This is a genomic window from Solwaraspora sp. WMMD406 (assembly GCF_029626025.1).
Classification (GTDB): Bacteria; Actinomycetota; Actinomycetes; order Mycobacteriales; family Micromonosporaceae; genus Micromonospora_E.
On record NZ_JARUBF010000001.1, the window covers coordinates 346,029 to 403,274 of the forward strand.

Consider the following 57,246-nt stretch of genomic DNA (forward strand, 5'->3'; position numbering starts at 1 on the left):
CCGTGTCACCGTGCACGAAGTCTTCGCGCATCCGGGACACCAGGAAGACCTCGTAGTCCATGGCGAGGCCGAACAGGATGCCGATCAGCAGGATCGGCAGAAAGCTGACCAACGGTCCGGCGGTGTCCAACCCCACCAGGTTGGACAGCCAACCCCACTGGAAGACCGCGACGGTGATGCCGAACGTCGCACCGACGGTGAGCAGGAAGCCGGCGGCGGCCTTGACCGGCACCAGGATCGACCGGAACACCAGCATCAGCAGCAGCACCGACAGTCCGATCACCAGCAGCAGGTAGACCGGCATCGCGTCGGAGAGCTTGTCGGAGACGTCGATGCCGACGGCGGTGACGCCGGTCAGCGCGACTTCGGCCGGCTGCTCGACGGTGGGCAGCGCGTCGTCGTCCCGGGGCTGCATGCCGAGGTCCGCGATCTCGCCGCGGATCCGCTGCACCAGGTCTTCGGTTTCGGCGTCGGTCGGCCCGGTGGTGGGGATGACCGCCAGGATGGCGGTCTCGCCGTCCTGGCTGGTCTGCGGCGGGGCCACCGCGATCACGCCGTCGAGCCCCCGTACGGCGCCGGTGACCTGGCTGGCAGCGGCCTGGGTGGCGTCGGCCGATTCGCCGGAGACGACCATCAGCAGTCGGCCGTTGAAGCCGGGGCCGAATCCGTCGCTGATCAGGTCGGCGGCGGTCCGTTCGCTGGATCCGATCGGGGCGGCGCTGGTGTCGGGCAGCGAGAGCCGCATGTCGGCGGCCGGGATCGCGAGCGTGCCGAGTCCGACGAGTCCGACGAGGATGACCGGGATCCGCAGCCGCACCATCAGCCGGGCCCAGCGGAAGCCGAAGTTCTCGGTGTCGTCGTGGGCGGCCGGTGCGGTGCCGGACGCGGCGGTGCCGGACGCGGTGGCTGGCACGAGGGCCCGCTTGGCGCGCGGCAGTACCCGGCGTCCGGCGTACCCGAGCAGTGCCGGCTGCAGGGTGATGGCGACCAGGACGGCGACGCTGACCGTAGCGGCGGCGGCCAGACCCATCACGGTGAGGAACGGGATGCCGACGACGGAGAGCCCGGCGAGGGCGATGACGACGGTGGCGCCGGCGAAGACGACGGCGGATCCGGCGGTGCCCACCGCCCGGGCGGCGGCCTCTTCGGGGTCGAGGCCTTCCAGCATGTTCTGCCGGTGCCGGGAGGTGATGAACAGCGAATAGTCGATGCCGACGGCGAGGCCGAGCATCAGCGCCAGCACCGGGGCGGTCGAGGTCAGGCTGACGACGCTGCTGAGCGCGAAGAGCCCGGCCATGCCGGCGCCGACGCCGATCAGCGCGTTGAGCATCGTCATGCCGGCGGCGACCAGCGAGCCGAAGGTGACGATCAGGACGACCAGGGCGATGGCGACACCGATCGCCTCCTGGGAGCCGACGTGCGGTTCGGAGTTCATCACCTCACCGCCGGCGGCCACCTGGTATCCGGCGTCGCGGGCGGCGTCGCCGACCGCCTCGTACGCGGCTCGCTGTTCGTCGGTGACTTCGTCGACGGGTACGGCGAACTGGACGTTGACCAGCGCGTACCGGCCGTCCTGGGAGACCGATCCGGTCTGGAACGGGTTAAGCGCGCCGACCACGCCGGGCAGTTCGTTGGCTTCGGCCACGACGGACAGTACGGCGGCCTGGCCGTCGCCGGTGACCAGCTGTTCGCCTTCGGGGGCGGCGACCACGATGGTCCCGCCGGCACCGCTGGCTTCGGGGAACTGTTCCTGCAGCTGTTCGAGCGCCGCCTGGGATTCGGTGCCGGGGATGCTGAAGTTACTGGCGGTCGGGCCGCGGAAGGCGAGCGCGGCCGAGCCGAGCGCCACCAGGGCGATCAACCAGATCGCGACGACCAGGTGTCGTTTGCGTACGGCGGTCCGGCCGAGCCGGTATAGCAAGGTGGCCATGCGGCATCCTCTGTCGTCGTGTCGGTCGTAACGGAACTGTGGGTGGGTTTCGGCCGGCGCTAAGCGTCGGTGGCGCTAGGCGTCGGTGGGGCCACTGCTCGGCTGGCCGAGGGTCCGGTCGATCACGTGGGCCAGCAGCGGACGGAGTTGGTCGGCGTCGAGGTCGAGGTGTTTGGAGCTGGCGGCGGCGACGCCGGCCAGCACCACCAGGGCGGCGAACCGGTCGTCGAGGCGTCCGGACCGACCGCTGAGGGCGTCGAGCAGCCGGTCGATCTTCTGTTCCAGGTCGCAGAAAGCGGGTTGGTGCAGCATCTGCGGGATCTCGGCGTACAGCACCGCGATCTGCCGCTGGTAGCGCAGGCACAGGTCGATGAAACCGTCGATCGCCGTACGGCGGGCGGTGTCGTCGTCGAGTCCGGCCAGTCGCTGGTCGAGTTGGGCAAGATCGGCGACTGCCGGGTTCATCAGGGCGGCGAGGAGCGCGTCCTTGCTGTCGAAGTGGTAGAGCAGGGATGCCTTGGCGCAGCCCACTTCGGCGGCGATGTCCTGCAGGGAGGTGCCCCGGAAGCCGACCACCGCGAAGCGTTCGGCGGCCACGGCGAGGATCTGCTCGCGTAGCTCGGGTCGGCTTGCGCCGCCCCGCCCGGACTGCGTCACGGGTCTGTCTCCCCTTCCTCGGGTCACCGCTTCCTCAGGTCACTGCCTTCGGGTCACCGCTTCCTCGGGTCACCGTCGGAACCAAGGATGCCGTAGCCATCCCGGGAAACCCTGACCGATCGGTCAGAACGTGAAGCAACTCACTTCCGACGAAACGACCCCACCACGATCCCGACCATTGGATCTCACCCGGCGAAGATGGAATCCCGACGGGAGCTCGATGAGAATTCGCTAAGAACCGGCCGTACGGCCCGGGTCATCGGCCGGGCAGCAGGACCGCGTGTTTCAGCTGGCTGGCCAGCCAGTCCCGGAAGGCGGTTTCGTCCCAGCCGCAGCGCAGCACCAGGCTGCCGTAGTGCGCCGGGTCGTTGTAGAACCAGACGAGATCCACCGACCGGTCGATGTCCGCGCCGTACCGCAGCGGGCCGAGGTCGCGCAGTCGCCCGACCACGCCGGTGGCGCCGATCCGGCGGTTGCGCAGCAGCGTCTCCCAGACCTGCGCGACCTCTTCGGCGTCGTCGGCCGCCTGCCGTACGGTCTCGAAGATCCGCGCGGTCCGGCCGCCGATCAGCCGGCACACTTCCGCGTACGCGTCGAGGACGCCTTCGGCGGTGTCGGCGAGGCGCACCGGCTGGAACCAGGGCCGTTCGACGACCGGCACCGGTTCGTCGTCGCCGGCCAGCGCCTCGTCGAGGACCTGGCGCAGCAGCGCCGGTTTGGAGCCGAAGGCGGCGAAGACGGTGGGGCGGGCGACACCGGCCACGACGGCGACGTCGGCGAGCGAGGCGCCGGCGTAGCCGCGTTCGACGAAGAGGTCCCGGGCGGCGTTGACGATCGCCCGTCGGGTCCGCCGGGCGCTCTCCTCCCGTACCGCTGACCGGTATTTGCGGGTCGGCCTGCCCTCGTTGTCGGCTGCCATAGCTCCGACACCCTACCAAGATATTAACTAGACGTCGTCTCTGGACTAGACCACGTCTATTGAATATTCTCAGAAGCAACCCACCGGGATCGGGTTGCCGCCCGCGACCTCCGGTCGGGCACCTCCCCCGCTGCGACGAAAGGGCCAGCCATGCCAGGACCACGGGTCGGCGCCGCACGCCGCACCTACCGAGTCGGGCCAGCACACCGACTCCTGTTCAGCCTCGCGACGGCGCTGCTGGTCGCGGCGGCCTCCGCCTGCTCGTCGGACGGCACGACGACCCAGCCGGCCGACCCCGGCGGCCAGCCGGCCGGAGCAGCGAGTCAGCCGGCGGACCAGCAGTCCGGCGGCGAGTCGACGCCGCCGGTCGACGCCTGCACGCTGCTCACCGCCGACGAGGTCACCCCGATCATCGGCGCGCACGACGGCGGCGGGCCCGGTGACGGCGTCGGCGAAAGCGTCTGCGTGTGGGAAAACCCGGACACCTATCACTCGGTGACGGTCAGCATCGGCGGTCCGGGCACGGCCGCCTCCGGCCAGCTGCCCGCCGAATCGGCGTACGGCGAGACGGAACCCGGCCCGGACGGCATCCGCTTCGCTCCCGGCGGCATCGCCGAGTTCATCGTCGGCGACCGGGCCAGCGAGGTCCAGGTCGTCGCTCCCGACACCGACCGGGACGTCACCGTCGAACTGATCGGCCTGATCAGAAGCCGGCTGTGACCCGGCGGCCGACCATCGGCCGCCACCGGGTCACCACGTTCGACGGTCCCTACTCGCAGGCGACGCCGTCGCCGTCGCGGTCCAGGTCGTAGACGTCCTGTCCGATGACCCGCACCGGTCCTTGGACGTACGCCGGACCGTTGCCGCTGCCCCCGGCGCAGTCGACGTCGCTGGCGATTGGTACGCAGGCTCCGGTGTAGCTGGGGTGACACTGCTGGGCAACCTTGGTGCCGACCAGCACCACCTTGGTCACCGGCTGCTTGGTCACCTGCTCACTGATCAGCTTCTTCGCGGTCTGCACCCCGTTGGTGTAGGTCACCTGATATGTCAGCTTCTTGACCCCGGCGACGCCGTTGGTCTTGACCTTTGTGGTGCCCTTCGGGAGCGTGGCGTCGTTGACCCGCTTCTCCTGGAACGGGATCTGCTGGGTCTCGGTGACCGTCTTCGTCTCCACCTTCGGCTGGCGGACCGCTGGTGACGGTGGCGGGGCCGGCGACGGTGGCGCGGTAGTCGACGTCGGTGTCGGGGTGGGCGCGGCCGTCGTCGCGCTCGCCGACGGGGTCGGGCTCGGCGTGGCCGATGCCGATGCCGATGGCGTCGTGGTGCCGTCGGCCTGCGACGAGATGCTGCCGTCACCCGTACGCCCGGACAGGCCGGCGGCGTCGAGCGTGGCCGGCGTCGGCTCCGGATCCGGCGCGAAGGCACCGATCACCCCGAGTCCGCCGCAGCAGAACAGGACGAACGTCAGCAGCACGCCGCCGAGGATCGCCCCGGTTTTCTGCCCAGGGCTGAACCGATCACCGCCAGCCTTCGCACCGGCGTATGGCGGCTGACTGTTGTGGTACGGCGAATTGGTCACCGGCGAAGTGTGCCGCCGGGCATCGACCTTGGGCAGTAGTCGAACAGTGGCAGTTCGGCACGACGGGGTCGGTCCGCAGCGGCCGATCGTCCATATTCGCCACCCAATCCGGCTGGTCCAGCTCGGACGGTCGCATCATCCGTTCGGCCAGCGGCATCGGTCCTTCGTCAGCCGGACGATCGGCGTTCATCCACAGACCGGGTATTCCGGTCGGTGGATGTCGGATCGAGCCGCTATGCTGCGCTTCCCGGCGGGCGGTTCGGGCTTCTTCGGCCCGGCACGTCTCGCCGGCGTCCGCGCCAGACCGCTGGCGCAGCCACAACCATGGGGGTTCAACCTTGCGTGTCATTCGCAATGCCCTGCGCGCCGCCGGCTCCGCCGCCGTCGCGCTCACGCTCGTTCTCACCGCTCACCAGGCCCCGGCGCTCGCGGCACCGTCCGCCGAGGCCGTCGAGGCCGCAGCGGCGGGCTCCCTCGGCACCTACGAGCCGGTCGGGCCGGCTCGTCTGCTCGACACCCGGACCGGGCTGGGCGCACCAGCCGGCGCGGTCACCGACAACCAGGTGCTCAACCTGCAGGTCGGCGGGCGAGCCGGCGTACCCGCCACGGGTGTGTCGGCGGTCGTCCTGAACGTCACCGTCACCGGGCCGACGCTGCCCGGCCACCTGACCGTCTACCCGAGCGGTGCCGCCCAGCCGGCGACCTCCAACCTCAACTTCGTCGCCGGACGGACGATCGCCAACTCGGTGACCGTACCGGTCGGCGCCGGGGGTCAGGTAGCGATCCTGCACCGGGGCGGCAGCACCCACGTGATCGCCGACGTGACCGGCTACTACCTCGGCGTGGACGACGCCGCCGCCGGTAGCTACTACTTCGTGACCAGTCCCGACCGGATCCTGGACACCCGTGATCCGAGCTTCGGCGGCCCGCTACCCGGCCACTCCTGGGTGACCCTCTGGCTCAACTTCGATCCCGAGTTCAACGCGAAGATCCGGGCGTACGCCGTCAACGTCACCGCCGTACGGCCGGCGGCCAATGGGCACCTGACCACATGGAACGGCGTCGGCGACCCGCCGAACTCCTCGACCCTCAACTTCGTGACGAACCGGACCGTGCCGAACATGGCCATCGTCCCGGTCGGTCCCTGCCCGCCCGAGTACGGGTGCGGCAACCAGCCGGCGATCGCCGTCTACAACGGTTCGGAACTCGGCACCCACGTCCTGATCGACATCTTCGGGGTGTACGCGGAAGAGGACTACGGGATGCGGTTCCAGCCAATCGATCCGACCCGGATCGCCGACACCCGCGTCGGTCTCGGTGCCCCGGCTCCGCTCGGCCCGACGACCACGGCGACGATCACTGCCCCCGAATCGGTGACCACGAACGACACGTACGCGCTGTCGATGAACGTCACGGCGGTCAAGCCGACCGCGAACACCCACGTCAGCGTCTGGCCGGACGAGGAGGGCCTGCCGCAGCCGACGGTCAGCACGCTCAACCCGTACGCGGGCGAGACGGTGCCCAACGCCGCCATCGCCGAGATCGGTGTGGAGAGTTTCGCGTTCAACGTCTACAACCACGCCGGCACGATCAACCTGGTCGTCGACGTCGCCGGCCGGTTCGACTTCGTCGCGCCTCCGCTCGCCAGCGGGGACGTGGCTCGGGCCGGTGCCCAGCAGGCGGCCGGGCCGGTTGCGCCACGGGTCACCGTCGGCGGTCACCAGACGCACGCCGCCTCGGTCAACTGACGCTCCACCCAGCTCCACCCTGGCCGGTTGATCCGGTCGGCTTGAGGTGACTCCGGCGGGTCCGGTTCCGTGTGATGACGCGGGACCGGACCCGTCGGCGTTTCCGGCAGTCAGCGCCGGGTTTCACGGTCGTTTGTCGCGTCGGGCCAGTCGGTAGAGCCCGCGCCGTTGGACGAATATCTCCCGCCGCTCGGCGGCGTCTCCGGAACTGTCGATCACATAGCCGATGACCCAAATCCAGCCGTGGTACGTCGGCTTGGGGTCCACCGAGATCACCCGGAACCGCAGCCGACGCTCACCGGCGAACTGCACGCTGGCCTCGCGGCCGACCACCAGGACGTCGCCCGGCTTCGGCTCGGGCGTGTGGAGCAGCCGACTACCCACCACGCCGATCCGCCAACGGGTACGTCGTCCGCCCACAGGACGGACACCATCTCGACTTCACCTTGAACGACCACAACCCGGCGCAGAAGCCGAGCAACGCCGCCCCGAACAGTGCCCCGATGTTCCACATCGATGTCTTTCCTCTCTGCAAGAACGACGGATCCGGGCGGTCACGGATCGTCGAGCGACACCGGCTCACCGCCGTTGGCCTCCCACCGGGCCAGGATCTCGGCGAGAATCCGCCGCGCACCGGCCTCACCGTGCTCAGCCTTCAAGTCCTCGAAACTCCACCGCAGCGTCAGCACCATCTCGCCGGCCTCGTCGGTCGCGCACTCACGGGTGACGGCGTCGTCGTCGGCATCGCCGTCGGCGCTTGGCTCCGACTCTCCCGCGCTGTCGTCGGCCAAGATCACAACCCCGCTGGTACGCGGTAGCCGAGCAGCTGCCCGTACGTCAGCAGCGGACGCAACGTCGGTACGAGTGTCGTCGGCTGCGACGACCAGCGATGCCCCCGGTTGCCATCCAACCGCCGATGCCGGGCCGCCGACCGTTCCTGGTCGAGCCGGGCCAGCCGCTTCGACGCCACCGACCGCCCGTCCCGCCACTCCCGCCACCGCACCACCAGCTCACGCACCATCTCGACGATCACTGCTTCACTCCTTTTCAAGATCGTTTTCGTGTACGCAATCGATCAAGCCCACGCGGCAGAACCGCGATGACGCCGCTTGTGTATCGCCTCGACAGCATCCATGACCGTCCACAGGCAACCTTGCAACTGTCAACGTTCACGGGGTGCCGTTGCCTACGTTCAGCTCGTGAGAGTCGTCGCGTTATCCGACGTCGCCGAGATGCTCGGTGGCGTATCGCGCACCCGCGCCACCGAGATCACCAACCGATCGAGCTTCCCTGCGCCGGTCGCGCTGGTCGCCTCCGGCCGGATGCGGATCTGGGACCGCGACGAGGTCGCCGAGTGGATCCGCACCCACCGCCCGACCCAGCAAGAAGACTGAATTGCACTATCCGCACCATGTGCACCGTCGTGGCCGCCTAGCACCGAACTACTGAGCTGTACACCAGCCACCTATCGCGGCCCGATCAACGTGGCTGACGTACAGCTCAGCAACGAGTTCATGTCCTCGATGCGATGGGACCAACCGCCGATTCACGCTCCACCTCTCGCTGCCGCGACCGAGTATCACTCTGTCCTGACCAAATGCTCAACTATTGACTACGCGCAGTGAACGCATCCGGCGTACGGCTTCTTTGATGGATCGGACGGCAATTGGTACGCGACGTACGACTTCGCTCGACGCCGGCAAATGCAATCGGCGAAGAATGCTCAGGAACCCGCACCGAGCAGGTCGGCCAGCGCCGCCAGCTCCTGGCTCACTGGCCGACGGCGGCGGGTCAGGATCGTGGTGACGATGTCCCGGGCGTACCGCTGGTGTCTCAACCAGGTCGGCGACTTCGCGCGGAGCCCGGACAGGATGCGCGTCGCTTCGACCAGGTCGCCGCGTTCGGCGTTGGCCCAGGCACGGTCGAGTTGGTGGCGATTACGGTTATCCGACGTCGCCCGACCGCTGCCCGGCGGTACGCGCTCCGCCAACGCGAGCGCCGTGACGGGATCGCCGGCCACGACCGACATCTCGACTCGCTTCATCTCCACGGTCACCGGGCAGAAGGCACCCATGGTCACCGGCATGCGGATAGCCGCGTCGGCGGGAAGATGCTCGCCGATCCGGGCCGCTGCCGCGCTCGCGGCGTCGAGCATTTCTCCGGCGTCGTCGGCGCGACCATCGCGGATGGCGGCGGCCGACCCGCGCAGCATGAGCCAGCCCCAGACCGCGAGCCGGGTCGGGTCCGTACGGGAAAAGCGTGGCTCCACCGCGTCCGCCGTGGCGACAGCCAACCGCTCTGCCTCGTCGAACCGCCCCTGCCGGAGCAACAGCCAGCACATCGTGGTGACGACTGACGCGGCGACCAGTTCGTTGCCGGACTCGTCCGCGACGTCGAGCGCGAGACTCAGCGCAAGGTAGGCAAGGTCGAAACGCCGGAGCTGGATCAAGGTCGTCCCGGCGATCTGGTACGCCTGAGCGAGCTGCCCCGCGCTGGCGACCTGCTCATCGCCGCCACTCGCGTCGACAAGGCTGCGAGCTGCACTGATCAGCACCGGCAACCGGGCCAGCGCGCTGGCGTAATCGTCACCATGGTAGATCCGATCGATCTCGGCAATCGATGTCTGCAGCTCACGCACTGTCGGCGGATCTGCCGAGACTGCACTGACGGTCATCCCGCTCAAGCCACGGGCCGGAGTCAGCGCCCGTCGTAGCAGGCCAACCGCGATCTCGTCGTAATCGGAGCCGACCCCGGCTGCCGTACCAGCGCCGGCAGGCCCGACTAGTACGGATGTCGGTACGGCAAGCGCAGCGGCGATTGCCCGCAAGGTCGACATCCGTGGTGACTCCGGCTTGTTCTGCTCCAGCTTCTGGATCGTCTCGACCGCAAGCCCGGCAGCCTCCGCCAACTGCTCCTGAGTGAGTCCCCTGAGTCGACGTAGCCGCCCTACGTTGTCGCCCACCGTCGAGCTCATCGCGCCGCCTCCCGAAACCGCGCCCCCGGCCGTACGGAATCCGGCACCGCCGCAACGACCGCCGCTGCCAACCGTACCGTGGGGTATTGATCATCTGTCGCTCCTGATTCGGTACGTCGGGGGGCGATGACCTCAGGCAATGAGCGACTATTTACAGGTGTCGACCGCAGTCGAGACGCGCGATGCGGCAGTAGCCCTTGCCCGATCGGCAGTGGGTGCTCGCCTGGCCGCCAACGCGCAGGTGGTCGGTCCGGTGATCAGCGTCTTCTGGCACCTGGGCAGTCAAGGTGAGGGCGAAGAGTGGCAGGTGCTACTCAATACCACGGCAGCCCGCTACGAAGACCTGGAGCGCCACCTACTCGCACATCATCCCTGGCAGAATCCGCAAATCACGGCTACCGCAATCGTGGCAGGATCGGCAGCGTGTCTGGAGTGGCTTCGATCGTCGACAGGCGACGCCGCGCCGGGCTGAGCTGTGGTTCCCGGAGGCGGCGGCAAGCGCAGCGGTGGTAGCGGCGGCGCGGGCGGAGGCAAGAAGAAGTGATCAAGCAGCAAACTCGCCTACTCGACGAGTTGGCGGCCGCCGGGCGGCTTTCGGAAGCCTGGCGGCCCCACTTCGAACGGGTTCCGCGTCATGAGTTCGTACCCGAGATCGCTTGGTTCGGCTGGGACAACCGGGTGATCTCCCGCGCCGACGAGCCGGACGCATGGTTCGACGCCGCGTACGCAGATGGGCCGATCGTGACGCAGTTCGATGACGGGAAGGTGTTGCCCGGCAGCGTACCCGGGCTGTCGCCGTCAAGTTCCCTGTCTATGCCGAGGATCGTCGCGCGCATGCTGGACGCCGCGATGATCGTCGACGGCATGCGCGTACTGGAGATCGGCACAGGTAGCGGCTGGAGCGCGGCCCTGCTCGCCGACCGGCTCGGCGACGCGAACGTGACAACCGTCGAGATCGACACGACGATCTTGCGTGCGGCGCAGCAGGCGTTACGACAGGCGGGCTACGCACCGACCACGGTCGCGGCCGATGGCACCGGGGGTTACGCCGCTCACGCTCCCTATGACCGCGTGCTCGCCACCTGTTCCGTGTACCGCGTCCCGCCCGCGTGGATCGCTCAAACGCGGCCGGGCGGGTACATCGTGACGCCGTGGCGTCTCGCGATGCCGAGCGGCCTGCTCGTTCGCCTTCAGGTCGACGAGGACGGTGCGGCTTCGGGTTCGTTCGTCTGCCCGGCGTGGTTCATGGTGACGCGCAACCAGCGCCGGTCAACCGACCAGGTGCCGATGACCAGCCCGGCGCTTGACGGTCGTACCAGTCTCCGGCGCGGCGAGGTCTTCCAGAACGAGTCGGCTCAGTTCGCTGTCGCCGTGCTCGTGCCGAACTGCGACCAATGGACCGACAGTGACGACGCCGGTGTGACCGTACGGCTTGACGATGTCGCCTCGGGCTCGTGGGCGGCGGTCACCTACGGCGACGAATCCGGTGACGACTTCGCCGTCCGCCAAGGCGGTCCACGACGGCTCTGGGACGAGGTCGAGGCAGCCTACGCCTGGTGGCAGGATGCCGGTCGGCCCGAGTACACCCGGTTCGGCTTGACAGTCGACGGCACGACACAGCGCCTCTGGATCGATGAGCCAGCAACCGTAGTCGCCAACGTGTGAAGCCCAAAGACCGCTCATCACCGCCGCCGCTGGTGGTGCCGCCGAGGCGACGATGCAGCGTTATGCCAATGCCGGTACGGGCTCGCCAACCAACGTACGGAGCGCCTGATACGCCTCGTCCGCTGCTGGCAGGTTTTCGGCGTCGTGCTCATCGCCGGGAGACCGGCTGCAATAGGCGGCAAGAGCTACGACGATCGCTTCGGCACTTGCTGGATGCTGACGAGCAAGCGCAACCAGAGTACGCCCCACTTCGGCTCGCAACGATCGGTCTTCTTCCGCGAATAGCGGCACCAACCTGTCGATGGCGTCGTCCGTAGGCGGACCTTGCCGCAGTGCCCCCACCGCCCGCGCCCGCGCCCGCGGATCGACGCCAGGGTCCACCACGATCCCCACCGCCGCCTCCACCACCTCCGACGACCACAACCCGCCCGCCTGCAACGCCCCCGCCGCGCATGCACGCATCGGCACCCTGAAACCAGCATCTGCGAGGGCTGCCAGTGCCGTGGCGACGTACGGGGAATGTGGCCCGGGGGATGCCGTGACAGCGGCGAGTTCGACGAACGCTTTGGGCAGCGTCTCGGCGAGTGTGGAAGCCTGCTGATCCAGGATTACGCGGAAACGGTCGCCGGCCTTGGTACCGGCGAGGCCGCGCAGTCGCTCGGACAAGACCTCGCGGTAGCCACGAAAACGGCATCGGCTGGTCTCGGGGGTCAGCCATTCGTCAATCGCGTGGTGTAGCACCGTGTCGATGGTCGCCGTCTGTAGCGGGGTGTCGTCGGCGAGGACGCGAAGCATGAACAGGAAGTCACGGCCCAGCAGGTCTTCGTACCGGCTCGGGGCGGCGGTCGCGGGCCAGATCGCCTCCGCCACGACGGTCTCGATCTGCTCGGTGTAGTCGGTGCCGATCAGTCCCAGCGCGAGCAGGATCGGCTCGTCGTAGCGGGGGTCGTGCAGCCGGCTGCGGATCGCTGCGATCCGCTCCTCGGCGGTGCCGCGAAACGCCAAGGCGCGGCCGGCGTAGTACTCCTCGAACGTCAGGTGCGGAAACCCGTACCGGCCGGGTGCCCGCTCGATGAGCAGCCCGGTGTGCCGGTCGGCCTTGTCGACGAACTCGATGACCCCGACGCCGGCATCCGTACTCAGTGGATCGGCGGCCTCCACCACGGTCGGGTCCCACTCGACGCCGTGATGCTTAGCCCACAGTGGACCCAGCACCGTCAGCAGTTCCAGCTGGCTGGCCGCACCCTCGGGCCGATGCTCGTGCATCCAGAAACCCAACTCGGTCAGCCAGCGGGTCAGCATCCGCTCGTCCGGCAGGTCGGCCGCGGCGACGCCTTGCGCGGTGCGCCAGGTCCGGCCCAGCGCGTTGCACACCTCGATATAGGCCTCGACCCGCCGGTGCGGCAGCCGGCCGCTGGCCCGATGCACCAGCACCAACGCGGTCAGCAGCAGCGGGTTCGCCGCCAATCGCCGTACCCCCGGGTTGGTTGCCAACGCCTCGCGGATCGCTGCGGCTTCCTGCTGCCCGGCCTGGACGATCGCCGGGTCGCTCTTGTCCGGAGTCTCGGCCCGCTCCACCTCCCGGCAATACACCTCCAGGAACCTGTCGATCGTCTCCTGGTCCATGTCCTGCAACCGCACCGCCACGAACGGCTCCGGCAGCGGCGCGGCCGAATAGCCGGCGATCCGGCTGGTCACCACGAACCGGTTGCCGTGCCGCGCGTACGCGGTGACGAACCGGGTCACCGCCTCCACCACACCCCGGCGCAGCTCGGCCGAGGCGATCTCGTCCAGGCCGTCGAGCAGGACCAGGCACCGGCCGGCGTCCAACTCCCGCCGCAACAGATCGGCAAGACCAGCGGTACGGCACTCCAACCGGTTGAGGTAGCCCGGCAGGAACTCGCCGATGCCCTGCTCCGGGTAGCCCTGCCGGGCGTAGTCGCCGATCCGCAGATAGATCGGGAAACGCGCCGGTTTCCCCTGCACCGGATTGCCCGAGGCCAGCGCCAGTGCGTGCGTGAGCGCGAGGTGCTTCAGCAGGGTCGTCTTGCCGGTCCCCGGATCCCCCAGGACCAGCGACTGGGCGTTGGTGCGGACCGCGTCCAACACCGGTGCCGGCTGCGCGCGGTCTGGCTCGTCCGCGACGTCGAACCGGCGGCCGGCCTGCAGGTGCAACCGGTCCAGGGCCGCCTCGAACCCGGTGGCGTCGAGCCGCCCCGACTCGACCATCGCGGCCAGCTTGTCGCGTTCCTGCTCGAACCAGAGCCTGGCCCGATCGCCGGGGTGCTTTTCCGGCCGGGCACTCAATCCGACGAACACCTCGGCCAGCGGCAACTGCACTGTCGTATTGCGCACCACGCCCACGGTCCGCAGATAGCGGTGCTGGTCGGCCAGCCAGCGCAGGTAGGCGATCAGGTCGTCCTCGTCGGCCGCGCCGGCCCCCGCGTGCCTGGCCAGCTGGGTCGCCGCCCGCGCGGTGTCCGCGGCGTCCGTCCGCCCCAACACCTCCTGCAGTACGGCCTCCGCCCGCACCTCGACCGACAGCTCGTCCAGCAGTGTCGTGAACACCGGCCGCAGCAGGACGATTCGGTCGAGCCGCTCGTCCTCCGACGCCTGCGGTCCCAACGAGTCGACGGCCCGCCGCGCCAGTGCGGCGGCGGAGGCTGCCGTACCCGGGACCAGGACCTTCGCCAGCTCCTCCGCGCCCTCGTGCGTCCAGAAGCCCGCGTTGACATCGAAGTCGGCCAGCCGGCGGCCATGACGTTTCTCGACGGTCGCGAACGCCCGCGCCAACGCCCGCGCCAGGGCCTTCTGCTCCGGGTCACCGAAGATCCGCGCCCGCACCCCCTGCGTCGCGGAACCGGCCAGCTGCTTGGCCGCTGACGTAATGATCGACTCTGCCACCGGCACCAGCATCGACACAGGATCCACGACCGGCGAGTATAGGCAGCACCGTCCACTGTCACTATCGTGAGGCGTTCTCGTATTCGTTGCCTACCTGCGGCCAAGCTGACCGTTGACGCCCATTCCGGTGGCGGGTCGGCGCTGGGGTCGGCAGGATCATGGGCATGAGCACCGAACCGGACCGGTACGCCGTCGGCTCACTGCGGGCCGTGGCGCTCGACGCCCCCGACATCGAGCGCCTGGCCACCTTCTACGAACAGCTCGCCGGCTGGCAACGCCTCCCCACCGACGACGATGACGCCGACTGGATCACGCTCGTCACCGACGACGGCTGGCGGATCGGCCTGCAACAGGCACTCGACCACGTACCGCCGAACTGGCCCGGCCAGGACCGGCCGCAACAGGCCCACCTCGACTTCCAGGTGTCGGACATCGACGCGGCGGCCGAACGCGCCCGGCAGCTCGGTGCCAGACTGCTCCGCCGCAACGAACAGTGGCACACCCTCGCCGACCCGGCCGGCCACCCGTTCGACCTGTGCGTCAAAGCCGACGAGCCACGCACCCTCCTCGCGGGTGTCATGCTCGACTGCCCCGACGCCAAGACGCTGAGCCACTTCTACGCCGAACTACTCGGCAAACCGGTCACCTACGAAGCCGACGGGATCGCCATGATCGGCGAAGAAGGCGGGCAGCCCGTCCTGTTCCAGCAAGTCGAGCAGTACGCCGCACCCCGCTGGCCGGATCCGGCGTACCCGCAGCAGCTGCACCTCGACGTCCTGGTCCAGGACGTCGACGCCGCCGAACGGGCCGCCCTCGACCTCGGCGCCACCCGGCTCGACGGCGCCGGCCCCGACTGGCGCGTCTACGCCGACCCCGCCGGCCACCCCTTCTGCCTGGTCTGGTCGGCCTGAACCAGCGCGCGATCCGACCACGAGCTCTCCCAACGGGACACCCACGGCGACGCCGCGAAACGGCCAGGTCGCCAACAGTAAGGCCAGGTCACCGGCGGTACGGCCGGGAGCGGTCGCCGATATACTCCAGCCCACCGCTCGACACATCACCCCAGCTCGTGGGAGCCCATATGCGTGTCACCCGTGCCGTCACCGCCGGCACAGTCGCCCTTCTCGCCGCGACCTTCGCCCTGCATCCAGCCCAGGCCCAGGCCCAGAGCGCCGCACCGACCGCGCCGTACACCGCGTTGACGATCAACGGAGCGTTCGGAAATCACCCGCTCTCGACCGGCACCCGGGTGTACGACAGCGACAACGCCACCATCGAGATCAGCGGGTCCCCCAACGGAATCGGCCTCAGCGTGTCGGCTGCCGACGGCAGCCTCTGGCACGCTCGGGTCCAGCCCCCTGTCGGCAGCGAGTTGATCGCCGGCACCCGCTACTTGACCCATGATCTTCTTCCGAACACCACCCACGGCGTTTTCGACATCTCCGGTGAAGGTCGGGGTTGCAGCATGTCCGGCTGGTTCGACGTCAAGGAGTTCGTCCGCGACGCCGAGACAGGGCTCCCGAGCGCCGTCGCCATCACCTACCAGGTCACCTGCTCGAACAACACAGTCCCGATGCAGGGCGAGATACGGTTCAGCTCGACCGTGCCGTACGGGGCGACCGCGCTCGACGCCCGGTCGCTCGACTTCGGTCAGCGCTACGTCGGACTCGAACGGCAGATCCGTACGGTCACCGTGACCTCGGCCGGTCCGCTTCCCGTCACCCTGGCCGACTTCGCGATCGAAGGGCCACAGCCGCCGCACTTCGAGATCGCGGCCACCACCTGCGACGGGGTCAGCCTCGACTACGGCGAAAGCTGCGAGATCGACGTCGAGATGAGCCGGAGAGCCCGTGGCCAGCTGTGGGCACGCCTGACGTTCGCCGAAGCCGGCGACCCGGACGCGCGCCGGGAGGTCGCCCTGTCCGGCATTGCCCTGGTCAATCCGGTCGGCACGTACCACCCGGTCGGCCCGCAACGGGTGCTCGACACTCGGACCGGGCTCGGCGCACCGAAGGCCGCTGTCACCGACCAAAAGGTCGTCGGACTGTCGGTGGGCGGGCGGGGCGGCGTAGCCGTCAGCGGGGTTTCCGCCGTCGTGCTCAACGTCACCGTGACCGGCCCGACCGCGGCCGGACACCTGACGCTCTACCCCTCAGATAGTGCCGCGCCGACCTCGTCCAACCTGAACTTCATCAAGGGGCGGACCATCGCGAACTCGGTGACCGTACCGGTCGGCCCGGACGGCAAAGTAGCGATCCTGCACCGGGGCGGCAGCACCCACATCATCGCCGACGTCGTCGGCTACTACGTCGGCACCGACATCAGGCCGGGCTGGAATGAGGTCGGCGACGAGTACTACATGACGACCAACGAACGGCTCCTGGACACCCGCGATGCCTACTTCGGCGGCCCGCTGCCCGGCGACTGGATCGTCTACATCCCCGTCGACTACGGAGACGATACGAACGACAGGATCTCGGCGGTCGCGGTCAACGTCACCGCCGTCAAGCCCGTCGGCAGCGGCCACCTGACCAGCTGGGACGGCGTCCAAGACCTGCCGACGGCGTCGACGCTCAACTTCACGCCCGGCCGGACCGTGCCGAACATGGCCATCGTGCCCCTCGGCACCTGCCCGGACGATCTCGGCTGCGCCGGAATGCCGTCGATCGCCATCCACAACGGATCCGCCGATCCCACCCACATCCTGGTGGACATCTTCGGCCTCTACATGGACACGGATCTCGCCGACGGGACCCGGTTCCGGCCCGTCGACCCGACCCGGATCGTCGACACCCGTACCGCGCTCGGCGCGCCGACCGCCCTCGGGCCGACCACCACCGCCACCATCGCCACCCCGGCGTCCGTCATCACCGACGACACCGAAGCCGTGTCGATGAACATCACCGCGGTCCGACCGACCGCCAACACCCACGTCAGCGTCTGGCCCGCCTACTTCGGCACCGAGCCGCCGAACGTCAGCACCCTCAACCCCTACCAGGGCGAGACGGTCCCCAACGCCGCCATCACCGGCATCTTCAACGACGGCGACTTCAACATCTACAACCACGCCGGCGACACCCACGTGGTCGTCGACATCGCCGGCACCTTCGAGTACCTCTACGACTACGCCGAATTCCTCCCCGGCCCGGCACGCGCGGCAGGTGCCACCGCCAGGTCCGACAGCGGAATCCGTACGCCGCCGCTGCGATTGAGGGCCACCGAGGCGTACGCCACCCCGGCCCGCTGACCGGGTCCCGCCGAGCGTGACCAGCCGAGCTGGTCACGCTCGGCGGGCGGCCCGGGTGTGGACAGGTGCCGGCTACGATCGGACCGCTGATCGGGGCGCGATGACCAGCACCGGAGTGCTTTGGTGATACCCGTCGGGGCCGGTGCCGAGCTGCCCGTCCCCGTTGTACCCCCAGGCGATCACGGTGTAGTCGGGCTGCAGCGCCAAATTGAAGTGTGCACCTGCCTCCACGGCTCGGATCCGCGAGAGGTACGCCGTACAGGGATAGCTCTGCCCCACCGCACACACCCGACCGGGAGTTGCCCGGTTTTCGAGGATGCCGCCACCAAGATCACCCGAACGACCGTAGCCCCACGCCAGGACTCCACCATCGCGCAGCTGCGCGAGACTGTGAGAACTGCCGCCACTGATGCTTCGCACCCCGGTCAGGAACCGGGCGCACGGTGCGGCTTCACCCACCGCGCACACCCGTACCGGAGTGCTTCTATAACCACCGAAGGTGCCGATCCCGAGCGGCCCGGAGATGTTGCTTCCCCAGGCACCGACACTCCCGTCACCGAGTACCGCCAAGGTGTGGGAGCTACCCCCTGATACCGCCCTGACCCCGGGAAGAGGCCGGTCGCAGGGCGCGACCTGCCCCACCGCACACACCCGCACCGGCGTCAGTCGGTTTGTGGTCGTCCCGTCACCGAGCTGACCGGAATGGTTGGCACCCCAGGCGACGAGCCGCGCCTTGTCGACCACCGCCAGGCTGTGACTCAAGCCAGCCGAGACGGATCTGACCCCGGTCAGCAACCGGGTACACGGCGCGACCTGCCCCACCGCACACACCCGCACCGGAACAGAGCGATCCACAGTGGTCCCGTCGCCGAGCGCACCGGAGTTGAGTCCCCAGGTCACCGCTGTGGTGTCGGCCAGTTGCGCGACGTTGTGATTGAAATGGGTCGCGATGGATCTGACTCCGCGTAGGAACCGACTGCAGGGCGCGACCTGCCCCACCGCACACACCCGCACCGGCGTCAGTCGGTTTGTGGTGGTCCCGTCACCGAGCTGACCGTGGAAGTTGAAACCCCAGGCGACAACCGTACGGTCGCTGAGCACCGCAAGACTGTGGTAGTAGCCCGCCGCGACGGCAATCACGCCGGTGAGAAACCGGGTGCAGGGGGCGGTCTCGCCAACGGCACACACCAGCATCGGAGTCGGCGTGTGCGTGCCGCTCTCCCCGTTGCCGAGCTGACCCATCTCGTTGAAGCCCCAGGCGTAGACGGTGCCGTCCGTCCGCAGAGCGAGGCTATGCGAATTGCCGGCGGCGATCGCCCGCACCGGACCCAGCCCAGCCGGCGCCTGCCGTACCTCGTGACCGGGCGTCGGTGCGGCAGCGGCCCCCCGCCCAGCTGGTATGCCGTTGCCGTTGGCGTGACCGATCGAGCCGTCAGCGAACACCAGAACCGTCGCCAGCAGCACCGCCGCTACAGCAATGGCAGGCCATCGCCGACACACCACGTTCGCGGCGAACCCAAGATCCGGGATCCGCCCCGGCGGGCAACCGTCCATCACGTCCTCCACAGCAGACACCCGTACGCCAACGATCGGCGTTGATGGAACGGACTATAGGGCTTCACGTCCTGGCCGGATATCGGTCGGCGGGCGCAACTCGGTGGTGCCGTCACCGAGCTCGCGACGTGCAGCGGCGGGCTCGGCTGTGTGCCGAGCCCGCCGTGTCAGATGTCGGGTTCTTGTTGCCTGTTGGTCAGCGTTGCAGGGTGAGCAGGCCCGGCCGGTACGGCAGGAGGCCGTAGTCACCGCCGGAGTTGGGCGAGCGGCCCTGGTAGAGCATCTGCAGGTTGCAGGGGTCGATGGTCATGGTCTGGTCGGCGTTGGTGCGGATGAGTTCGCCGTGGCTGATGTCGTTGGTCCAGGTGGCGCCGCTGTTGGCCCGGCCGGCGAAGGGGTGGAATTCGCTGGTGGCGTTCGGGGTCCAGGTGCCGCCGAGGTTGGTGGCGGTGAAGGAGCGGAAGTAGCGGCCCTGGGAGCCGATGGCCTCGACGATCATCAGGGCTGACGTTGCGGGCGGTCACCGCAGAGCCGTTCTGGGTCAGGTCCGTGCTCCACGACTGGGTCACCGTCTGCCCGACCCACGAACGACCAGGTGAGCGCCCGAACACCCCTGCCGGCTCGGAGGGCCGGCTCGGAGATGCGGTCTTAGACCGCAGGCTGGACCGCCGGCTCAGCCTGCGACGGGCAGCGCGCCGAGGGCCCGGCCGGCCTCCTGGGCGGCGCGCCGGGCTTCGACGTGCAGGCGCGCGGCCTGGTCGGTGAAGGCGTCGAGGGCCGGGTTGACGCCGACGAGGGTGAATTCACGCTCGACCACGGTCAGGTCGGCACCCCAGCAATCGGCGATGATTCGACGCAGGTACGGCGTGGAGTGGTCCCAGCCCTCTCGCGGGGTGCCGGCGCCGTACGCGCCACCGCGCACCGTGACCAGCACAACCGGCTTGCCGGCGAGAAACGGTTGTCCGGTCACCCGGGGGTCGGTCGACACCAGGTCGACGTACGCCTTGAAGTGCTGGGACACGCCGTAGTTGTAGAGCGGTACGGCGAACAGGATCGCATCGGCGGCGAGGAGTTCGTCCACCAGGGATACGGCGAGGGCGACGGCGTCGCGCTGTTCGGCGGTGCGCTCGTGGGTCGGGGTCGTGCCGGCGGTCACCGCCGCCGCCCAGGCGGTCGCCGGCAGGGCGTCGACGCCGACGTGGCGACGTTCGACCTGGTCGCCGGGGCGGGTGGCGAGCCATTCCTCCTCGACGATGTCGGCGATCTCGCGACTCGCGGAACCGTGCGTACGGATGCTGGCGTCCAGCCGGAACAGGGACACAGCCACTCCTTGAGGCAGTAGGTTCAAGCTTGAAGTCTGAGCGTAGGGCAAGTCGCTTCAAGGTTGAACCCCTCTGAGAGATGGCTCACTTCAACAGTGAAGTGGGAAGTAGGCTTGCCGCATGTCGGACGAACCCCGATGGCTGACCGACCGCGAACGCGACGCGTGGATGGCCCTGGCCAAGCTCATGTTCAACCTGCCCAGCGCGCTCGACGCCCAGCTCCTGCGGGACAACGACCTCACCCTGTTCGACTACTTCGCGCTAAGCGTCCTGTCCATGACGCCCGGCCGCACCCTACGCCTGAGTGAGCTGGCCGGACAGGTCGCCAGCTCGCTCTCCCGACTGTCGAACGTCGTCAAGCGCCTCGAACGAAGAGGCCTGCTACGCCGCGAGCCCGACCCCGAGAACTCCCGATACACCACCGCCGTACTCACCGACGCCGGATGGGACCTCGTGGTAGCCGCGGCCCCCGGACACGTCGCGGCTGTCCGCCGATACGTCATCGACGGCCTCACCGAACACCAGATCGACGTGCTGCGCGAGGTCGCCTGCCAGGTCGCCCGCAACCTCGCCGACGACGCCGACGACGGTCTCCGCCGTCGATGAAGGCGGGCCGGGTGATTGTCGGAGCGCGGAGGGCGTGGGATTCGAACCCACGAAGACATTGCTGCCTTACCGGTTTTCAAGACCGGCGCCATCGGCCACTAGGCGAGCCCTCCCGGCGCGGCGGAGCCCGAAACACGCGTTGGCCTCCGTGCCGCTGCGCCCTAGTGTGCCACGCTCCCAGAAACGCCGCCGAAGCGCTGGTTAACGCAGCGGTAGCCCAACCGACCCGGTAAGACTTATCCCATGTACGCGATCACCGTGCCCCGACCCGGTGGCCCTGACGCTCTGGTCTGGGCCGAAGTACCCGATCCGACCCCCGGTCCCGACGGCGTGATCATCGACGTCGCCGCCACCGCGGTCAACCGGGCGGACCTGCTCCAACGGCAGGGGCACTACCCACCCCCGCCCGGCGCGTCGCCGTACCTCGGGTTGGAATGCTCCGGAGTGATCAGCGCGGTCGGCGCGGACGTCACCGGGCACCGGGTCGGCGACCAGGTGTGCGCGCTGCTCGCCGGTGGCGGATACGCCCAGCGCGTCGCCGTACCCGCCGGTCAACTGCTGCCGGTGCCGGCCGGGGTGGATCTGGTCGACGCGGCCGCCCTGCCCGAGGTCGCCTGTACGGTCTGGTCCAATGTGGTCAAGCTGGCCGGCCTGCGTGCTGGGGACGTGTTCCTGGTCCACGGCGGTGGCAGTGGAATCGGCACGTTCGCCATCCAGCTCGGCGCGGCGCTCGGTGCCACCGTGATCACCACCGCGCGGGCCGCCAAGCACGACCGGCTGCGCTCACTCGGCGCCCACCACACCATCGACTACCCCACCGAGGACTTCGTCGGCCGCTGCCGGGAACTACTCACCGACGGCCACGACGGAGTCGACGTGATCCTGGACATCGTCGGTGCCGCCTACCTGGCCCGCAACGTCGATGTGCTGGCCACCGGCGGCCGGCTGGCGATCATCGGACTGCAGGGCGGCCGTACGGCCGAACTGGACCTCGGCGCGCTGCTCGCCAAACGCGCCACGATCTTCGCCACTGCCCTGCGGTCCCGACCCGTCGCCGAGAAGGCCGAGATCGTCCGGCGGGTGCACGACCAGGTGTGGCCGCTGATCGGTTCCGGGGCGGTACGGCCGATGATCGACCGCCGGTTGCCGCTGGCCGAGGCGGCGCAAGCACATCGGATCGTGGAAAGCAGTGACCACCTGGGCAAGGTGCTGTTGACCACCGGCTGATGGGGCGCGACCAGGCCGCGGTACGGGAATCAAGATCCCCGCCAGCCGGTGGATTCGCCGCCGCCGCAAGGAACACGAGGCCGCCGCAAGGAACACGAGTTCACCCCGGCAGCCACCATACCCGAGGTATCTCCACGAAGACTCGATCGTGGAGGTCGCGCCCGCGCTGATCACCCCGTTCGAAAGCGACCGATCCGGGCCTGGACGCGCCGAAGGTCTGGACGCGAGGCGCGGTGCACGACGGCAGCGGGGCACCCGTGCCGCGATCACAGCGGTACGGCGGTGTGGCCGGTGACCACGTGGTCGCCGTCGACCCGAGCACACTGTCGCGGTCGCCGACGCGACCGAGACCGCCGGCGCGTGGCTCTACGGTGGTCACTGGATGACCCACTTCGGACAGTCTGTCACCGAGACCCTGCCGACCCTGTGGCCGACCGATCTGACCATCGACGGGATCCTCTGCCACCCGTTCGTCTTCGGCCGCCGCGATCCGGTCGCCACCGAGCTCGACCTGGCAGCCTCGCCGGCTATCCCCAACGGCCGGCGATCATCGACAAGCCCGTGCTGGTGGAGCGCCTGCTGGTGCCGACCCGGCCGTACACGGTCAACGCCGCCGCGACGCCACGGGCGGCGGAGGTGTGGGACCGGATCGCCAAGGCCGCCGGCCCGCCCGCGACGCCGGCCCCCGCGCGCGGCATCTTCGATCTCAAACAGCTCGCGAAGGCGCTCGACGACCTCGACGTCTGACCCCGTCCGCCGGTGACCGCCTACCGGCACCAGCGGTATCGGTAAGCGTGGGCGGTCACCGGCCGGCCGGTGGGTCGCCGAGCAGGATCCGAGGGCCGGGTCCGGCGCCGGCCAGCCGGTCACTGGAATTGCTGAGCCCACAACGTTGCAGCGACAGGCAGCCGCAGCCGATACAGTCGGTCAGTTCGTCCCGCAGTCGGGTCAGCATCGCGATCTTGTCGTCGAGCCGGGCCCGCCAGCGACGGGACAGCCGTGCCCAGTCGGCCCTGGTCGGGGTACGCGACTCCGGCAGCTCGGCCAGCGCGGCGCGGATCTCCTCCAACGGCACACCGACCTGCTGGGCGATCCGGATGAACGCGACTCGGCGCAACTCGCTGCGCTCGTACCGGCGCTGGTTCCCACCGGTACGGTCGGCTCGGATCAGCCCGAGTCGTTCGTAGTAGCGCAGCGCGGACGAGGCGACCCCGGATCTGGCCGACAGTTCGCCGATGGTGAGTGCTTCCCGCATCACAAGACCTTGAGTTGAAGTCAGCTTTAGGTTGCAGGCTAGTCTCATGACCACGACGCTGGCCAACCAACCCGCCGCGACCGGCCGGTCGACGACCCCGACCAGACCATCGACGGCCATCACCGACCCGTCCCTGGTCGCGAGCCACGCGGCGCTGACGCCACTGCTGCGCCGGATCACCGGCGACGAAAAGCACCAGCCCAGCTCACAATCCACCCTGGACGTACTTTGGGTGCTCTACGACCAGATCCTGCGGGTCCGGCCGGACCGACCCGACGCCGTCGACCGGGACCGGTTCCTGCTGTCCAAGGGACACGGACCAGCAGCTTTCTACGCCGTACTGGCCGCCAAGGGATTCCTGCCCGTCGCCTGGCTCGACGACCTCGCCGGGCCGGACAGCCCGCTGGGCCACCACCCGGACCGACTGCTGGTGCCCGGCGTGGAGATCGGCTCCGGCTCCCTCGGGCACGGGCTCGGGCTCGGCGTCGGCACCCTGCTCGGCCTGCGCGCCCAAGGCCTGACGCCCGGTTCCGGTCAGCCGGTCGGTGCCCGCGTCTACGTTCTGGTCGGCGACGCCGAACTCGACGAAGGCTCCAACCACGAAGCGATCGCGTACGCGGGCAGCCGCCAACTCGGTGACCTCACCGTCGTCGTGGTGGACAACGACTCCGCCACCCACGGCTGGCCCGGCGGCGTGGCCAGCCGGTTCACCGTCCACGGCTGGACGTCGACCACGGTCGAGGCCTGCCGACACACCGAACTCGCCGCCGCCCTACGGGCACACGACGGCACCCACCCGCACGTGGTGGTCGCCCGAGTTCCCAGGAAACCTGCCGGACCGGAGACCGCCCGACACATCGCTGAACAGGGAAACGACCATGCGTGAAGCGTTCGTCGCCACCACCACCCGACTGCTCGACGAGGATCCGCGTACCGCGCTGGTGCTCGCCGACATCTCCGCCGAACTGTTCGCCCCGGCGGCTCGGCGCCACCCGGACCGGGTGCTCAACGTCGGCATCCGGGAACAGTTGATGATCGGCGTCGCCGGCGGGTTGGCGTTGACCGGGCTACGTCCGATCGCCCACTCCTACGCGCCGTTCCTGATCGACCGGGCGTACGAGCAGATCAAGCTCGACCTCGACCATCAGGGCGTCGGCGCGGTCCTGGTCAGCGTCGGCGCGTCCTACGACGCGTCGGCCGAGGGACGCACCCACATGTCCCCCGGTGACGTGGCGCTGATCGACACCGCAGGGCAGTGGACCGTGCACGTACCGGGGCATCCGGCCGAGGTGGAGCCGCTGCTGCGGGCCGCGACGGCCCACGACGACGCCGTGTACCTGCGGCTGAGTGCACGCGGCAACGCCGTCGCACCCGATGACGGGGTGTCGGGTCGACTGGTGACGGTGCGTCGGGGCAGCGGGGGAGCCCCGGTCGTCGTCGCCGTCGGCCCGACACTCGACCCGGTGCTGGGCGCGGTCGACGGGCTCGACGCGACAGTGGCGTACACGAACACGCCGCGACCGTTCGACGTGGCCGGGCTGCGCGACCTGACCGACCACGACGCGCCGACGGTCGTCCTGGTCGAGCCCTACCTCGCCGGTACGTCGAGCCATCTCGTCGCCGAGGCGCTGTCCGACCGGCCGCACCGGCTGCTGGCACTCGGCGTCGGGCGGACCGACCTGCACCGGTACGGGACTCCGGCCGACCACGACCGGTGGCATGGTCTGGACCCGGCCGGCCTCCGCCGGTCGATCAGTCGGTTCGTGACCTCCTGATCGCCGCGACTGACTGCGGCGGTGGGTCAGGCGATGGGGCGCTCCTGGCGGCGGGTCCGCTCCCGACCCAGGATCCAGAGCGCCTCGACGCCGTCCTTCCAGGTGATCTTCTTGCCTTCCTCACGGCCCCGCGCCCGATAGGAGATCGGCACCTCGTACGGCCGGATCTTGCGCCGCAGCAGCTTGCCGGTCACCTCGGCTTCCATGCCGAAGCCCCGGGAGCGCACGTCCAGCGACCGGTACAGCGACAGTGGCAACAATTTGAAGCAGGTTTCCAGGTCGCCGATGTAGGAGTTGAACATCACGTTGGCGGCGGTGGTCACCGCCTTGTTGCCCATCACGTACCAGAAGCTGTAGGCGCTGTGACTACCGAAAGTACGGTTGCCGTAGACCACGGTGGCCCGACCATCGAGGACCGGATCGAGCAGCTTCGGGATGTCCTGCGGGTCGTACTCCAGGTCCGCGTCGAGGATGACCATGTAGTCGCCCTCGGCGGAATCGACGGCCGTACGGATCGCCGCGCCCTTACCGGCGTTGCGTGGATGGGTGATCACGCGCAATCGGGCGTCGTCGACCCGGCTGAGGATCTCACCGGTGCCGTCCCGGCTGCCGTCGTCGACGACGAGGAGCTCGATCTCGCACGGGTAGTCTACGGCGAGAGCCTGCTTGAGGGCGTCTCCGACGCGTTCTTCCTCGTTGTAGACCGGCATGAGGATCGAGAGCTTCACGGTGGTCTCCGTACGGCCTGACGACAATCGCCCTAGCGTAGCTTGAGCGCCTGGCTACCACGCGTCCGGCGACACTCCTGGATCGGCTGCCCTGATCCGGGCGTGGATCGTGGCAGCCGGTCCAGCGGGCCACCTCCGCGTGGTGACGGGGTCCGGCCGCTTCGATCGGCAACCGCTATCCGCGAAGGTGGCGGTAAGGTCGCCAACATGGGCGAAAAGCACGACCTACCGGGACCCAGGAGGCGACGGCCACCGATCTGCCCCAAGTGTCTCGGTGCCGGCAAGGCGTTCACCTTTGCCCTGATCGGCGGACGGACCCGGGAAGTGTGGTTGAAGTGCTCGACCTGCTCCGGCTCGATCCAGTCGGCGGTCCCTGGGCCCTGAGCCCAGCTGTTCGGCTACCCAGGGCCTCGACGGTCGGGAGCCGCCGACCGGGATTCGGCGGCTCAGGCGGCGGTGATGGCGGTGGTGGCGGTGGTGGTACGGGCGTCCACCGGCTGGGCCAGGAACGCATAACTCAGTAGTGCTTCGACGTGTGCGGCGTGCTCCCGATCGCCGAGCTTGATCATGAATCGTTCCCGTACGCCGTCGATCGCGGTCACCGCGAGTTCGACGATCGCGGACCTCGGGTCAGCGGTCCAGGTGACGTGGTCGAGGTGGCGGAGCTCGCTGTTGAGATGCAGCCGCAGCCGGCGCAGCAGCAGCGTCTCATGCGTCACGACGAGCCGCCGTTTGGTGAGTAACAGCAGGTAGTCACCCTGCATGTGTTGTTCGGGGCGCTGACACCGGGCGACGAGGACGGTGCGTTCGTTGGGTGAGACACAACGCCGGAACACCGGCATGTGACGGCTGGTAGTCGAGATCGGCACGCTGGTTTCGGCCGCGGCGGGCAGAAACGTGCGTGAGAAGACGTCCATGTCGCGTTAACGACACGTCAACCTACGACGACTCGGCGTAGTGGCGAATTTTCAGCCACAGAAGTTCCACCACCTGTGACTGGACGCCACCCAGGCTAGAGGAGTTCCATGATCGTGGCGTTCGCCATCCCGCCACCCTCACACATCGTCTGCAGCCCGTACCGGATGCCGTTGGCCCGCATGTGGTGCAGCATGGTCGTCATGATCCGGGCGCCACTGGCACCGAGCGGATGCCCGAGGGCGATCGCTCCGCCACGCGGGTTGAGCCGGCCCCGGTCGGCACCGGTCTCGGCGAGCCAGGCCAGCGGCACCGGTGCGAACGCCTCGTTGACCTCGTACACCCCGATGTCGGCCAGGTCGAGCCCGGCGCGGCGCAGCGCCTTGGCGGTGGCCGGTATCGGCGCGGTCAGCATCATCACCGGGTCGTCGCCGGTGACCACGGCGGTGTGCACCCGGGCCAACGGACGCAGCCCGTGCGCCCGCGCCCACTCCGAGGTGGTCACCGCGAGCGCCGCCGCGCCGTCCGAGATCTGCGAGGCGGATCCGGCGGTGACCACGCCGTCGGCCCGGAACGGGGTCGCCAACTCGCCGAGTTTCGCCAGCGAGGTGTCGCGGCGGATCCCCTCGTCGACGCTGAACTTGTCGCCGCCCGACCCGACAGCGGCCGACCCGTCGCCGCCCGACCCGACAGCGCCGGGCACCGGGACCGGGGCGATCTCCGCGTCGAACTCGCCGGCGTCCTGGGCGGCCGCCGCCCGTTCGTGGCTGGACAGCGCGAACTCGTCCAACTCGGTACGGGACAACCCCCACCGCCGGGCGATCAACTCGGCCCCGACGCCCTGGTTGAACGGCACCGGCTCGTCCGCCGCGACGCCGTCGATCCCCCGGTACCGGTCGCGCACCTGGTCGCCGAACGGCCGACCGGTGCCGGTGCTGGCTCCCATCGGCACCCGGGTCATGGATTCCACTCCCCCGGCCACGACCAGGTCGGCCTGGCCGGAGATCACCGACGCGGCGGCGAAGTGCAACGCCTGCTGGCTGGAGCCGCACTGCCGGTCGATAGTGGTGCCCGGTACCGCCTCCGGCCACCCGGCGGCCAGCACCGCGCTCCGCCCGATGTTCCAGCTCTGGTCGCCGGCCTGGAAGACGCAGCCCCAGATCACGTCGTCGACACCGGCCGGGTCCAGACCGGTCCGCTCGGCGAGCGCCCGGAGTACGTGACTGGAGAGGTCCACCGGATGCACCGCCGCCAGGGCACCTTTCCGACGCCCGACTGGAGTCCGTACCGCGCCGACGACGACCGCGTCCCTCATGCCTACTCCCCGGTAACTTGGTGTGCTCCGATCGTACGCGCTACCGGCGGCGGCTGGCATCCTTGACTGCGTGCCCGATTCACCCGACCTGCCGAACACGCCCGACGCGTACCTGGCGAACACGCCCGGTACGCCAGAAATGCCGAGCGGACCGGCAGGCAACCTGAGTGGATCGACCGAGCCGCAGGTGAGCTGGCGGGTGCCCGGCAAGCTTCCGGTGCTCAAGGCGCTCGGCGCGGTGTCAATCGCGGCGCTCGGGCTCCTGCTCGCCGACGGCGACCCGGTACGGCTGGCGCTGGCCGGCCTGACCGGCATCGGATTGCTCGGGTGGGCGATCCGCGACCTGATCGCGCCGGTACGCCTGGCGGCCGGGCCGGACGGAATCACCGTCGTCGAGGGAATCGCCGGCCGGCGGCTGCTGCCCTGGGCCCGGATCGAGGCGATCACCGTCGACCGGCGCGGGCACCGGGGAATCCGTACCGAACTGCTGGAAGTCGACGCCGGAGAGACGTTGCGGCTGTTCGGGGCCAACGAGCTGGGTGCCCCGCCGGCCGACGTCGCCGCGACGCTGCGGGCGATGTGGCTCCGGTTCAGACCGCCTGGGCCAGAGCCATCCGGGCAACGGTGATCAGCACCAGGAAAAGCACCACCGCGCCGCAGCCGACCGCTTGGACCACCGTACGGTTGGTGCGGGGCGCGTACGCCAGGATCGCGCCGATCAGACCACCGGTGATCAGGCCGCCGAGGTGCCCGGCGATGGAGAGACTGGACACGGTGAACGTCAGGATCAGGTTGATCACCAGGATGCCGACCACGGCGGAGGTGTCCCGCTTCAACCGGCGCAGCACGATGAAGAAGGCCGCGAACAGGCCGAAGACCGCCGTGGAGGCACCGGCCGACAGCTTCTCCGGGTCGATCAGGTAGGCGGCCACGTTGCCACCGAGCCCGGCGATCAGGTAGAGCGCCAGGAAGCGCAGTGGTCCGAGCACCGATTCGAGGTTGCGTCCGAGCACCCACAGCGCCCACATGTTGAACGCCAGGTGCAGCAGGCCGTAGTGGATGAACATGGCGGTGACGAGTCGCCAGACACCGCCGCCGTCGATGCCGACGAAGACGTCGCCGTACGCCGGCAACGCCCCGGCCAGCACGTCCCCGTTGGGGCGGACCGTGACGTCCGACCCGATCACCCCTCCGAAGGCGTGCAGCCGGCCGGCGGCGGAGAACAGCCCGAGGCTGAGCCCCTGTCCACCGGCCATGACCAGGCCGATCAGCGCGGCGAGCGCGTTGAGGCCGATCAGGATCTTGGTGATGTGACCCTGCTGGCCGGCGGCACTGCCACCAAAGGCAGTGCGCGCCGACCGCTGGGTGCGCCGGCCGTCGGCGACGCACTCCGGGCACTGGTGCCCGACCGCCGCTTCCTGCATGCAGTCCGGGCAGATGGGCCGATCACACCGGGAGCACCGGACCCAGGTCTCCCGTGACGTGTGCCGGTAGCAGACCGGCACGGTCGGGGCTGGATCACTCATCGCGCCACCTCACTGCGCCGTATCCGGCGATCCCGGTGCTTGCTCATGAGCGCCAAGGTTACCCCGCCGAGGTGTGGACCCCGCCGCTCATGATCAACTCAGCCGGACGTCGTCCCGGGATGACACCAGGTGGTCCCGGGGATGACACCAGGTGGTCCCGGGGATGACACCAGGTGGTACTGGATCAGCCGCCGACCCGTTCGATCTCGACCCGGCTGATCACCACGTCGCTGAGCGGCCGGTCCGCCGGGTTGGTCGGGGTGGTGGCGATGGAGTCGACCACCTTGGCCGAGTCCTGGTCCGCCACCTGTCCGAAGATCGTGTGCCGGTTGTTCAGGTGCGGGGTGGGGCCGACCGTGATGAAGAACTGCGAACCGTTGGTGCCCGGTCCGGCGTTCGCCATCGCGAGCAGGTACGGCCGGTCGAAGCGCAGCTCCGGGTGGAACTCGTCGGCGAAGGTGTAGCCGGGGCCGCCCCGACCGGTGCCAGTCGGGTCGCCCATCTGGACCATGAAACCGCTGATCACGCGGTGGGAAATCGTTCCGTCGTAGTACGGACCGCTACCCGGCTGGCCGGTACGCGGATCGGTGTACTCGCGGGTCCCCTCCGCGAGTTCGATGAAGTTGCGGACCGTCTTCGGTGCGTGGTTGGCGAACAGCTCCAACCGGATCGGTCCGTGATTGGTGTGCAGGGTGGCGTAGACAGCCTCAGCCACGGGTACTCCTCAGTTGTTGGTCAGTTCCATGCGGATCCTCCCATGTGCCCGATCCGGCCGCGCGGAGGCACCCGAAGGTGGAGGATGACGGCGTGACGACAGCACAGGAGGTAGGCGCAGGTGTTGAGGATCTCCAGGCGCAAGACCCGGCGGGCCCTCGTCCGGGCGGAACTCGGTGAAGGACTCGACCATTTCCGGCGGGCCGCGACGCACGCGGCCGGAGGTGTCGGCGCCTCCGTGGGGCCGCGCGTTCTCGCGGCCCGGGACGCCGTGACACCCACCGCCGACCGGGTACGGGACTCCGCCGCGCAGAGCGTGGCCGCGACGATGGCCGCGTTGGCCCCGCTGGCGGTGGCGGCCGCCGACGGTGCCCGTCAGGCCAGCCAGGCAACCAGAAAGGTGAAGGCGAAGAACATGAAGGCAACGAAGCTGACCGGGATGAAGGCGATGGCCGCCAAGACCAAGGCCAGCCGGCTCAAGCCCGGCAAGAGCACGTCGATGAAGAGCAGGCTGATGCCCTCGTCGGGCGGATCCGGACGCCGCCGGTGGCCGATCGTGGTCGGTGTGCTCGCGGCCGGTGCGGCGATCGGCACCATGGTGGTACGCCGTCGGCGCGCCACCCAGTGGGAGGAGTACGACCCGGGTCAGGCGATGGAGTCGGCGGGCTCGACGACCGGCGCCACATCCGGTTCGGTCGGCCCGAAGGCCGCCTCGGACGGCACCATGACCTCCGGCACCGCCGCGACCTCCGGCGCCAAGGTGACCCCACCGGCCGGCAGCAAGCCGCACGGTGACCCGATCGACCAGCTCGGCAACGACCCGGCGGCCGCCATGCGCAACGGCCGCGCCTGAGCCCGGCCGACGACGCCGTACGCCGTACCAGGGCGCGCCGGGGTGACCCGGCGCGCCCTGCGGCGGGTAGCTCGGCTCACAACCAGCCGTTACGCCGGAACGACCGGTAGAGCACCAACGAGATACCGAGCATCAACGCGAGCACGATCGGATAGCCGAACGTCCAGCCGGTCTCCGGCATGAACTCGAAGTTCATCCCGTAGATGCCGGCCAACGCGGTCCACACCGCGGCGATACCCGCCCACGCCGCGATCTTGCGCATGTCGTTGTTCTGCGCCACGGTGACCTGCGCCAACCGGGCCTGCAGGATCGAGTTGAGCAGGTCGTCGTAGGCGTTGACCTGCTCGACGACCCGGCTCAGGTGATCCTGCACGTCCCGGAAGTAGCGCCGGATCTCCACCGGCACCACCTCGTTGATCTCGGCGGTCAGCGTCATCATCGGCCGCTGCAACGGAGCCACCGTCCGCTTGAACTCCACCAGTTCCCGCTTCAACTGGTAGATCTCGTGCACCTTGTCGCTCGCCTCGGGCGAGAACACGTCCGCCTCGACGGTGTCCAGGTCGGTCTCCACCCGGTCGGTCACCTCCAGGTAGAGGTCCACCACCCGGTCGGTCACCGCGTACGCCACCGCCCAGGGGCCCTGCACCATCAGGTCCCGGTTACGTTCCAGATCCGCCCGGACCGGCGCCAACCGACAGGCGTCCCCGTGCCGGACGGTGATCACGAAGCCCTGCCCGATGAAGAGCATCACCTGCCCGGTCTCGACCACCTCCGAGTCCCCGGTGAGCTTCTCGTGGTCGACGTAGCGGGCGGTCCGCAGCACCAGGAAGTGCACCTCGCCGAACTGTTCGAGCTTGGGCCGCTGCTCGGCCTTGACCGCGTCCTCCACCGCGAGCTCGTGCAGCCCGTACGTGTCGGCGATGCCGGCCATCTCGGCCAGGCTCGGCTCGTGCAGACCCAGCCACACGAAGGCGTTGCGCTCGCGGCGGGCGGTCGCCAGCGCCTCCGGATGCTTCCAGCTGCCGGGCTGCCGGATCCCGTCGATGTAGAGGGCACAGTCGACGATCCCGCTGCGCGGCTCGGGCGGTGGCGACGCCTCCGCCACCGGGGTGCCGTCGGCGGAGTGGAGCATCCGGCTGACCGCCCGCACCGGGGCCGTCCAGGCCCGCGACAACGCCCGACCGCTGCCGCCCTCCGGCCACCGCTGCCCACGATCCTGATCCGCCATCGGCCCGTCTCCCTCCCCGTGTCCGCGCGGCAACCGCCCTAGAACAGGAAACCACCACGCGACATGCTCGCGGCACCCTTCCCCCAGCGCCGCGAGCATGATCGGGGATGCCGGCCGGCGAGAATGCCGAACCGACCGGGATGCCGGCCGGCTACGCCGCGCGTACCTCGTCGACCGCCTCGGCCAACCGGCGGACACCCTCGTCGATCTGATCCACCGTGACCGCCGAGTAGGCCAGCCGCAGCGCGTGCTCACCACCGGTCAGCAGGAAGTCGCTGCCCTTGACCACCGCGACGCCGCGCTTCGCGGCCGCCGGCACCAACGCGTCGACCAGCACGTCCTCGGGCAGCTCCACCCAGAGGAAGTAGCCGCCGTCCGGCTCGGTGAACCGTACGCCCGGAATGTGCTTGCGCAGCGACTCGCCCAACACCTGGGCGCGCTCGGACAGCGCGGCCCGGACCGTGGCGATCGACCGGTCCAGGTCACCGGAGACGCAGAACTGGTGCACGATCGCCTGCGCCACCATGCCGGGCGAGATGTACAGGTTGGTGGCCCGCCCGGCGATCGCCTTGATCAGCCCGGCCTCGCCGACAAGGTAGCCGACCCGTACCCCGGGGCAGACCGTCTTGGTGAAACTGGAGGCGTGCACCACGACACCGTCGGTGTCCAGCGACAGCATCGACGGCAGCACTTCGCCCCGGAACCGGATGTCGGCGTACGGGTCGTCCTCGAAGATGGTGAACCCGAACTCGACCGCCAACTCCAGCAACGCCCGCCGCTTCGCCAGCGACAGGGTCACCCCGGCCGGGTTCTGGTAGTTGGGAATGACGTGCGCCAGCTTCGGCCGGACCCCCGACTCCAACAACTTGCGCAGCTCGTCGGTGTCCAGCCCGTCCGGCTGGATGGTCACCGGATGCACCTGCGCGCCGAGCTGGCGCAGGTTGAGCAGCGTACGGTCGTACGTCGGCCGCTCGACGACCACCGCGTCCCCGGGCGTGACCAGGTGGTCGAAGAGAAACGCGTCGGCCTGCAGGGAACCGTTGGTGACCAGCACCTGTTCGGGCGCGACGCCGTGCTTGTCGGCGATCCAGCGACGTAGCGGGAGGTAGCCGACGGAGGTGCCGTACGCGGTCACCCCGGCCGGGTCGGCGTCGAAGGCGCGGCCGGCGGCGGCTTTCAGCCCCTCGATGTCGACGATGTCCAGCGACGGCGCCCCACGGGCGAAGGAGATCAGCTGCTCGGCGCTCATGGGTGCCAGACTACGACCCGCCCGGCCGGTTGCCGCCGGCTGGTGTGGCAGGACACGTCCGGGCTGCCCGGCTTCTCCCCGGGTGCCCGGAGCTGGTCCTGGTTCTTTACCGGGCCCGCTCGCTACTGTCACAGGCGTGTCCGCCCCACCCCCCGGCCGCGACGCACCCGGCGATCCGCTGCGGTGCGTCGGCGCGTTGATCGTCGACGACGACGGCCGGATCTTCTTCCAGCTCCGGTCACCGCACCGGCGGCTGTTCCCCAACACCTGGGACGTCGCCGGCGGACACGTCGAGCCGGGCGAAACGCTGGTCGAAGCCCTGCACCGGGAGGTACACGAAGAGACCGGGTGGACCGTCTCCCACGTCCTTGCCGAGGTCGGCGAGTACGCCTACGTCGGCGACGACGGCATCGCCCGGGTGGAAACCGACTACCTGGTACGGGTCGACGGTGACCTGGCCCACCCCCGACTGGAAGCCGGCAAGCACACCGAGTTCCGCTGGCTCACCGCCGCCGAACTCCACGTCCTGGACGAATCACGCGACGTCAACGACGGACTGATCCGCCAGATCGCCGAAGACGGCTTCGCCGTACTGCGCACCCTGGGCCTGTGAGCGGCACCGACCAGCTGTGGCTGCCGGGCCATCGCTGCGCCACCCTGACCGCGCCCGCCATCGACCGGGTGCACGGCACCGCGATGACCGCCGCCGCGTCCGCCGGCACCGAGCTGCGGCAGCGGTACGGCGGGCCGGCGGCGATCGGGTTCCTGATCGACCTGCGTACCCGGCTCGCCGCCCCCGGTGGCCTGATCAGCGCCGCTGGTTTCGCCGCCGTCACCCGCTACCGCGACCCGGCCGGCTGTCAGCGGGCCCTGGACAAGCAGGTCGCGTACGGCATGGTGGTGCGCCACCCGGACGGGGCGCTGCGGGCCACCGAACGCGGTGCCGCCTTCCTGGCCGATCTGTACGCCCTGCACGCCGAGGTGACCGCGACGATCTGGGGACCGGAACACGCCACTCGGCTGGCCCGGCTGGTCGAGCTCACCGGCCGGTTGCTCGCCGCCGCGCTCGCCGAACCGACCGGCGGCACCGGGCTGCCCGACGACGGCGCGGACCCGACCGGCGCGGGTGGCGCGGGTGGCGCGGGTGGCGCGACCGACGACGGTGGTGGTGGTGGTGCCTTCCGGGCCGTCGCCCCGCCCTACGAGCCGGAAGGGACCCCGCCCGGCGTACTGCTGCTCAACCGGTTGACCGTCCTGCGGCACCACCGCGCGGACGCGCACGCCGCCGCCTGGACCGCCGCCGGGCACACCGCACGCAGCATCGTCGACCTGCCGGTCGGCGCCCAACGGCTGGCCATCGAGCAGGAGACCGACCGCCGGGCCGCGGGGCCGTACCAGGCTCTGGACCCCGACCAACGGGTCACCCTGCTGGCCGACCTGGCGGCCCTGCCCGGCTGAGCGACTATCCTCCTGCGTACCCCCGGGTGCCCGTACACCCGTCCCACCCCCCGCCAGGAGGACCACCTGATGATCGGTCTCGTGCTCGCCGCTGGAGCCGGACGCCGGCTGCGACCACACACCGACAGCCTGCCCAAGGCGTTGGTGCCGGTCGACGGCGACACCACGATCCTGGACATCGGGCTGCGCAACCTGGCCGCCGCCGGGCTCACCGACGTGGTCGTGGTCGTCGGCTACGCCGCCGACGCGGTCCGGACCCGTCAGGCCGCATTGGAGAGCCGACACGGCGTACGGCTGACCCTGGTGCACAACGACCGCGCGGAGGAATGGAACAACGCGTACTCGCTGTGGCTGGCCCGGGACCACTTCGCCGGCGGCGCGTTGCTGGTCAACGGCGACACGGTGCACCCGGTGAGCGTCGAGGAGACGCTGCTGGCCCGGCGCGGGCCGGGCATCCTGCTCGCCGTCGACACCGTCAAGAAGCTCGCCGACGAGGAGATGAAAGTGGTCTTCGCCGACGACGGCCGACTCACCCGGATCACCAAACTGATGGATCCGGCGCAAGCCCACGGCGAATACATCGGCGCCACCCTGATCGAGGCCCCCGCCGCCGCCGGGCTCGCCGACGCGCTGGAGGCGACCTGGCGCCGCGACCCCAACCTCTACTACGAGGACGGCTACCAGGAGTACGCCGACCGTGGCGGTGAGGTACGAGGCGCGCCGATCGGCGACCTGCCGTGGGTCGAGGTCGACAACCACGACGACCTGGCCAAGGCGCGGGACATCGCATGCCGCTACTAGCCCGTACCGTCGCCACTCCGCTCGCGATCGACGTACGCCGCGGCGCGGTCGCCGGCCTGGGCGCGCTGCTGGCCGACCGGCGGATCTCCGGCGGCGGCGAGGTCGCCGTCGTCGTCGGCCCCGGCCAGGGTGAGCGGATCGCCGACCTGATCGCCCCCGGACTCGGCCGGGCCGACGTGTTCACCGTCGCCGGCGGCACCCTGGACGCCGCCCACGACCTCGGTGACAAGCTGCGGCAACGTTCCTACGACGCCGTCGTCGGCATCGGTGGCGGCAAGACCATCGACACCGCCAAGTACGCCGCGTCGCGGTACGCGATCCCGATGGTGAGCGTGGCGACCAGCCTGGCCAACGACGGGATCGCCTCGCCGGTGGCGTCGCTCGACCACGACGGCGGCCGGGGCTCGTACGGCGTCCACATCCCGATCGCGATCGTGGTCGACCTCGACTTCGTCGGCGACGGCCCGGACCGGCAGACCCGTGCCGGAATCGGCGACGCGTTGAGCAACCTCAGCGCGGTCGCCGACTGGGAGCTGGCGCACGCCGTACGGGACGAGCCGATCGACGGGCTGGCGGTGACGCTCGCCCGCACCGGGGCGGAGGCGCTGGTCAACCACGCTGGCGGGATCGGCGACGACGCGTTCCTGACCACGCTCGCCGAAGCGTTGATCCTCGGCGGGATCGCGATGGCGGTGTGCGGGTCGAGCCGGCCGGCCAGCGGTGGCTGCCACGAGATCTCGCACGCCCTGGACCTGCTCTTCCCGGGCGCGGGCTCGCACGGCGAGCAGGTCGGACTCGGCGCGTTGTTCTGCACCTTCCTGCGCGGCGACGAGCCGCGTTTCCGGCAGCTGGCGGCGACGCTGCACCGGCACGGGCTGCCGACCCGCCCGGCCGAGCTGGGGTTGACCGACGAGGATTTCGTGGCCGCCGTCCTGCACGCTCCGCACACCCGGCCGGACCGGTACACCATCCTGGAACACCTGAAACTCGATACAGACGCCGTCCAGGAGCGGCTGGCAGAATACCTGGGTGCCCTTCGCATACCCTCAAGGTGAACAAACGGTAACCGTAGCCCGGCTGGACGACTTCTATCAGGCGAACAGAGGGGGCGGGCTGTTCAGCGAGACGGTCAGCCAGCGCCTCGGTGCCGTGTTCGCGCTCGCCGGGGCCCGGACCGGTTTGGCTCCGACCGTACTGACCGTGACGAACCTGCTGCTCGGGTTGGCCGCGTCGGTCGCGGTCATCGCGTCCGCCGGCGCGGTCGCCGACGGGACCGTCCCGGGCTGGCTGATCGGTCTGGTCGCGCTGGTCGGCTGGCAGGTGGCGTACGCCTTGGACTGTGCCGACGGTCAGTTGGCCCGGGTGACCGGGCAGACCAGTCCGGCTGGTGCCCGCGTCGACGTGCTCTGCGACGTGGCCGCGCAGATCGCCCTGGTGACGGCGTTGTCGGCGGTGGCGGTTGCGCAGGTCCCGGAAACCCCGGTGTGGCTGATCGGGGCGTTCGCCGGCACCTGGATGGTCAACCTGGTGACCTCGGTGATGCAGGCCGGCCCCAACGCGGCCAGCATGGTCACCTCGACCTCGCTACCCGTACGGCTGGTGAAGCTGATCCGCGACTACGGCGCGGTGATCGTCGTCGCCGGGGTGGTGCTGACCGCCGCTCCCGCGCTCACCATCTGGCTGATCGCCGCGTTCACCGTCGTCAACGGCGGTTTCCTGCTGGCCAGCGTCGCCTTCTCCGCCCGCTCCGCCCTGCGCTGACCCACCTGCGGGAGGACTCGCCGAGGCCGAGCCCGTCCGGGGAGACGTTCAGCTGTACGTGAGCCACCTTCGGTGCCCCGGCGACGGTGGCTGACGTACAGCTCAGCCGATCGATGTGCGTTCCGTGATCGCTCGCCGCACCTCCTCGATCAGCTGCGTCGACCGGCGCAGCACGTCGTCGGCGGTGAACCGCAGCACCAGCCAGCCCTCGGCCCGCAACGCGTTGTAGCGACGGACGTCCCGCCGAAACACCGACCGTTCCCGATGATGGTCTCCCTCGTACTCGATGGCGATCCGCCATGGCGGATAGGCAAAGTCGACTCGTGCGACGAAGTAGCGCTGTGCGGTCCTGATCTCGAACTGCGGTACGGGGCGCGGCAGCCCTGCGTCGTGCAACAGCAGTCGCAGCCGGCTTTCCATCGGCGAGGCGCACGACGCGTCGGCGAGCCCGCCGATCTCGCGCAGTTGGCTTATCCCGGGCCAGCCCGGATGCTCATCGACATAGTGGATCAACTGGTCCACTCGGAGGAGCCGACGATGCAGGAAGGCGTCGACAGCAGCGAGTGCATCGGCGCGCGGCAGCAGCCGGCCAAGGTCGAACGCGGTTCGCACCTCACTCGTCACCGGCATCTCGAACAGGCGCGTGGCGTCCCGCGCGGCAAGCGTGAAGTACGTCGCGGACACCCACGGGTGCTTCCGGATCCGCCGTCCGCGTGGCACGACGACGTGCACCGGACTGCGACGAGGCAGCAGATCGACGCCCCACAGGTAGGCGGCGCTGGGGCCGCCGATCGCACCGGAATCGGGGAGATTGAGCGCCACCGCCGCGCACCACATCCGGTGATCGTCGATGTCGAAGGCACCCGCGTACACGTACACGTCGGGCAGCAGCCGGCGCCACGTCGAACCATCCAACATGCGCCTGGTCAGCAACCCGGTGGCCACGGCACGCCTGCCGGAGAACGGCCCGACAGTCAGCTCTCGTGGCACCACAGCGGCAGGCATCGCACCACGATGCGGGTGGATCGGGCCGCGCGCTGCCCCGACGGGCAGTCCGGTCGCTCTTCCGACACGGAATCCGAGATGGACGACATCGCCGAGCTGTACACCAGCCACCTCGGTAGCCCCGTTGTACGTGGCTGACGTACAGCTCAGCGAGGACAGGGCAGACGTCAGCGCCGAGCAGTCACCGCGTCGTAGATGGCGAGGTGCTGCTTCATGACCACGTCGGGGTGGAAGGTGCTCTCATAGCGGGTGCGGGCGACGCCGGCCAAGGCGGTAGCGCCGTCGCGGGCGACCGGCAGGGCGGCGGCCAGCGCGGCCGCCTCCGGCGGCACCACCCAGCCGGCCGGACCACTGGCCCCGCCGGCACCGGCGGAGTCGGCGGCATCGGCGCCGATCAGGTACGGAATGCCGCCGAGCGCGGTACCGAGCACCGGCCGGCCGCTGGCCAGCGCTTCGATCACCACGGTCGGCAGGACGTCGTGCCAGGTGGAGACGGCCAACACCACGGCGGTGGCGCGCAGCGCGTCGCGTACCGCTGATCTGTCCAGCGGGCCGAGGAAGTCGATGTCGGCGCGGTCGGCGGCGGCCGACTCGACGAAGGGCCGCAGTTCGCCGTCGCCGCCGATCCGCAGCGTGCCGAGCGCCCCGTCGGGGTGCCGCCGCCAAGCGTCGAGCAGCAGGCCGATGCCTTTTTCCGGGGTGAGCCGGCCGAGGAACAGGAAGCCGTCGCCGAGCGGGGCGGGCGGTCCGGGGTCCGGGATCGCGTTCGGCTTGACCGTGATCCGCTCGTCGGGAATGCCGTACTCGCGCAGGTGCGCGGCGACGGCGGAGGTGAGCGCGATGAACCGGTCGACCGAACGCCAGGTGGGTCGGTGCAGGGCCAGAGTGGCGGCCATCACCGCGCTCTGCGCCCGGGAGCCCCGGTAGCAGCGGTGCAGCACGCCCGGCAGGCCGATCGCCCGCCCCCGGCAGTCGGTGCAGATCCGGCCGTCGCGAAAGTACAGGCCCGACGAACAGACCTGCCGGTAGTTGTGCACGGTGTGCACCACCGGCACCTGGTGACGGTGGGCGGTGCGGATCGCCCAGGGCGAGATCAACGGGTACGGGTTGTGCAGGTGCAGCACATCGGGTCGGTGCTCGCGGAGCAGGCGGTCCAGGTCGCGCTCGGCGGCCGGGGCATAGCCGGGCGAGATCGGCAGCAGCGCCTTGCCGGCCGCCGACATCGCCGGGATGTCGTCGGAGCTGCGCAGGAACGGGACGACGTCGACTCCGGCGGCGGCGAGTTGGGCGATCTCGCTGTCGACGATGACGTTCTCGCCGGACGGCTGGGCCTGCCGGTAACGGTTGTGCGCCACGACGACTCTCACCGGTCAACCCTCCTGCTCGACGTCGTCAGACGCTACCGTCTGAGGGTGCCCGAGTTGCCGGAGGTCCAGGCGCTCGCGGCCTACCTGCGGGAGCGCGCGGTGGGTCGCCGGGTGCAGCGTGTCGAGGTGTGCGCGATCAACGCGCTCAAGACCTACGATCCGCCGCCGTCGGCGCTGGCCGGCCGTACGGTGACCGATGCCGGCCGGCACGGCAAGTTCCTCGACGTCGAGTTCGGTGACGGCAACGAGGTGCACGGCGTCGACGGCGGCGGCGACGATGGCGAGGTGCACGGCGAACCCGTGCGTCTGGTGGTGCACCTGGCGCGGGCCGGTTGGCTGCACTACCGGGAACGTTTCCCGTCGGCGGCGCCGTTGAAGCCGGGCAAGGGGCCGATAGCGCTGCGGGTACGGCTCGACGACGGTTCCGGCTTCGACCTGACCGAGGCCGGTACGCAGAAGAAGTTGGCCGCCTATCTGGTGACCGATCCGGGTGCCGTGCCGGGGGTGGCCCGGCTGGGTCCGGACGCGCTCACCGCCGATCTGGCGACCTTCAGCGAGCGGTTGCGTGGTCGCCGGGGTCAGGTCAAAGGGGTGTTGACCGATCAGGAGGTGCTGGCCGGGATCGGCAACGCGTACTCGGACGAGATCCTGCACACGGCGCGGTTGTCGCCGTTCGCCCTCACCCACCGGCTGAGCGACGAGCAGCTGGGCGTCCTGCACGCGGCGACCGGCCAGGTGTTGTCGGACGCGGTGCGGCGGTCGGTCGGGCAACGGGCGGCGGAGTTGAAGGGTGAGAAGCGTTCCGGACTCCGGGTGCACGCCCGGACCGGCCTCCCTTGCCCGGTTTGCGGCGATCAAGTGAGAGAAGTCTCTTTTGCAGATTCGAGCCTGCAGTACTGCCCCATCTGCCAGACCGGCGGCAAGCCACTCGCTGACCGACGGTTGTCCCGTCTTGTGCGTTAGGTGACCAATTACGCCCGCAAACGACGAACGCCCCGCGCCACGACGATCTGCACCACAACGGAGTCTTCCTTGGTGACAATCCATCGGTATAGTGGCCCGGTCCCAATGCTTCAACACCACCGGATTCGCCGGTCCCCGCCGTCGCGGCGGGGGGCGTAAAGTCATTCGGGTCACCGTGCGTGCACGGTCATCGTGAAAGACTGAGCTGGTGGGCGAGCCAAGCCTTCACGGAGAGTGGGCGGCACGTGTCACGCGGGAGGACGTGGGTGAGGTGACGACAAGCCTCCAGCGCCCGGTAACCAACACCAGCCGGAGCAACAGGGTGCGCCACGTCGACAGCTTCGAGATCCAACCACCCGTACCGGTGCCGCCGACCAACGGCGTACCCCGGTCCGCTTGGGCACGGGCCCGCCGCCGCGCGTCGCGCTGGCACCGCCCGTACACGGCGATCCTGCTCGGCCTGGACTTCGCCGCCGCCGTGCTGGCCAGCTTCGTGTCGATTTCGCTGTTCGAGAAGGCGACCTCCGGGTTCTCCGACGCGGACGTCGACGCCACCTGGTTCCACACCGTCACCTACCTGCTGCTGCCGCTCGGTTGGATCGTGGTCCTCTGGGCCACCGGCGCGTATGACCGCCGCTACCTCGGGTTGGGAACGGACGAGTTCAAGCGGGTCCTGCGGGGGGCGGTGACCGTCGCGGCGAGCGTTTCCTTTCTCGCCTTCGCCACCAAGACCGACCTTTCTCGACTTTCCGTCGCCACCGCACTACTCGGCGCGCTGGTGTTCATTCTGTTGTTCCGCTTCCTGGCCCGTTACGCCCTGCACGTCCTGCGCCGCCGGATCGGTCACGCGGCGCACCGGATGGTGCTGATCGGCACCCTGCCCGAAGCGCTGGAGGTCTTCACCGCGGTCACCCGCAGCCCGGCGGCCGGGCTGATCCCGGTCGCCATCCACCTCACCGACGGCTACGCGGCGGCCCGGGGGATCGAGACCCCGGTGCCCGTGTACGCCGGCCGCAACGTGCTCGCTCTGGTCCGGGAGGTGGGTGCGGACACCATCGCGGTCTGCGGATCGGCCAGCTCCGAGCCGGGAGAGCTGCGTCGGCTGGCCTGGCAACTCGAAGGCAGCGGGGTCGACCTGGTGGTCGCTCCGCAGCTCACCGACATCGCCGGCCCCCGGGTACACATCCGCCCGATCGAGGGCCTGCCGCTGCTGCACGTCGAGGAACCGACCTTGTCCGGGCTCGGCTGGCTGGCCAAGAACCTGCTCGACCGGGTGGCCGCCGGTCTGGGGCTGCTGGTGCTGGCACCGTTGTTCCTGGCCGTCGCGATCGCCATCCGGGCCTCCGATCGCGGTCCGGTGTTCTTCCGGCAGTCCCGGGTCGGGCACGAGGGCAAGGTCTTCCGGGTCTGGAAGTTCCGCACCATGTACGTCGACGCCGAGGATCGACTCGCCTCCCTGGTCGATCAGAACGAGACCGACGGCATGCTGTTCAAGATCCGCAACGATCCACGGGTCTTCCCGGTCGGCCGCTTCCTACGGGCCAGCTCGATCGACGAACTACCGCAGTTGATCAACGTGCTCAAGGGCGAGATGTCGCTGGTCGGTCCCCGGCCGCTGCCCGCCGACGACGGCGACTTCCTCGGCGACGTCCGGCGGCGGCTGCTGGTCCGGCCGGGCATGACCGGCCTGTGGCAGGTCTCCGGACGCTCCGACCTCTCCTGGGACGAGGCAGTCCGGCTGGACCTCTACTACGTCGACAACTGGTCGCTCACGTACGACCTGGGCATCCTCTGGCGCACCATCGGCGTCGTCCTGGCCCGCAAGGGCGCCTACTGACCGTCCTGGCCCGCAAGGGCGCCTACTGACCGTCCTGGCCCGCAAGGGCGCCTACTGACCGTCCTGGCCCGCAAGGGCGCCCACTGAGCCCTCGCCCGGCAACGGGCGCGGATCCCCGCCGGGCGCTTGGCAGCGCGCCCGGCAGGCGACAAGATCTGTCCGTGGCGGCAAACGTATCCGCGTCGCTCGCGGTCCTGGCCCTGGTGACGGCCCTGGCCGCAGCCGTCTACGCGGTGGTCCGGCTCCGGGCCCGTCGGGGCATCGCCACCGCCACGCAGCGCGCGACCTACCAGGTTCTGCACACCGCCGGCCTGGCCGCCGAGCCACTGCGCAACGGCCTCGACTCCGCCACGGCGGCGAAAGCCGTACGGCAGCTTCGGGCCCTGGTCGGCGCGCCGGGCGCGGCGTTGGCCACCGCCAGCACCGTGCTCGCCTTCGACGGCCGGGGCAGCCACCACGCCGCGCAGCTGACCGCCGCCTCGGCGCGAGCCATCGAGGCCGGCCGGTCGCTGGTGCTCGGCGGTCGCGACCTCGCGTGCGACCGGCCCGACTGCCCGATCCGGGGCGCCGTCGTCGCCCCGCTGACCGGACCGGACGGCACCTCGGCGGTGGTGCTGGTCGCCGTCGTCGACGACGATCCCGCACCCGGCCTGGTGCAGGCGACGCTGGAGACCGCCCGCTGGGCCGCCAGCCAGCTGGCGCTCGCCGAGCTGGACTCGTCGCGGGAACGGCTCGCCCGCGCCGAGGTACGGGCGCTACGTGCCCAGATCAGCCCACATTTCATCTACAACGCGCTGACCGCAATCGCCTCGTTCGTCCGTACCGATCCGGAACGGGCCCGGAATCTGATCCTTGAGTTCGCCGAGTTCACCCGGTACTCCTTCCGGGCGCACGGCGAGTTCACCACACTGGCCGAGGAGCTGCGCTCCATCGATCGCTATCTGACCATCGAACGGGCCCGGTTCGGCGAACGCCTTCAGGTACGGCTGCAGATCGCCCCCGAGGTGCTTCCCGTCAACCTGCCGTTCCTCTGCCTGCAGCCACTGGTCGAGAACGCGGTGCGGCACGGCCTGTCGCGCAAGCCGGGACTGGGTACGGTGAGCATCCAGGCCCGGGACGCGGGCACCGAATGCCACATCACGGTCGAAGACGACGGAGTAGGCATGGATCCCGCCGTACTGTCGGACCGATCCACCGGCGGCGCGGCGACCGGCGGCGCGGACGGTGGCGGCACGGCGACTGGTGGCGGCACGGACGGTGGCGGGCCGGACCGTCGACCCAGTGGCGATCCACTCGACGACGCCGGCCAGCACGTCGGTCTGTCGAACGTCGACGAGCGGCTTCGGTCGGTCTTCGGGGATCAGTTCGGGCTGGTGGTCGAGACGGCGGTGGGAGCGGGTACGAAGGTGAGCATGCGGGTGCCGAAGTTCCACCCCGACGTCCGCACCGGGACGGCCGGGCGCTGGGAGGTGATCCCGTGACACCTTTCCTGCGGGTACTCGCCGTCGACGACGAGCCACCGGCGCTCGACGAATTGGCGTACCTGCTGCGCGCCGACCCCCGGGTGGCGCGGCTGCACACCGCGTCCGACGCCACCGAAGCGCTGCGGGTGTTGCGGGACACCGACGTCGACGCGGTCTTCCTCGACATCCGGATGCCCGGCCTCAACGGGATGGAACTGGCCCGGATCCTGCGCCGGTTCGCCCGTCCACCGGCGATCGTCTTCGTCACCGCCTACGACGACGCGGCGGTGGACGCGTTCGACCTGGGCGTCACCGACTACGTCCGCAAGCCGGTCCGGGCCGAGCGACTCGCCGAATCGGTCCGGCGGGTGCTCACCGCACGGGTCGTGCCGGCGCAGCCGGCCGCGCTGGCCCGTGCCGAGGAGGATCCGGCGATTCCGGTCGAGCTGGCCGGCACCACCCGGATGCTGCCCCGGTCCGCCGTACGGTGGGTGGAGGCGCAGGGCGACTACGCCCGACTGCACACGGCCGAAGGGTCCCATCTGGTCCGGGTGCCGCTCGCCACCCTCGGGGACCGCTGGGCCGACGCCGGGTTCGTCCGCATCCACCGGTCTTTCCTCGTCCAACTACGGCTAATCACCGAACTACGATTGGCCAATTCTGGCTACGTGGTGGTGATCGACGGCACCGAGCTTCCGGTCTCCCGCCGGCATACCCGCGAGTTGAAGGACAAGCTGGTTCGAGCCGCCAAGCACGACTGGAGCAAGTGACCGGAAGCCGGGCCGGCGTGTGGACGACGGCGGGGCGGCTCGGATCAGGCCGCCCGGCGGCGCAGGGTGGCCACCGCCGAACCGGCGAGCGTGAGGAGACACTCCGGCAACTGTCCGTCGGCGAGCGCCGCGCCGAACAGCGCCTCGCCGGTCGAGACGTCCGAATTCGCGTAGGCGCTGAGGAACCGGGCCACCCAGCGGGCGTCGTAGCGGGCTTCGTCGATCCCAGGGAAGTCCAGGGTCCAGGAGCCGACCGGGACGTCCTCCCCGACCATCGTCGCGGCGAGGCGCCAGGCGACGTCGTACGCGCCGGCCACCCCGCTCCGGTCGACCACCGCGTCGAAGGTGCCCACCACGGCCTCGCTGTCCCCGGCGAGAGCGGAGCGCAGCACCTGCGCAGCGTCGTCGAACGCCTCGTCGGCACCATCGCGTCGGTCGGTCATGAGCGGAAGGGTATGCGCCAGGGTCAAGAAGCGACCAGGGAACGCGCCGCCCGGCGCCGCACCCGCTCGGTGAGAACTGGCCGCCGACGTGGCGTTTCCGCCAACCGCCGCCTCCGCTGCCGTCCGACGCCTCCACCAGGCCACGCTGTCGCGTTTACGCGGGTAAGGCGCTATGGTGCCCTGCGGACCTTCGGCCGATGGAGGACGTCCCCATGCTCGTGTCACGCGGCTCCCGCACCGCCGCTCTGGCCGTCTGCGCGACTCTGCTGGTCACCGCCAGCGGCTGTGGCGAGTCGTCAGCCGAGGGCGACGACGACGCCCCGCCCGCCTCCGTCCGGTTGTATGGCACCGACGGCAACATGAGCAACTCGTTCGGCGCCGAGTTCGCCGATCAGGTCGGCCTGCTCGCCGGGATGAAGGGCACCAGCCCGCTCACGCCGCTCTCCGACGACTTCATCGGACGGCTGCGGGCCGTCGACTCGCAACTGACCGGTTTCCTCTACGCCGGGGAAGCGTACGACGCCGTGGTGATCACCGCCCTGGCCGCGCAGCTGGCCGGTAACACCGACCCGGCGGACATCGCCGCCCAGATCAACGGGGTCACCACCGGCGGTGAACCCTGTGACGTCGTCGCGCGCTGCCTCGAACTCGCCCGCGACGGTACGGACATCGAGTATCGCGGCATCTCGCTCAAGCGCGGCGGTTTCACCGACGCCGGGGAACCCTCCACCGCGAGCTACGCCACGTTGCACTTCGGTGAGAACGGTCAGATCAACGACGGCAAGACCGAGTTCGTGGGAGCCGGCGACGAGTCGACAACGACCACGGCCGCGCCGCCGCCGGCCAAGGCGCAGAACGGTTCCGGCCGGGGCAGTGGTGCTCCGCTCAAGCTCGGCGGACTGTTACCCCGTACCGGTGATCTGTCGCTGGCCTATCCGCCGCTGGCCGCCGGTGCCGCGCTCGGCGTCGAGGAGGTCAACGCCGCCGGTGGTGTGCTCGGCGACTCGGTGGAGTGGTTCGACGGCGACGACGGCACCAATCCGGACGTCGCCCGCGCGACGGTCGCCCGGCACGTCGACGAAGGCGTACACGTCATCATCGGCGCCGGCGCCTCCGGCATCTCCCGGGCGGTGTTGCCGGACGTCGTAGCCGCCGGCCTGATCCTCTTCTCCCCGTCCAACACCGACGCCGGGCTCAGCAGCGTCGCCGACGAAGGTCTGTACTTCCGGACCGCGCCGTCGGACCTGCTGCAGGGCCGGGCGCTGGCCGACGTCATCCTGCGGGACGGCCCGCAACGCGTCGCCGTGGTGGCACGCAAGGACTCGTACGGCGAAGGGCTCCAGGAGAACGTCCGGGCCGAGTTGGCCCGGGCCGGGATCGGGCCGGAGCGGATCAAGCTGCTCACCTACGAACTACCGGAGGGCGCGGACGCCCCGCCGATCGACTTCGACAGCGGCGCCGAGGAGGTCAAGGAGTTCGGCGCCGACGCGATCCTCGTCATCGGGTTCGGCGAGTCGGCCGAGGTGATCAAGGCACTGGCCGCGGTGGGGTTGCCGATAGCCGGATAGGCCGGTCCGGGTGGCACTTTCTCGGGATCACGTGGCGGTCGCCGGCTGCGTACGGTTGCCCCAGTCACCAGTGAGAACGATCTCGAAAGAGGAACCGCGATGAGCGAGTACGTCGACCCGACCCTCAGCGACGACACCATCGAGGCGGAGCAGGGTCTCGGCGGCCACGACGACCCGGGGTACGGCGACCCGGGCCACACCGACGCCGGCTACGAGCCGTACGGCGGCGACGCGTACACGGTGGTCCAGCACAACATCGACGGCTCCACCGACGTGGTGATCGACTCCGACGGTGACGGGTACGCCGACACGGTGCTGCACGACCAGGACAGCGACGGGATCGCCGAGGTCGCATACCACGACGTCAACGGCGACGGCCGGCTGGACAGCATGCTGCGGGACTTCGACGGAGATGGTCTGGTGGACCAGGTCAGCGTGGACACCAACGGTGACGGCATGATCGACGTCACCTCGTCGGACACCAACGGTGACGGTCTGATCGACCACGTGGTGGAGGACACCAACTTCGACGGCCAGGCGGACACCTGGACCCAGGACACCAACTTCGACGGTCGGGCCGACCAGGTCCAGGTCGACCTGACCGGTGACGGGGTGGCGGACCAGATCCTGCGGGACATCGACCAGGACGGGATCGCCGACCAGGTCACCTACGTCAACCCCGAGGTCAACCCGTACGCCGCGCGCTGAGTGGGCTCGGGTCGCGGCGAATCGGCCGGCACCCTACTGTCACATCCGGGAAGTCGCGACGTGAGCTATGGAGGAACAGCGATGAGCGAGACCCAGGAGACGGTCGAGACCCGTGGGGAAGACCGGGTCGACCTGCTCAAGGCGGACACCAACAACGACGGTCAGACCGACGTCTGGGTGGTGGACACCGACGGCGACGGCAAGGCCGACATGTACCAGTTCGACACGGATGGCGATGGCAAAGTGGACATCACCATGGTCGACCTCGACGAGGACGGCACCCCGGACGAGGTGGTGGACGGAGACGGCGGGCACCCGCCGACGAGCTGATCCGTCCCGAGCCGATCCGTCTTGGGCGCGGACAGACTAAGGGGGCGGGAATCTCCGGACGTACCGCAGATTCCCGCCCCCGGCTAGCCGATGTCAGCCCATCTGGAGAGAGGCTTGTCAATCACCCTGACGCTGCTGGGGAATCTGCCCCTGCAGCAGGGCACGAACTTCCGACTCCCGGTAACGGCGGTGCCCACCCAACGTCCGGATGGCGCTGAGCTTGCCGGCTTTCGCCCACCGGGTGACGGTTTTCGGGTCGACTCGGAACATCGACGCCACCTCGGCCGGCGTGAGCAGCGGCTCTGGTTCGTGCGTACGCGATGCCATCAGTCACTCCTCCACAGTGCTATAGACATCGGCCGGGGTCCCGCCGGCCGACGCGTCTCCCATGGTCCGGCTAGTCCCCGATGTCCGACATGGGCCGAACGGCCGAACGTCCTTGGATGGACGGATGAGCAATGACCGATTTTTGTATATTTTTTACACCAGAACATATCTTAATCGGACTCTTGATCACCAGTCGTGAAGGCCTGATTACGAATAAACCTCGGAAACGACGGTTCGGTGCCACTAAGATATGCGTGATTTGGGATGGTATCGACCGATCGTGACTACCGAAGGTCACTAGTTGCAGCGTTCGAGCAACTGCACGGCCCGCCAGCGGGCCACCAGCTTCTCGTACGCCTCGCTGGCCTCATCGGCGTCGCCCCGGGACAATGCCGCGAGCCCCGCCGCGACCAACCCGGGTGAGTCGTCCGACTCCAGCGCCTCGTCCGGCAACAGCTGCACCAACCCGCCGTAGTCGAGCTCGACGACCGAACGCGGATGGAACTCCTCCAACCACCGGGCGCTCTCCTCGACCGCCTCGGTGATCGGGGCGTCACCCACCGACTTGCGCAGCACCGACAGCCCTCGGGAAGCCCGTCGCCGCGCCTTGGAGATCTCGGTCCGGTAGCGCAGCGCGCGACGCGGCCGGGCGGTCACCAGTTCGCGCTCGGTGAGATCGACGAAGACGAACCACCGCAGCGGCACTCCCCACGTCGCCGCCTGTTCATGCACCCTCGGCACGCCCTGCTCCAACACCCGCGCTCCGCTGCGCCAGTCGTCGACCACCGCCCTGGCCTGCCCGGCCAGGATCGGCGGCACGAAGGCGTCGGCCAGCACGGACGGGACGCCGTCCCGGGCGCTCAACGCCGCCTCCGCGACCCGCACCCGAAGGTTCCACGGACAGATCAGCAAGGAGTCGTCGGACTCCAGCACGTACGCCTCGTCCGGCAGGTCGGGCAGCCGCGTCCAGCCCGCCCCGAGCGCCTCGATGACCACGGTGCGCTGCCGGCCCGGACCGTCGAGCGGGCCGACTGCCCGACCGTCACGGACATAGCGACGCCAGTACGCCTGCCGCTCGCGGTCGAAGGCGGTCAGCGGCTCGTAGACCCGCAGGTACGCGGCAAAGAGGGACGGCACGGCGCGATCCTCCCACGAAACCGCTCGGCGTCGCCCCTGGCGGGCACAACCGGTATGTGAGCGCAAGCCGGTACGCGAGCGCAAACCGGTACGTCGGCGAGGTCGCCCACGTCGCGGTCGATACTAGGCTCGATCGCACCGGCTCACCGGCCGGCGCCACGGACCGCACCTCACGAGGGTGCCACCGACCCCAGGAGTAGACATGGGCGTCTTCGCCACCACCGCCGACCCGGCGGCGACCGGGCACGAACAGGTCGTCTTCTGCCAGGACCGACCCACCGGGCTGAGGGCCATCATCGCCATCTATTCGACCGCGCTCGGACCGGCCCTCGGCGGGACCCGGTTCCATCCGTACGCCAGCGAGGCCGACGCCCTCCGCGACGTGCTCGAGCTGTCCCGGGGAATGGCGTACAAGAACGCCATGGCCGGCCTCGACCTCGGCGGCGGCAAGGCGGTGATCTGGGGCGACCCGGAACAGCTCAAGACCGAACCCCTGCTGCGCGCGTACGGGCGCTTCGTCGAATCGCTGGGCGGTCGCTACTACACCGCCTGCGACGTCGGCACCTACGTACCGGACATGGACGTCGTCGCCCGGGAGACCCGCTTCGCCACCGGGCGCAGCCGCGAGTCCGGCGGCGCCGGCGACTCGTCGATCCTCACTGCCTGGGGCGTCTTCCAAGGCATGCGGGCGGCGGCGCAACACCGCTGGGGTACGCCGAGCCTGGCCGGCCGTCGGGTCGGCATCGCCGGGCTCGGCAAGGTCGGCAAGCACCTGACCGGCCATCTGATCGACGAAGGCGCCTCGGTGGTGGCCACCGACGTCGACGAGCAGGCCCTAGCCTGGGCCAAGGCCAGTTACCCACAGGTGGATCTGATCGCCGACGTGGAGGCCCTGATCCGCAGCGACATCGAGATCTACGCCCCGTGCGCGCTCGGCGGCGGGTTGGACGACCACACCGTCGAGGTGTTGCGGGCGGCGATCGTCGCGGGCGCCGCCAACAACCAGCTCGCGCATCCCGGCATCGACAAGTCGCTGGCTGAGCGGGGCATCCTCTACGCGCCCGACTACGTCGTCAACGCCGGAGGCGTGATCCAGGTCGCCGACGAGGTGATCGGCGGCCGGACGCCGTCAGCGAGCGGCCGGTACGGGTTCGACTTCGACCGGGCCAAGGCCCGGGCCACCCGGATCTTCGACACCACCCTGCAGATCTTGCGCGGCGCCCAAGACGAGGGAGTGCCACCGGCGGTGGTGGCCGACCGACTGGCCGAACGGCGGATGGCCGAAGTCGGCCGATTGCGGACGATCCATCTGCGTTGAACGGGTCACGGCGGGTCACGGGCGGCGGGGACGAGAGCTCCTTACCCCGCCGTCAGCCGGGGGTTGACGAATATTCGATGACGCGCGGGGACGACCCGATGCAACCCGAGGTGCCGAACCCGGGTCTGCCCATGTACCGTAAGAGCCACGAGAGATGCCTGACGTCATCGGGGCCCGCCTTCGGGCTGCCCCGAATTCTGTGCGAGGGGGTCGAGCCATGGGGCGCGGCCGTGCTAAGGCCAAGCAGACAAAGGTGGCCAGGGAGCTGAAGTATCACTCCCCGAACACCGACCTCGCCGCCTTGCAGCGAGAGCTCGCCGGCAGCGGCAAGTCGGACCGTGAATTCGACGACGAGTACGACCCGTACCTCGCCGACGATGACGAGGACGACGAGGACGGCCGGGGTAGTTGGACACCCGCCTCGTCCCGCTGAGGGTCCGGCTGGAGCAGAGCACGCGGTAGGTCCGCGTGCTGATTCATGTCGACGGAAGACTCCGGCCCAAGCAAGCGAGTGTGCGTCGGAACAGTCACCATCCGGTGGTGCGCGGCCTTGACGATCTGGGCGCGCACCACCGGACAGTTCCCACGTTCGGGTCACCGCCGACCTTCCGGACCCGGACGCCTCAGCGCGGCTGAACCGGACCCGGACGCCTCAGCGCGGCTGAACCGGACCCGGACGCCTCAGCGCGGCTGAACCGGACCCGGACGCCTCAGCGCGGCTGAACCGGACCCGGACGCCTCAGCGCGGCCGGTTGTTCCAGTTGTAGAAGGTCGGGATGTTTTCGAAGTGGTTCCAGGCACAGACCGCAGACCCGTCGGCGGTATCGGTCGCCTCGGCACGTCGGCGTCTGGCCTGATCCGCCTCGGCGAGCAGCCGGACGAGTCCGTGCCGGGCCTCGTGCACCCGCTCCGTCACCAGGTCGACCCCGTCGACCCCGCTGCTGGCCGGGTCATGGTCACCGGGCTCGGCGTCGCTGATGACCGCAGGGTGCACCGACGGCCCGGACGGTCCAGCGGCCGCGACGACTCCAGCGGCCGCGACGACCCCGGTGGGCGGTACGGCGGTCAGCTGCCCGGTGCCGGGCGACCGGCCGGGTCCGAGCGGTGGCGCGGCAGCGCCGACGTCGGCGCGGTCACTCCGGGGACGACTGCTGGTCTCTGGCATGGGCCAACACTCCCTCCAGTAGGTGGATCTTGCTGTTACGGCAGTGATTGGTCTCCGTACCGTCAAAACGCCCGTGTTCGAAGTAACGGTTGGCAGCATGTCCACCTCCGCAAAAACGGAAATACGCACAACTGGTACGACATGCCTCGACGCCGGCAACGAACTCCTGCACCCAGGCGGCGCGTTGCGCCGTCCCCAGGATTTTCGCCAAGCTGTCCGTTAGCACGTTTCCGCTGCTGAAGTCCCCGTACCTGGGGTCGGAAAAGCCGGCCAGCTCGGGTGAGAGCAGCACCACCGCGCCGTCGTAGCCGATCGTGGGGATCGGGTCGAGCTGGCGGGGCAGCACTTGGTCGGCGTGACCGTCCAAGACGGCGGCGGCATACCGCAACGACCACTCCACCTCGCGCAGGTGAATGTGGGGCGACCGCCGCCAGGCACCGACCAGTTCCGCCCAGAACCCGGAGACCGCCTGCGGGGACCAGGCGTTGGACCGGGTGTTCAGCCCTTCCGTCTCCTCGATGTTGATACCGAGGACGTCGCAGCCCAGGCCGAGAAAGTATTCGTACAGCTCGGTAGCCAGGCCCGGCGTCGGGTCGCTGACCACGCAGAGCGCCGAGAAGTCGATTCCGTGCCGGCGCAGCGTCTCGACCCCCCGGACGATCTGGTCGTACGCGGGACGCCCGCTGCGACCACGGCGCTCGTCGTTGCGGGCCCGTGGGCCGTCCACGCTGATGCTCACCCGGATCTGGCGGTCGACGAAGAACTCGCACCAGGCGTCGTCGATCAGGGTGGCGTTGGTCTGCACGTGGTGCTCGACGTCCGGGCTGAACGGCGCCAGCAGACCGGCCAGGTGCTCCCGGCCGGCGGCGAGCGGCTCACCGCCGTGCCAGACCACCGAGAACCGCTGCCGCGCCGCCCATCCGTTGACCGACTCCGCCACGGCGGCGGCGACAGACACCGGCATCCGTCGGTTCGCCGCCCGCAACGGGAGATAGCAATAAGTACAGTCGAGATTACATAGAGTTGTCGGCTGCATCACCACATAGCTGGGAACGCTGGCCAGACCGCGCATTCCGGCCGGGACCGGTCGTGCACCACCACCTGACCCGAGCGGCCGGCTTCCGTCCCTGATCATCGACCCTCCTACCGCCTGTCCGGTGTCGTTTCAGGCTAGGCGGTAGAGGCACCGGATCGAGCCGTCGTCGACCGGCACCCGGACATCCCGGGCGGCGGACCTCAGCCATCGACCACGCCACCGCGACCGGGGCGGATCGACGCTTCAGCCGCGGGTGTGGTGACCGACCATCTGCACCTTGCCGGTGCCCTCGATGATGTCGCCGACCTGCCAGGCCTCGATGCCCCGGCCGGTCAGGCAGGCCAGCGCCCGGTCGGCGTCCTGCGCCGACACGATCGCGAACATGCCGACACCCATGTTGAACGTCGACTCCATCTCGTTGTCCTCGATGCGGCCCTTGGCCTGCACCAGATCGAAGATCGGCTGCGGACGCCAGGTGGCCCGGTTGACCAGCGCGTCCACGTGCTCGGGCAGAATCCGCACCAGATTGCCGGGAATGCCACCACCGGTCACGTGGGCGATCGCCCGCACCTCGCACTCCTCGATCAGCTTGAGGCAGTCGCGTGCGTAGATCTTGGTGGGGGTCAACAGTTCCTCGCCGAGGGTCCGTTGTCCGCCGAAGTCGTCCACGACGGTGTCCAGCCGCATCCGGCCAGCACCCAGCAGGACGTGTCGCACCAGTGAGTATCCGTTCGAATGCAGACCGGACGAGCGCATCGCGATCACCACGTCGCCGACCTCGACCCGGTCCCGGCCGAGGATGTCGCTCTCCTCCACGACGCCGACCCCGGTGGCCGACACGTCGTACTCGTCCGGACGCAGCACACCCGGATGCTCGGCGGTCTCCCCACCGAGCAGCGCGCAGCCGGCGTACCGGCAACCGTCGGAGATGCCCGCACCGATCTCCGCGACCTTGTCCGGGACCACCTCGCCGCAGGCGATGTAGTCGAGCAGGAACAGCGGTTCAGCGCCGCAGGCGACCAGATCGTCGACCACCATCGCGACCAGGTCGATGCCGACGGTGTCGTGAATGTCCATCTGCTGCGCGATGACCAACTTCGTGCCCACCCCGTCGGTGGACGAGGCGAGGATGGGGTGCTTGTACCGCTGCACGTCGAGCCGGAACAGACCGGCGAACCCCCCGATGTCGCCCATCACTTCCGGGCGGGTGGTCTTGCGCACCTTCGACTTGAGCAGCTCGACCGCCCGCTCGCCGGCATGGATCGAGACCCCCGCGTCGGCGTAGGTCACCGTGCGTTTGCGCCCGGACCGGCCGGACCCGGCGGTCCACGGCTGACGGTTGGCCGATTTGGCCCCGGATCCGTCGGCTGTCGGGCCGGTCTCCGCGTTGCCGCGCTCAGTCACGTGCGTCACGGTTCTCCCCTTTGTGCTTCTCGCGGCTACGACCGCGTCGGGTAGCTGTCGAGGATCACTCGACTCGGGCTGCCGACCGGAACAGCTGGGCGGTCCGGTCGGTGCTACGGGCGGTGCAGGGCGTCGACGCCGCCGGGACTGACAGCGAACGGTGGAACGCCCGGGCCGGTCCGGTCGACCCCGGCCTGGTGGTCCTGCTCTGCGGTGCCCCCCTGCTGGCCGACCCCGCCTACGACTCGGCGGTCCACACCTTCGAGCACGTGCTTACCGATCAGGTTGCCAGCTGGCAACTCGATTGGGTACTCCCCATCGAAACATGCCCGACACAATCGTGTCTTCGGCTGCTCGGTTGCTGCTATCAAGCCGGCAAGCGACACGTAACCCAGGGTATCCGCACCGATCGAACGACGGATACCCTCCGTGTCGAGACCGTTGGCCAACAGTTCGGCCCGGGTGGCGAAGTCGATGCCGTAGAAACACGGCCAGCTGACCGGCGGTGACGAGATCCGTACGTGCACCTCCAGCGCGCCGGCTTCCCGCAGCATCCGGACGATCGCCCGCTGGGTGTTGCCGCGCACGATCGAGTCGTCGACCACGACCAGCCGCTTGCCACGCACATTCTCCCGCAGCGGGTTGAGTTTGAGCCGGATGCCCAGCTGCCGCAGGGTCTGCGAGGGCTGGATGAAGGTCCGCCCGACGTACCCGTTCTTGAGCAGACCGGCGCCGTAGGTGATGCCGGACTCCTCCGCGTATCCGATCGCCGCCGGGGTCCCCGACTCCGGCACCGGTATCACCAGGTCGGCCTCGACGGGGTGCTCCAGCGCCAACGTGCGGCCGATCCGTACCCGGGCCGAGTGCACGTTGCGCCCGGCGATCGAGGTGTCCGGGCGAGCGATGTAGACGTACTCGAACAAGCAGCCCTTCGGGTCCGGTGGGGCGAACCGGGCCGACCGCAGGCCATGCTCGTCGATGGCGATCAACTCGCCCGGCTCGACCTCACGAACCACCGACGCGCCGACGATGTCCAGCGCCGCAGTCTCGCTCGCCACCACCCAGCCACGCTCCAGCCGGCCCATCACCAGAGGCCGGACACCGTGCGGATCACGGGCCGCGTACAGGGTGGTCTCGTCCATGAACACGAAGCTGAACGCGCCACGCAGGGTCGGCAGGACCTCCAGGGCGGCCGCTTCGACCGACAGATCCGGCCGGCTGGCCAGCAGGGTGGTGACCAGCGCGGTGTCGGAGGTCGAGCCGTCGGCCGACATGCCGCGCTCGGCCGCCTCGCGGGCGAGTTCGGCGGTGTTGACCAGATTTCCGTTGTGCGCCAGAGCGATGGTCGTCCCCGCGCTGGTGGCACGGATGGTCGGTTGAGCGTTCTCCCAGGTCGATCCGCCGGTGGTGGAGTACCGGGCGTGCCCGATGGCCAGATGTCCACGCAGGCTGGCCAGGGTCGGTTCGTCGAAGACCTGCGCCACCAGACCGAGGTCCTTGTAGACGACCACCCCGGAACCGTCGCTCACCGCGATCCCGGCGGCCTCCTGGCCCCGGTGCTGCAGTGCGTAGAGACCGAAATAGCTGAGCTTGGCGACCTCCTCGCCGGGGGCCCAGACACCGAACACGCCGCACGCGTCCTGCGGACCGGGTCGTTGGGGATCAAGGTCGTGACTCAACCGGCCGTCGCCTCGAGGCACCTGCCGCTCCTCAATTACTGGTCTGAACTGACGCCTGACCTGCCGCCTCAGCCCGAGCTGTCACCGCACTACCGTCGCCGAACAGTGTACGCGAGGTTCCAGTTGGCCCAGAGTGCTCCTTTTGGGGTGACCCACCCCCAGGTCGCCGAACTCGTCGGGCTCTTGCGGTCACTCGCCCCGGCCCGCTCGGCACCGTCCCATCGGCGGAGTTGCCGTCGCCCCGGCACCTCAAACCTCTTCACCGTGATAGATCGGCAAATAGTCAGAGATGTCGGATCGTGCGCCGCTGACTGCTATCCGTCCGTTCTGTACGGCAGTCGACCACTCGAGCCGCCCGGTTGCCACCAGCACCCAGGTGATCGGATCGGTCTCCACCACGTTCGACGGGGTGCCTCTGGTGTGTCGCGGACCGGCTACGCATTGAATTGCACCGTAAGGTGGGACCCGTACCTCCACCGATCGGCCTGGCGCGCGATCGGCCAGACCCGCCAGCAGCAGCCGGACGGCGTCCCGCAACTCGGCACGCGGCGGCGGCACACCAGCGGTCAGCGCGTCGCAGACCGTGACCAGCGCAGCGGACTTACTGTGCGGAGAGGACACGTCGGGACGATACGACCTCCCCCAGCCCTAGTTCCTGCCGGCCCTGGGTCGCGCTGATCCGTCTCGGCAAGGCATAGTTGCCGACGGTGTACTCGTCACGGGTGGCCCCTGCCCGACGCCCGGCGCGGGGGGAAGGATCGAACCGGAAGGCGGTGGACGTGACAACACACCCACGAGCCTGGCTCACGCGGGCCG

Annotated in this window: 57 protein-coding genes, 1 tRNA gene and 1 pseudogene (1 of these 59 cut by a window edge); 28 read left to right on the forward strand and 31 right to left on the reverse strand. The window is 69.7% G+C overall.

The genetic code is table 11. From position 1 onward, the window contains the following. The 3 genes from O7632_RS01425 to O7632_RS01435 all read right to left on the reverse strand — a co-directional run. Positions 1-1,930 carry the 5' portion of an MMPL family transporter gene (locus O7632_RS01425; RefSeq protein ID WP_278110744.1) on the reverse strand. It extends 341 nt beyond the left edge of the window, so the window shows 1,930 of its 2,271 coding nt (coding positions 1-1,930); it begins with the start codon at positions 1,928-1,930; the stop codon falls past the left edge of the window. A 75-nt stretch (positions 1,931-2,005) separates the two neighbouring features. Continuing rightward, positions 2,006-2,587, reverse strand: a complete 582-nt coding sequence (locus O7632_RS01430) for a TetR/AcrR family transcriptional regulator (RefSeq protein WP_278110746.1) — start codon at positions 2,585-2,587, stop codon at positions 2,006-2,008. Between the two features lie 256 nt (positions 2,588-2,843). Continuing rightward, positions 2,844-3,506 carry a TetR/AcrR family transcriptional regulator gene (locus tag O7632_RS01435; protein ID WP_278110747.1) on the reverse strand — a complete coding sequence of 221 codons (663 nt, stop codon included), beginning with the start codon at positions 3,504-3,506 and terminating at the stop codon, positions 2,844-2,846. A gap of 150 nt (positions 3,507-3,656) precedes the next feature. Between O7632_RS01435 and O7632_RS01440 the strand changes: the two genes are divergently transcribed. Beyond that, positions 3,657-4,226, forward strand: coding sequence for a DUF3558 family protein (locus O7632_RS01440; RefSeq protein ID WP_278110749.1), 570 nt, complete (start codon positions 3,657-3,659; stop codon positions 4,224-4,226). A gap of 49 nt (positions 4,227-4,275) precedes the next feature. Here the strand turns inward: O7632_RS01440 and O7632_RS01445 are convergent, their stop codons facing one another. After that, positions 4,276-5,085: a G5 domain-containing protein gene (locus O7632_RS01445; RefSeq protein WP_278110751.1), complete on the reverse strand. Its 810-nt coding sequence runs from the start codon at positions 5,083-5,085 to the stop codon at positions 4,276-4,278. 338 nt (positions 5,086-5,423) lie between these two features. On the opposite strand from O7632_RS01445, the gene O7632_RS01450 reads away from it, so the two are divergent. Beyond that, positions 5,424-6,833: a hypothetical protein gene (locus O7632_RS01450; RefSeq protein ID WP_278110752.1), complete on the forward strand. Its 1,410-nt coding sequence runs from the start codon at positions 5,424-5,426 to the stop codon at positions 6,831-6,833. A 123-nt stretch (positions 6,834-6,956) separates the two neighbouring features. Here the strand turns inward: O7632_RS01450 and O7632_RS01455 are convergent, their stop codons facing one another. From O7632_RS01455 to O7632_RS01465, 3 genes are all read right to left on the reverse strand, one after another. Next, a complete protein-coding gene (locus tag O7632_RS01455; RefSeq protein ID WP_347403549.1) occupies positions 6,957-7,253 on the reverse strand; it encodes a hypothetical protein in 297 nt (98 codons plus the stop codon). Positions 7,254-7,387: 134 nt separating this feature from the next. After that, positions 7,388-7,630, reverse strand: coding sequence for a hypothetical protein (locus tag O7632_RS01460; protein WP_278110754.1), 243 nt, complete (start codon positions 7,628-7,630; stop codon positions 7,388-7,390). Continuing rightward, positions 7,627-7,866: a hypothetical protein gene (locus O7632_RS01465; protein WP_278110756.1), complete on the reverse strand. Its 240-nt coding sequence runs from the start codon at positions 7,864-7,866 to the stop codon at positions 7,627-7,629. Before O7632_RS01465 ends, O7632_RS01460 begins: the two co-directional genes overlap by 4 nt. 166 nt (positions 7,867-8,032) lie before the next feature. Between O7632_RS01465 and O7632_RS01470 the strand changes: the two genes are divergently transcribed. After that, the gene (locus O7632_RS01470) at positions 8,033-8,227 is read left to right on the forward strand and encodes a hypothetical protein (protein ID WP_278110758.1); all 195 of its coding nucleotides are present in this window, start codon (positions 8,033-8,035) and stop codon (positions 8,225-8,227) included. A 329-nt stretch (positions 8,228-8,556) separates the two neighbouring features. Here O7632_RS01470 and O7632_RS01475 read toward each other — a convergent pair whose 3' ends face one another. Further along, positions 8,557-9,795, reverse strand: coding sequence for a helix-turn-helix transcriptional regulator (locus tag O7632_RS01475; RefSeq protein ID WP_278110760.1), 1,239 nt, complete (start codon positions 9,793-9,795; stop codon positions 8,557-8,559). Between the two features lie 151 nt (positions 9,796-9,946). Here O7632_RS01475 and cutA point away from each other — a divergent pair, with 151 nt between their 5' ends. Beyond that, a complete protein-coding gene (gene cutA / locus O7632_RS01480) occupies positions 9,947-10,279 on the forward strand; it encodes a divalent-cation tolerance protein CutA (RefSeq protein ID WP_278110761.1) in 333 nt (110 codons plus the stop codon). A gap of 68 nt (positions 10,280-10,347) precedes the next feature. Continuing rightward, positions 10,348-11,472: a methyltransferase domain-containing protein gene (locus tag O7632_RS01485; protein WP_278110763.1), complete on the forward strand. Its 1,125-nt coding sequence runs from the start codon at positions 10,348-10,350 to the stop codon at positions 11,470-11,472. A 60-nt stretch (positions 11,473-11,532) separates the two neighbouring features. On the opposite strand, the gene O7632_RS01490 is transcribed toward O7632_RS01485, so the two are convergent. After that, positions 11,533-14,403, reverse strand: a complete 2,871-nt coding sequence (locus tag O7632_RS01490) for an NACHT domain-containing protein (protein ID WP_347403550.1) — start codon at positions 14,401-14,403, stop codon at positions 11,533-11,535. 137 nt (positions 14,404-14,540) lie between these two features. Between O7632_RS01490 and O7632_RS01495 the strand changes: the two genes are divergently transcribed. Then, positions 14,541-15,287 (forward strand): VOC family protein, encoded by a 747-nt coding sequence (locus O7632_RS01495; protein WP_278110765.1) that lies wholly within the window; start codon positions 14,541-14,543, stop codon positions 15,285-15,287. 170 nt (positions 15,288-15,457) lie between these two features. Continuing rightward, positions 15,458-17,623: a hypothetical protein gene (locus O7632_RS01500; protein ID WP_278110767.1), complete on the forward strand. Its 2,166-nt coding sequence runs from the start codon at positions 15,458-15,460 to the stop codon at positions 17,621-17,623. A 72-nt stretch (positions 17,624-17,695) separates the two neighbouring features. Here O7632_RS01500 and O7632_RS01505 read toward each other — a convergent pair whose 3' ends face one another. The 3 genes and pseudogenes from O7632_RS01505 to O7632_RS01515 form a co-directional block, all read right to left on the reverse strand. Further along, positions 17,696-19,189, reverse strand: coding sequence for a cell wall anchor protein (locus O7632_RS01505; protein WP_278110769.1), 1,494 nt, complete (start codon positions 19,187-19,189; stop codon positions 17,696-17,698). 184 nt (positions 19,190-19,373) lie between these two features. After that, positions 19,374-19,679: pseudogene (locus tag O7632_RS01510) on the reverse strand (non-reducing end alpha-L-arabinofuranosidase family hydrolase); the annotation flags it as partial. A gap of 171 nt (positions 19,680-19,850) precedes the next feature. Further along, positions 19,851-20,498: an NAD(P)H-dependent oxidoreductase gene (locus O7632_RS01515; RefSeq protein WP_278110771.1), complete on the reverse strand. Its 648-nt coding sequence runs from the start codon at positions 20,496-20,498 to the stop codon at positions 19,851-19,853. Between the two features lie 121 nt (positions 20,499-20,619). On the opposite strand from O7632_RS01515, the gene O7632_RS01520 reads away from it, so the two are divergent. Then, positions 20,620-21,105, forward strand: coding sequence for a MarR family winged helix-turn-helix transcriptional regulator (locus O7632_RS01520; RefSeq protein ID WP_278110773.1), 486 nt, complete (start codon positions 20,620-20,622; stop codon positions 21,103-21,105). 26 nt (positions 21,106-21,131) lie between these two features. Here the strand turns inward: O7632_RS01520 and O7632_RS01525 are convergent. Continuing rightward, positions 21,132-21,218: transfer RNA gene (locus O7632_RS01525), tRNA-Ser, on the reverse strand. Positions 21,219-21,348: 130 nt separating this feature from the next. Between O7632_RS01525 and O7632_RS01530 the strand changes: the two genes are divergently transcribed. Together O7632_RS01530 and O7632_RS01535 are read left to right on the forward strand one after the other, a co-directional pair. Beyond that, a complete protein-coding gene (locus O7632_RS01530) occupies positions 21,349-22,332 on the forward strand; it encodes an NAD(P)H-quinone oxidoreductase (protein ID WP_278110775.1) in 984 nt (327 codons plus the stop codon). Positions 22,333-22,893: 561 nt separating this feature from the next. Next, positions 22,894-23,079 carry a hypothetical protein gene (locus O7632_RS01535; protein WP_278110777.1) on the forward strand — a complete coding sequence of 62 codons (186 nt, stop codon included), beginning with the start codon at positions 22,894-22,896 and terminating at the stop codon, positions 23,077-23,079. 55 nt (positions 23,080-23,134) lie between these two features. Here O7632_RS01535 and soxR read toward each other — a convergent pair whose 3' ends face one another. After that, a complete protein-coding gene (gene soxR / locus O7632_RS01540; protein WP_278110778.1) occupies positions 23,135-23,587 on the reverse strand; it encodes a redox-sensitive transcriptional activator SoxR in 453 nt (150 codons plus the stop codon). A gap of 46 nt (positions 23,588-23,633) precedes the next feature. On the opposite strand from soxR, the gene O7632_RS01545 reads away from it, so the two are divergent. Together O7632_RS01545 and O7632_RS01550 are read left to right on the forward strand one after the other, a co-directional pair. After that, complete coding sequence (locus O7632_RS01545) at positions 23,634-24,473, forward strand: transketolase (protein WP_278110780.1); 840 nt, start codon at positions 23,634-23,636, stop codon at positions 24,471-24,473. Beyond that, a complete protein-coding gene (locus O7632_RS01550; protein ID WP_278110782.1) occupies positions 24,466-25,362 on the forward strand; it encodes a transketolase in 897 nt (298 codons plus the stop codon). Before O7632_RS01545 ends, O7632_RS01550 begins: the two co-directional genes overlap by 8 nt. Positions 25,363-25,388: 26 nt before the next feature. On the opposite strand, the gene O7632_RS01555 is transcribed toward O7632_RS01550, so the two are convergent. From O7632_RS01555 to O7632_RS01565, 3 genes are all read right to left on the reverse strand, one after another. Further along, positions 25,389-26,090: a glycosyltransferase family 2 protein gene (locus tag O7632_RS01555; RefSeq protein WP_278110785.1), complete on the reverse strand. Its 702-nt coding sequence runs from the start codon at positions 26,088-26,090 to the stop codon at positions 25,389-25,391. A 446-nt stretch (positions 26,091-26,536) separates the two neighbouring features. Beyond that, on the reverse strand, positions 26,537-27,007 hold the full coding sequence (locus O7632_RS01560) for a hypothetical protein (RefSeq protein ID WP_278110787.1): 471 nt from the start codon (positions 27,005-27,007) through the stop codon (positions 26,537-26,539). 95 nt (positions 27,008-27,102) lie between these two features. Further along, positions 27,103-28,320 (reverse strand): acetyl-CoA C-acyltransferase, encoded by a 1,218-nt coding sequence (locus O7632_RS01565; RefSeq protein ID WP_278110788.1) that lies wholly within the window; start codon positions 28,318-28,320, stop codon positions 27,103-27,105. A gap of 139 nt (positions 28,321-28,459) precedes the next feature. On the opposite strand from O7632_RS01565, the gene O7632_RS01570 reads away from it, so the two are divergent. Beyond that, the gene (locus O7632_RS01570) at positions 28,460-28,948 is read left to right on the forward strand and encodes a PH domain-containing protein (protein WP_278119763.1); all 489 of its coding nucleotides are present in this window, start codon (positions 28,460-28,462) and stop codon (positions 28,946-28,948) included. On the opposite strand, the gene O7632_RS01575 is transcribed toward O7632_RS01570, so the two are convergent. Then, positions 28,911-29,846 (reverse strand): rhomboid family intramembrane serine protease, encoded by a 936-nt coding sequence (locus O7632_RS01575; protein ID WP_278110789.1) that lies wholly within the window; start codon positions 29,844-29,846, stop codon positions 28,911-28,913. The two genes, O7632_RS01570 and O7632_RS01575, sit on opposite strands and share 38 nt — an antisense overlap. 184 nt (positions 29,847-30,030) lie before the next feature. After that, on the reverse strand, positions 30,031-30,561 hold the full coding sequence (locus O7632_RS01580) for a peptidylprolyl isomerase (RefSeq protein WP_278110791.1): 531 nt from the start codon (positions 30,559-30,561) through the stop codon (positions 30,031-30,033). Between the two features lie 120 nt (positions 30,562-30,681). Here O7632_RS01580 and O7632_RS01585 point away from each other — a divergent pair, with 120 nt between their 5' ends. Next, on the forward strand, positions 30,682-31,413 hold the full coding sequence (locus O7632_RS01585) for a hypothetical protein (RefSeq protein ID WP_278110793.1): 732 nt from the start codon (positions 30,682-30,684) through the stop codon (positions 31,411-31,413). A 76-nt stretch (positions 31,414-31,489) separates the two neighbouring features. On the opposite strand, the gene O7632_RS01590 is transcribed toward O7632_RS01585, so the two are convergent. Together O7632_RS01590 and O7632_RS01595 are read right to left on the reverse strand one after the other, a co-directional pair. After that, entirely contained in the window at positions 31,490-32,641 is a 1,152-nt protein-coding gene (locus O7632_RS01590) for a magnesium and cobalt transport protein CorA (RefSeq protein WP_278110795.1), read from the reverse strand. Positions 32,642-32,792: 151 nt separating this feature from the next. Then, positions 32,793-33,890, reverse strand: coding sequence for a PLP-dependent aminotransferase family protein (locus O7632_RS01595; RefSeq protein WP_278110797.1), 1,098 nt, complete (start codon positions 33,888-33,890; stop codon positions 32,793-32,795). A gap of 136 nt (positions 33,891-34,026) precedes the next feature. On the opposite strand from O7632_RS01595, the gene O7632_RS01600 reads away from it, so the two are divergent. The 5 genes from O7632_RS01600 to O7632_RS01620 all read left to right on the forward strand — a co-directional run bounded on the left by O7632_RS01600 (position 34,027) and on the right by O7632_RS01620 (position 37,910). Continuing rightward, entirely contained in the window at positions 34,027-34,503 is a 477-nt protein-coding gene (locus O7632_RS01600; RefSeq protein WP_278110799.1) for an NUDIX domain-containing protein, read from the forward strand. Beyond that, a complete protein-coding gene (locus O7632_RS01605; RefSeq protein WP_278110801.1) occupies positions 34,500-35,348 on the forward strand; it encodes a hypothetical protein in 849 nt (282 codons plus the stop codon). Before O7632_RS01600 ends, O7632_RS01605 begins: the two co-directional genes overlap by 4 nt. Before the next feature lie 69 nt (positions 35,349-35,417). After that, entirely contained in the window at positions 35,418-36,149 is a 732-nt protein-coding gene (locus tag O7632_RS01610) for a phosphocholine cytidylyltransferase family protein (protein ID WP_278110802.1), read from the forward strand. Continuing rightward, entirely contained in the window at positions 36,137-37,204 is a 1,068-nt protein-coding gene (locus tag O7632_RS01615) for an iron-containing alcohol dehydrogenase family protein (protein WP_278110804.1), read from the forward strand. Before O7632_RS01610 ends, O7632_RS01615 begins: the two co-directional genes overlap by 13 nt. Beyond that, complete coding sequence (locus tag O7632_RS01620) at positions 37,179-37,910, forward strand: CDP-alcohol phosphatidyltransferase family protein (protein WP_278110806.1); 732 nt, start codon at positions 37,179-37,181, stop codon at positions 37,908-37,910. The genes O7632_RS01615 and O7632_RS01620 overlap by 26 nt, the downstream gene beginning before the upstream one ends. Before the next feature lie 102 nt (positions 37,911-38,012). Here the strand turns inward: O7632_RS01620 and O7632_RS01625 are convergent, their stop codons facing one another. Together O7632_RS01625 and O7632_RS01630 are read right to left on the reverse strand one after the other, a co-directional pair. Continuing rightward, positions 38,013-38,915 (reverse strand): DUF559 domain-containing protein, encoded by a 903-nt coding sequence (locus O7632_RS01625; protein WP_278110808.1) that lies wholly within the window; start codon positions 38,913-38,915, stop codon positions 38,013-38,015. Positions 38,916-39,082: 167 nt separating this feature from the next. Next, positions 39,083-40,282 (reverse strand): glycosyltransferase family 4 protein, encoded by a 1,200-nt coding sequence (locus O7632_RS01630; protein WP_278110810.1) that lies wholly within the window; start codon positions 40,280-40,282, stop codon positions 39,083-39,085. A 45-nt stretch (positions 40,283-40,327) separates the two neighbouring features. On the opposite strand from O7632_RS01630, the gene O7632_RS01635 reads away from it, so the two are divergent. The 4 genes from O7632_RS01635 (at position 40,328) to O7632_RS01650 (ending at position 45,315) form a co-directional block, all read left to right on the forward strand. Next, positions 40,328-41,245, forward strand: coding sequence for a DNA-formamidopyrimidine glycosylase family protein (locus O7632_RS01635; protein ID WP_278110811.1), 918 nt, complete (start codon positions 40,328-40,330; stop codon positions 41,243-41,245). A 322-nt stretch (positions 41,246-41,567) separates the two neighbouring features. Beyond that, positions 41,568-43,082, forward strand: coding sequence for a sugar transferase (locus O7632_RS01640; protein WP_278110813.1), 1,515 nt, complete (start codon positions 41,568-41,570; stop codon positions 43,080-43,082). Between the two features lie 161 nt (positions 43,083-43,243). After that, positions 43,244-44,563: a histidine kinase gene (locus O7632_RS01645; protein WP_278110814.1), complete on the forward strand. Its 1,320-nt coding sequence runs from the start codon at positions 43,244-43,246 to the stop codon at positions 44,561-44,563. Next, on the forward strand, positions 44,560-45,315 hold the full coding sequence (locus O7632_RS01650; RefSeq protein WP_278110815.1) for a LytTR family DNA-binding domain-containing protein: 756 nt from the start codon (positions 44,560-44,562) through the stop codon (positions 45,313-45,315). Before O7632_RS01645 ends, O7632_RS01650 begins: the two co-directional genes overlap by 4 nt. Before the next feature lie 44 nt (positions 45,316-45,359). Here the strand turns inward: O7632_RS01650 and O7632_RS01655 are convergent, their stop codons facing one another. After that, positions 45,360-45,758 carry a hypothetical protein gene (locus tag O7632_RS01655; RefSeq protein ID WP_278110816.1) on the reverse strand — a complete coding sequence of 133 codons (399 nt, stop codon included), beginning with the start codon at positions 45,756-45,758 and terminating at the stop codon, positions 45,360-45,362. 212 nt (positions 45,759-45,970) lie between these two features. On the opposite strand from O7632_RS01655, the gene O7632_RS01660 reads away from it, so the two are divergent. The 3 genes from O7632_RS01660 to O7632_RS01670 all read left to right on the forward strand — a co-directional run bounded on the left by O7632_RS01660 (position 45,971) and on the right by O7632_RS01670 (position 48,364). Further along, positions 45,971-47,326 carry an ABC transporter substrate-binding protein gene (locus tag O7632_RS01660; protein WP_278110818.1) on the forward strand — a complete coding sequence of 452 codons (1,356 nt, stop codon included), beginning with the start codon at positions 45,971-45,973 and terminating at the stop codon, positions 47,324-47,326. 99 nt (positions 47,327-47,425) lie between these two features. Then, positions 47,426-48,034 carry a hypothetical protein gene (locus O7632_RS01665; protein WP_278110820.1) on the forward strand — a complete coding sequence of 203 codons (609 nt, stop codon included), beginning with the start codon at positions 47,426-47,428 and terminating at the stop codon, positions 48,032-48,034. A gap of 81 nt (positions 48,035-48,115) precedes the next feature. Beyond that, entirely contained in the window at positions 48,116-48,364 is a 249-nt protein-coding gene (locus O7632_RS01670) for a hypothetical protein (RefSeq protein ID WP_278110822.1), read from the forward strand. Between the two features lie 117 nt (positions 48,365-48,481). On the opposite strand, the gene O7632_RS01675 is transcribed toward O7632_RS01670, so the two are convergent. Together O7632_RS01675 and O7632_RS01680 are read right to left on the reverse strand one after the other, a co-directional pair. After that, on the reverse strand, positions 48,482-48,691 hold the full coding sequence (locus O7632_RS01675) for a BldC family transcriptional regulator (RefSeq protein WP_007073996.1): 210 nt from the start codon (positions 48,689-48,691) through the stop codon (positions 48,482-48,484). Between the two features lie 297 nt (positions 48,692-48,988). Continuing rightward, positions 48,989-49,828, reverse strand: a complete 840-nt coding sequence (locus O7632_RS01680; RefSeq protein ID WP_278110824.1) for a hypothetical protein — start codon at positions 49,826-49,828, stop codon at positions 48,989-48,991. Between the two features lie 202 nt (positions 49,829-50,030). On the opposite strand from O7632_RS01680, the gene O7632_RS01685 reads away from it, so the two are divergent. Both O7632_RS01685 and O7632_RS01690 read left to right on the forward strand, forming a co-directional pair. Further along, complete coding sequence (locus O7632_RS01685; RefSeq protein WP_278110826.1) at positions 50,031-51,146, forward strand: Glu/Leu/Phe/Val dehydrogenase dimerization domain-containing protein; 1,116 nt, start codon at positions 50,031-50,033, stop codon at positions 51,144-51,146. A gap of 217 nt (positions 51,147-51,363) precedes the next feature. Continuing rightward, positions 51,364-51,579: a DUF3073 domain-containing protein gene (locus tag O7632_RS01690; protein ID WP_278110829.1), complete on the forward strand. Its 216-nt coding sequence runs from the start codon at positions 51,364-51,366 to the stop codon at positions 51,577-51,579. Positions 51,580-51,885: 306 nt separating this feature from the next. Here O7632_RS01690 and amcA read toward each other — a convergent pair whose 3' ends face one another. From amcA to O7632_RS01715, 5 genes are all read right to left on the reverse strand, one after another. Continuing rightward, positions 51,886-52,065: a multiple cyclophane-containing RiPP AmcA gene (gene amcA, locus O7632_RS01695; RefSeq protein WP_278119765.1), complete on the reverse strand. Its 180-nt coding sequence runs from the start codon at positions 52,063-52,065 to the stop codon at positions 51,886-51,888. 214 nt (positions 52,066-52,279) lie between these two features. Beyond that, a complete protein-coding gene (gene amcB, locus O7632_RS01700) occupies positions 52,280-53,383 on the reverse strand; it encodes a cyclophane-forming radical SAM peptide maturase AmcB (RefSeq protein WP_278119767.1) in 1,104 nt (367 codons plus the stop codon). A gap of 207 nt (positions 53,384-53,590) precedes the next feature. After that, the gene (purM, locus tag O7632_RS01705) at positions 53,591-54,760 is read right to left on the reverse strand and encodes a phosphoribosylformylglycinamidine cyclo-ligase (protein ID WP_278110831.1); all 1,170 of its coding nucleotides are present in this window, start codon (positions 54,758-54,760) and stop codon (positions 53,591-53,593) included. 104 nt (positions 54,761-54,864) lie between these two features. Next, positions 54,865-56,451 carry an amidophosphoribosyltransferase gene (purF, locus tag O7632_RS01710; protein WP_278110833.1) on the reverse strand — a complete coding sequence of 529 codons (1,587 nt, stop codon included), beginning with the start codon at positions 56,449-56,451 and terminating at the stop codon, positions 54,865-54,867. Positions 56,452-56,679: 228 nt separating this feature from the next. Next, positions 56,680-57,021, reverse strand: coding sequence for a sterol carrier family protein (locus O7632_RS01715; RefSeq protein ID WP_278119769.1), 342 nt, complete (start codon positions 57,019-57,021; stop codon positions 56,680-56,682). Positions 57,022-57,246: the final 225 nt, after the last annotated feature.

Coding starts and splice junctions, on each gene's coding strand:
- O7632_RS01685 (WP_278110826.1), top strand. CDS start 50,031: ATGGGCGTCTTCGCCACCACCGCCGACCCGGCGGCGACCGGGCACGAA.
- O7632_RS01560 (WP_278110787.1), bottom strand. CDS start 27,007: ATGGACGTCTTCTCACGCACGTTTCTGCCCGCCGCGGCCGAAACCAGC.
- O7632_RS01530 (WP_278110775.1), top strand. CDS start 21,349: ATGTACGCGATCACCGTGCCCCGACCCGGTGGCCCTGACGCTCTGGTC.
- O7632_RS01575 (WP_278110789.1), bottom strand. CDS start 29,846: ATGAGTGATCCAGCCCCGACCGTGCCGGTCTGCTACCGGCACACGTCA.
- O7632_RS01590 (WP_278110795.1), bottom strand. CDS start 32,641: ATGGCGGATCAGGATCGTGGGCAGCGGTGGCCGGAGGGCGGCAGCGGT.
- O7632_RS01660 (WP_278110818.1), top strand. CDS start 45,971: ATGCTCGTGTCACGCGGCTCCCGCACCGCCGCTCTGGCCGTCTGCGCG.
- amcB (WP_278119767.1), bottom strand. CDS start 53,383: ATGCGCGGTCTGGCCAGCGTTCCCAGCTATGTGGTGATGCAGCCGACA.
- O7632_RS01670 (WP_278110822.1), top strand. CDS start 48,116: ATGAGCGAGACCCAGGAGACGGTCGAGACCCGTGGGGAAGACCGGGTC.
- O7632_RS01615 (WP_278110804.1), top strand. CDS start 36,137: ATGCCGCTACTAGCCCGTACCGTCGCCACTCCGCTCGCGATCGACGTA.
- O7632_RS01550 (WP_278110782.1), top strand. CDS start 24,466: ATGCGTGAAGCGTTCGTCGCCACCACCACCCGACTGCTCGACGAGGAT.
- O7632_RS01690 (WP_278110829.1), top strand. CDS start 51,364: ATGGGGCGCGGCCGTGCTAAGGCCAAGCAGACAAAGGTGGCCAGGGAG.
- O7632_RS01625 (WP_278110808.1), bottom strand. CDS start 38,915: ATGCCTGCCGCTGTGGTGCCACGAGAGCTGACTGTCGGGCCGTTCTCC.
- cutA (WP_278110761.1), top strand. CDS start 9,947: ATGAGCGACTATTTACAGGTGTCGACCGCAGTCGAGACGCGCGATGCG.
- soxR (WP_278110778.1), bottom strand. CDS start 23,587: ATGCGGGAAGCACTCACCATCGGCGAACTGTCGGCCAGATCCGGGGTC.
- O7632_RS01545 (WP_278110780.1), top strand. CDS start 23,634: ATGACCACGACGCTGGCCAACCAACCCGCCGCGACCGGCCGGTCGACG.
- O7632_RS01440 (WP_278110749.1), top strand. CDS start 3,657: ATGCCAGGACCACGGGTCGGCGCCGCACGCCGCACCTACCGAGTCGGG.
- O7632_RS01500 (WP_278110767.1), top strand. CDS start 15,458: ATGCGTGTCACCCGTGCCGTCACCGCCGGCACAGTCGCCCTTCTCGCC.
- O7632_RS01495 (WP_278110765.1), top strand. CDS start 14,541: ATGAGCACCGAACCGGACCGGTACGCCGTCGGCTCACTGCGGGCCGTG.
- O7632_RS01565 (WP_278110788.1), bottom strand. CDS start 28,320: ATGAGGGACGCGGTCGTCGTCGGCGCGGTACGGACTCCAGTCGGGCGT.
- O7632_RS01520 (WP_278110773.1), top strand. CDS start 20,620: ATGTCGGACGAACCCCGATGGCTGACCGACCGCGAACGCGACGCGTGG.
- O7632_RS01655 (WP_278110816.1), bottom strand. CDS start 45,758: ATGACCGACCGACGCGATGGTGCCGACGAGGCGTTCGACGACGCTGCG.
- O7632_RS01435 (WP_278110747.1), bottom strand. CDS start 3,506: ATGGCAGCCGACAACGAGGGCAGGCCGACCCGCAAATACCGGTCAGCG.
- O7632_RS01675 (WP_007073996.1), bottom strand. CDS start 48,691: ATGGCATCGCGTACGCACGAACCAGAGCCGCTGCTCACGCCGGCCGAG.
- O7632_RS01595 (WP_278110797.1), bottom strand. CDS start 33,890: ATGAGCGCCGAGCAGCTGATCTCCTTCGCCCGTGGGGCGCCGTCGCTG.
- O7632_RS01570 (WP_278119763.1), top strand. CDS start 28,460: ATGCCGAGCGGACCGGCAGGCAACCTGAGTGGATCGACCGAGCCGCAG.
- O7632_RS01665 (WP_278110820.1), top strand. CDS start 47,426: ATGAGCGAGTACGTCGACCCGACCCTCAGCGACGACACCATCGAGGCG.
- O7632_RS01610 (WP_278110802.1), top strand. CDS start 35,418: ATGATCGGTCTCGTGCTCGCCGCTGGAGCCGGACGCCGGCTGCGACCA.